Below are 54,588 nucleotides of genomic sequence, written 5' to 3'. Positions count from 1 at the left end.
GAAGGGTCCTAAAGCTGATCCGGCAATGGCTCGGGGCAGGCGTGATGGAGGAAGGGAACGTCAAACGTTCGGACCTCGGCACACCGCAGGGAGGAGTGATCTCGCCGATATTGGCGAACATTTACCTAAACTACTTCGACCGATTGTGGGAAAAGCACGGGAAGGAAGTCGGGGTACTCACCCGGTACGCGGATGATTTTGTCATCGTGTGCAAGACGAAGAAAGACGCCCGGCACGCCTACCAGTTGGTTAGGGCAATTATGGAACGTCTGGAACTGACCTTGCACCCGACGAAAACGCGGATCGTGGGGATGTGGACAGGAGAGGAAGGGTTTGACTTTCTTGGACTGCATCACCGGAAGGCGAAAGCGGCGACGTCGCGGAACCAGGCGTATTACACCACGCAGCAATGGCTGAGCGCGAAAGCGGAGAAGCACATTCGGGAAGTGGTGAGAGAACGGCTTGGAACGGCGACCATGCGGCACAAGTCGATTCAAGAACACGTGGACTGGTTAAATCCGAAGATTCAAGGATGGAAGAATTACTACATGATGGCATACAGCCACCGCAAGATGGCGAAGCTGGACTGGTATATTCTTATGCGGTTGACGCGCTGGTACGCGAAAAAGCACCAGCGGCGGAACTGGCGTAGTTGCTGGCACAAAGTGAAACACATTGCCAATGTCTGTGGACTAAAGAAGCTCTGCTAGTTGCATGCACATGAATGACGAACATCGGAAAGCCGTATGAGGGAAAACCTCACGTACGGTTTGATGAGGAGGGGCTGGAATCCCCAGCCCTTTACTCTAGCCCGGCATGAGCGTCATCTATACGGTGGAAGTCCGGAATGGGGGCTATCGAGTGTCTAAAGCCGCCAAGGGCTGGACCTGTAAGCTCCAGTGATGGCGGGTCAATCGACTAATGACAGCCTGTGTTTCCACCGACACGATCACATACCGGATGTTCACATCATGCCCTCAGCCGAGCCAACTTGATTTCATAAAATTTACTATTGATTCATATATCTGATGACTTTATAATAAAACGGAAGTTAAGATATTAAATTGAAGAAAGGTGGTAGATGATGAAAAGGCGTTTGCGGTCGGTGAAGCTTTTGTGGTTTTCATTGTTGTTTTCATTCTTGATTGGCTACAATGTCCACGCGCACAGCACTGACGTTTACAGTGGTTCGTGGAACGCGACCACCACAAGTCTGGGTATCGCTGTCGGTCCAAGCTTGTCGAATTATTTAAGTTCCTTTCAATCGTGGTATTCTAACTGGAACGGCATTTCGTCAAACGTAGGGTTGAATAAACCTTATGAACAATATACGTTGGATGATACACCCCATTTTTCGAGAATTAACATCATCGGCAAAGACCTGGGTTCAACCGGGAATTGGGCGCAAACTTGCAACTACACCTATAGCATCATATGGGGTTATAGATGCGACTGGGATGGATCATGGAAAGATTCGATCATCGAAATCAACACGAATACGGATTCAACGACGAAAAAGGGATATTCCTTTTTGAGCAGCAACCTCAAGAAAAAAGTGTTTCTTCATGAACTGGGGCATTCGTTGGGGTTGAAACATCCGGCCGATACATCAGAAGTCGCCATCATGAAACAAGGTGATAACGGCTATTATACCATCCAGCAGCATGACAAGGATGTACTGAAGAGCAAGTATGGAGCGTAAGGGGGGATCGATGATGAAGAGAGCCGTCATGATCTGCGGCGCCATGGCGTTGCTGTTTGTCGCCGGTTTTTTTTCATACAAACATCTTGATCCGCAGGTGATCCGTCCCGAGGCTGATTATCACATTTATTCGTTGGACGAAATGGAGCAACTGGCAACCGCCATTGTGGAAGTGGAGTATGAACGGGAAAAATCCTCTGTCGTGAGACTGGACGAAAAGGACAAATATCCGTTGGAAACGAAGACTTTTTCCGAAGTCAAAGTACAAAACGTGTACAAGGGGAATGTCAACATAGGAGATACGCTGACTATCGTTGAATATTATGCCAAATGGCGCGATCTCTATGGATCCTATCAATGGATGCCGAATGAAATCTATGTTCCGCTGTCAAAAGGGAAAACGTATTTATTGTTCCTGTATCAAGGCCCCACCCAGCAGCCCGACACCTACGAGATCATCGGTAATCACCAAGGCAAGTACGTCATTCCGGCTGCGAAACCTGCTCCGGGCTTGACGGTTGCGGAATTGGAAATCGATGAGGATGACGAGGCGTACAGACAACTTTACAAGCAAGTTTCCGAAAAGTACGGTTTCGGTGAATAATCCGGCAAGCCTGACCAGGGAGACGGCCCGGAGCCTCGACGGATTCGGCAATTGCCGAAATCGCTGTTGCGGCGGCCGCTCGTCACGAGCGTCATCGGGCTGGACGATCTGCCGCATCTGTTCGAGCACGGCGCGCGCCCGGATGATCTCAAAGTGCAGATTCAGATCGGTTGACCGTCAGATCGCCGAGCGGCACCTCGCGTTGTATACGCGGGTGCCGCTTTTTGCATGCCTCAAGGTTGGCTTTGCACGGCTTTCTGCGCTCTTTGCGCTTTTGTCGAAATGGCGCAGATGGCTTCCTTTATTCTGATCGATTGGGCTATACTGATGGCAATGTGAACGTCTCTGAAGCGCAGGCGCATGGCGGCATGCCGATTTTCCGGTCGGCGGTGATGGGGGGAACGAATGAAACGATGACGGAAGCTGTGACAACACTGGAACAATGGCGCGCGTGGCGCAGCGAGGGGTTCAACACGCTGCCGTTGCTTAGGCGCGTGCACCTCAAACCGGGCGAGGATCGGCCGGCCGAGTGGAGCGGCGCGTGGGCGGCGGCGTATCCCCACGCGATCGTGCTCGAGAGCGGCAAGGACGGCCGGTACACGTACCTCGGCCTCCGGCCGTCGGCCGTGCTGCGCGGCAAGGGAAGCGAAGCCGTGGCGACGGAGACGGGCGAAGCAGCGGGCGAGGCGGTGATTGGCAATGCAGCCGTGATCGGTCAGGCGGCGATTGGAGCGGCAGTGAACCGCGGCGCAGAGGCGATTCGCGGCGCAGGGACGACCGGTCAGAAGGATTCGCCGCCGACGCGGCGCTTCACCGGCAAGCCGCTTGACGTGGTACGCGCCTGGATCACGGGGCGCCGGGGGCCGTCGCTGCCGGACGGACCGAAGTGGACGGGCGGCATCGCCGGGCTATTCGCCTACGACATCGTCCGCTCGATCGAGCGGCTGCCCGAGCTGGCAGCCGATGATCTCGGCCTGCCGGACTACCTGTTCCTTAAGCTGGACGAGCTGTGGATCATCGACCACGAGGCGCGGGAGCTGATTCTCTCCTGCCACGTAGAGGTGCCGGACGGAACGGACGACAGCGGGCTGGCCAGCCTGCATGAAGAAGCGCTGCGGCATACCGCCCGGATGCGGGAGATCTGGAACGGCATCGTCGAGGCCGCCCGTGCGCCGGAGGCGGAGCTGCGTCTCGCCGGGCGCCGGAAAGCGATGGAGGCGGACCGGCTCGAGATCGACATCGACGCGCTCGAAGGGCTGATCCGCCCGTTCAGCAAGCGGGCTTACATGGACGCGGTCGAGCGAATCCGCGATTACATTGCGCAGGGCGATGTGTTCCAGGTGAATCTGTCGCAACGGATGAGCAAGGTTTCGGCGGCCGATCCGGATGCGCTGTACGAATGGCTGCGGTTGTTCAATCCGTCGCCGTACATGGGCTACCTGCGCTGCCCCGATTTCCGGCTCGTCTCGGCGTCGCCGGAGCTGCTCGTCGCGATGCGCGGCGGAGTGCTCTCGACCCGGCCGATCGCCGGCACGCGCCGCCGCGGCCGCACGCCCGAGGAAGACCGGCGGATGGCGGAAGAGCTGCTCGCGAGCGAGAAGGAGCGGGCCGAGCACATCATGCTCGTCGACCTCGAGCGGAACGATCTCGGACGGATCTCGCGGTACGGCACCGTCCGGGTTAAGGAACTGATGACGATCGAATACTATTCCCACGTCATGCATCTCGTCTCGCAGGTGGAGGGAGAGCTGGCGGAAGGGAAGGATGCGCTGGACGTGATCGGGGCTGTTTTTCCCGGCGGGACGATTACGGGTGCGCCCAAGGTGCGCACGATGGAGATTCTCGAGGAGCTGGAGCCGACGCGGCGCGGGCCGTACTGCGGCTCCCTCGGCTGGATTGACTACAGCGGGGATATGGAATTTAATATTCTTATACGCACGATGGTCGTCAAGGACGGCTGCGTGCACATTCAGGCCGGCGGCGGGATTGTGATCGACTCCGACCCCGAGCGGGAGTACAAGGAATCGCTGAACAAGGCGAAGGCGCTCTGGAAGGCGGTTCAGTATGTCGAACGCGAAGCGGAAGACGCGTCGCGTCATGCGGCCGGGGCGGACGAGCCCGCGAAGGAGGAACGGCGATGATTCTGGTCATCGACAACTACGATTCGTTCACCTATAACCTGGTGCAATATTTGGGCGAGCTGGGCGAGGAGATCGTCGTCAGGCGGAACGACGAGATTGACCTTGCCGGCATTGAAGCGCTGGCCCCGGACCATATTCTGATCTCGCCCGGTCCCTGCACGCCGAACGAGGCGGGCATCAGCCTCGCGCTCATCGACCATTTCAAAGGGAAAATTCCGATCTTCGGCGTCTGCCTCGGCCACCAGGCGATCGGCCAGGCGTTCGGCGGCGAAGTGGTGCGCGCGGAAAATCTGATGCACGGCAAGACGAGCGAAATCCATCACACGGGCAAAGGCGTGTTCGCCGGGCTGCCGAGCCCGTTCACGGCGACCCGCTACCACTCGCTCATCGTGAAGCGGGAGACGCTGCCGGACTGTCTCGAGATTACGGCCGAGACGGAAACCGGAGAGATCATGGGAATCAAGCACAAAGAATATCTTGTCGAAGGCGTGCAGTTCCATCCCGAGTCGATCATGACGGAGCACGGGAGGACGATGTTGCGCAATTTCCTCGCGTACAAGGCGGGCGCCGTCCGATGAGAATCGGATGGAACGGCGCCGTGCTCGAGGCGGGTGAGGCCGTGATTCCGGCAATGGATCACGGCCTTCTCTACGGCATCGGGCTGTTCGAGACGTTCCGCACGTACGGCGGGAAGCCGTTCGCGCTCGACCACCGGCTCGCCAGGCTGCGGAACGGCTGCGAGACGCTCGGCATCCGCTGGACGATGACGGAAGCGGACGTGTCGGACTGGCTCGCCAAGGCGCTGGAGGCGAACGGGCTGGCCGACGCGTATATCCGCCTGACCGTGACCGCCGGCGACGCGGGGCTCGGCCTGAACGACGGGCCGTATGAGCGGCCGAACACGCTGCTCATGGTCAAGCCCTTGCCGCCGCTGGGCGGGCAGCTGTACCGTGAAGGGCGCGAGCTTCGGATCTTGCGGACGCCGCGGGGCATGCCCGAGACGCCGGTTCGGCTCAAATCGCTTCATTACATGACGAATGTGCTGGCGAAGCGGGAGCTTGCGGCGAGCGGCGCGCCGGCGGGGGCGGAAGGGCTGATGCTGACGCGGGAAGGGTGGCTTGCCGAAGGGATCGTGAGCAATCTTTTCTTCGTGAAGGACGGCATCGTGCGGACCCCCGCCATCGCAACCGGCATCCTGCCCGGCATCACGCGCGCGTTGACGCTGGAGCTGGCCCGGTCCGAGGGGCTGGAGACGGAAGAAGGATACTATACGGCGGCCGACCTGCTCATGGCCGACGAAGTCTGGCTGACCGGCTCGGTGCAGGAGATTGTGCCGGTGACGCGGATCGCGGAGGCGGACGGGACGGTGCGCACGGTCGGAAGCGGGCTTGCCGGGCCGGTGACGACAAGGCTGCTCGAGGCGTACCGCGCTAAGGTGCGGCGCTCCATCGGCGCGGCGGCGGAAGGAGTTTGGTGATGCAATGAGACCGGTATTCTGGAGCCGGACGTATCAGCTTGGCGAGGGTTTGACATTGGAATTGGGTAAACGGACGCTTGTGATGGGCATCCTGAACGTAACGCCGGATTCCTTCTCCGACGGGGGGCGGTACATGGCGGTGGACGCGGCCGTCGAACATGCCGTGCGGATGGTCGAAGCCGGGGCGGACATTCTCGACATCGGCGGCGAATCGACGCGGCCGGGACATGAGCCGGTGCCCGCGGACGAGGAGATCCGGCGCGTCATCCCGGTCATCCGGGCGGTGCGCGAGGCGTTGCCGCACGTGCCGCTCTCGATCGACACGTACAAGGCGGAGACGGCGCGGAAGGCGCTTGAAGCGGGCGTGCACATCATCAACGACATTTGGGGGCTTACGGCCGATCCGGAGATGGCGCGCACCGCGGCCGAATTCGGCTGTCCGGTCGTCATCAGCCACAACCGGCGCGAAACCGGCGGGTATGCCGATATCGCCCGGGACGTGGCGGCCGATCTGCTGGCATCGGTGCGGACAGCGCTTGATGCGGGTGTCGATTCGTATAACATCTGGCTCGACCCGGGCATCGGTTTCGCGAAAGAATATGAGGACAATCTCGACATGATGGGCCGGCTCGCCGAGCTTGTCCGGCTGGGTTACCCGGTGCTGCTCGGCACGTCCCGCAAACGGTTCATCCGCCATACGCTTGATCTGCCGGCGGACGACGTCGTCGAAGGAACGGCCGCGACCGTCGCCCTCGGCATCGCCCAAGGCTGCCAGGTCGTGCGCGTGCATGACGTGGACCGCATCGTCCGGACGGTGCGGATAACCGATGCGGTGGTCTATCGGCAGGCCGACATTCGCGGGGAGGCGGGCGTACCATGGACAAAATGATCGTGCGCGGCATGCGTTTTTTCGGCTATCACGGCGTCATTCCGGAGGAGAACCGGCTCGGCCAGCAATTCATGGTGGATGTGGAGCTTGCGCTCGATCTGGAGGAAGCGGCGGCGGCGGACGACCTGGCGAAGACGGTCAACTACGCCGATCTGCACGCGCGGGTGAAGCGAATCGTCGAAGGTCCGCCGTGCAGGCTGATCGAAGCGCTGGCCCGCCGTATTGCAACCGATCTGCTCGACACTTATACTAATATAAATGAAGTTCTGGTCCGCGTGACGAAGCCGCATCCGCCGTTTGACATCCATTTCGACGGCGTGACCGTGGAATTGCGCAGAAAGCGGGAACAACATGACGGGCAAGGATGACATCAAGGCGCCGGCCGGACGGCGCGCCTATATCGCGCTCGGCTCCAATCTGGGAGACAGGGAAGCGCAGCTTGCGGAGGCCTTGCGGCGGCTTCACGCTCGCGACGGCATTACGGTCGACCGGGTGTCCGCCGTCTACGAGACGGATCCGGTCGGGTATGTCGACCAGCCGAAATTTCTCAACATGGCGGCCGCGCTGACGACGGAGCGGCAGCCGCTCGATTTGCTGCGGGAGATGCTGGAAGTGGAGCGGGAACTCGGCAGGGTGCGGAATATCCGCTTCGGTCCGCGCACGATCGACCTTGATCTGCTGCTGATGGACGGCGCCGAGCTTGCGACGGAAGAGCTGACGCTTCCCCATCCCCGGATGATGGAGCGGGCATTCGTGCTCGTGCCGCTGCTCGAAGTGCTGGATGAACACGCATCCTGCAGGCCGGCGGTCGAGTCGGCGGCCCGTGCGGCGCTCTCGCAGGGAAAGGATGGCATCGCAAGATGGACAACGATCACCTGGCCTTGCGCATCCGCGCATTTCGAAAACTGAAAGGACTGACCCAGCAGCAGCTGGCTGACCGGATGGGCGTCTCGGTTGCCGTGCTCGGCTCGCTCGAGCGGGGCACGCGCCGGCCCGATTCCAGGCTGATGCAGCGCATTGCCGAGTCGCTCGGCATCGATTACGACGAACTGACGGGAAACGAGCCCGGCGCCTGACGCTCCGGGCGGCGGTTATGGCGTGCACGGCATCTGATGCGGTGTAAGGGTGCGGTGCGCGCTTTGCGTTGATCTTTTTTGCCTGAACCGGCGGGAAGGAGGCGATGGAACATGCTCAAGATCGGCGATATTGAACTCAAGAATCAGGTGGTGCTCGCGCCGATGGCCGGCGTGTGCAACCCCGCTTTCCGGCTGATCGCGAAGGAGTTCGGATGCGGACTGGTCTGCGCCGAGATGGTCAGCGACAAGGCGATTATTCACGGCAACAAGCGGACGATGGAAATGCTCTATGTGGACGAGCGGGAGAAGCCGCTCAGCCTGCAAATTTTCGGGGGCGACCGCAAGTCGCTTGTCGAGGCGGCGAAAGTCGTCGACAAGCAGACGAACGCCGACATCATCGACATCAACATGGGCTGCCCCGTGCCGAAGGTGACGAAATGCGACGCCGGCGCGCGCTGGCTGCTCGATCCGGACAAAATTTACGAGATGGTGGCGGCTGTCGTCGATGCCGTCGAGAAGCCGGTCACCGTGAAGATGCGGATCGGCTGGGACGACCAGCACATTTACGCCGTCGAGAACGCGCGCGCGGTCGAACGGGCCGGCGGCAAGGCGGTCGCCGTTCACGGGCGCACCCGGGAGCAGCTGTACACGGGCAAGGCCGACTGGAACGTGATCAAGGAAGTGAAGGAGGCCGTCTCGATTCCGGTCATCGGCAACGGCGACGTCTTCACGCCGGAGGACGCGAAGCGGATGCTGGAGACGACCGGCGTAGACGGCGTCATGATCGGCCGGGGAGCGCTCGGCAACCCGTGGATGCTGTACCGGACCGTCCATTATCTGACGACCGGCGAGCTTCTGCCCGAGCCGACGCCGAAGGAGAAGGTCGAAATCGCCGTTCTGCACATGGACCGCCTCATCGCGCTGAAGGGCGAGGCGCAGGCGGTCCGGGAGATGCGCAAGCATCTCGCCTGGTACCTGAAGGGACTGCCGCGGGCCGCCCGCGTGAAGGATCAGATCATGGAAGAGACAAGCCGGGATCGCATGGTAAGCATCCTGAACGACTACGTCGACTCGCTGGAGGAGACGGTCGGCACCGCCTGAATCATGAACGGCCGCGCGGCTGGTCCGCGCGGCTTCGCGGTTCCGCCGGGGCGTCAGGCAGGCACCCCGGCGAGATTGACATACCCGACGGGTATGACCTATAATCATGCAATAACATTGACCCGACCGCAGGCAAGCGGGTAGTTGCAAGTGTCATGACCGGCCGGAGCGGCAATATATTATAGCGAGTTCAGTTCTTATAGGGTATGAAAATTCGCTACGACGGGAGAATCGTTAGATGAGCGACAAAGAAATCATTCTTACGCAAGACGGTTTGAAACGGCTCGAAGAGGAGCTGGAAAACCTCAAATCGGTGAAGCGGCGCGAGGTGGCAGAGCGGATCAAGATCGCCATCGGCTACGGCGACATCAGCGAGAACTCCGAGTATGAAGACGCCAAGAACGAGCAGGCCTTCATCGAAGGGCGAATCATCACCCTGGAGAAAATGCTTCGCAACGCCCGCATCATCAACAACGACGAGATCGACACGGACACGGTCAGCATCGGCTCGATCGTGACGGTGGAAGACGTCGAGTACGGCGACACGATGGAGTATGTGATCGTCGGCACGGCGGAAGCGGATCCGTCGCAGAACAAGATTTCGAACGAAAGCCCTGTCGGCAAGGCGATTCTCGGCAAGAAGAAGGGAACCGTCGTCGACGTGAATGTACCCGCGGGCATCATCAAATACAAGATTGTCGACATCAAGAAGTGAGAAGGGCATAAGGGCATGGTGCAAAAGCTTCCTCCGGAAGCTTTTTTTTCCGACGATGTGGACTTGTAAGTCATTCCGCCCATAAGTTCGCTTATCGGCTATCTGAACAAGGAGTTGGGACATTTGGATCATCAGCAGCAAGGCGGCAGTGTGGAAACGGCCGGACAGGAGCAGGAATTGAGCGAGCTGCTCCGCATCCGGCGAAGCAAGTTGGACGAGCTCCGGAAACTCGGGCTGGACCCGTTCGGCCGGAAGTACGAGCGGACGCATCAGGCGCAGGAGATTCTGGACGCGTACGATGCGCTGGAGACGGAGGAGCTTGAGGCGAAGCAGGTATCCGTCAGCATCGCCGGACGGATCATGCAGAAGCGGTCCATGGGGAAGGCGTCGTTCGCCCACATCCAGGACCTGTCGGGCAGGATCCAGATCTACGTCCGTCAGGACGCGGTCGGCGAGACGGCGTACAAGGCGTTCTCGATGCTCGACATCGGCGACATCATCGGGGTGAAGGGCACCGTCTTCAAGACGAAGACCGGCGAGACTTCCGTCAAGGTCCAGGAGCTGGAGGTGCTGACGAAGTCGCTGCTGCCGCTTCCGGACAAGTATCACGGGCTGAAAGACGTCGAGCTGCGCTATCGGCAGCGCTACGTCGATCTGATCGTCAATCCGGACGTGAAGCAGACGTTCATCACCCGTTCCCGCATCATCCAATCGATGCGGCGCTATCTGGACAGCCACGGCTATCTCGAAGTCGAGACGCCGACGCTGCACGCGATCGCCGGGGGCGCGGCGGCGCGGCCGTTCATCACGCATCACAACGCGCTGGACATGCAGCTCTACATGCGGATCGCGATCGAGCTGCATCTGAAGCGGCTGATCGTCGGCGGCCTGGAGAAGGTGTACGAGATCGGCCGGGTGTACCGGAACGAGGGCGTGTCGACGCGCCACAATCCGGAGTTCACGATGCTGGAGCTGTACGAGGCCTACGCCGACTACCGCGACATCATGACGCTGACCGAGAACCTGATCGCGCATATCGCGCAGGACGTGCTCGGCACGACGAAGATCACGTACCAGGGGATGGAGATCGACCTGGCCCCGCCGTGGCGCCGGGTTTCGATGGTCGAGCTCGTCAAGGAAGCGACGGGCATCGACTTCACGAAGCAGATGAGCGACGAAGAGGCGCATGAACTGGCGAAGGCGCACGGCGTGCCGGTCGAGCCGCACATGCAGTTCGGCCATATCGTCAACGCGTTCTTCGAAAAGTTCTGCGAGCACACGCTTATCCAGCCGACGTTCGTCACGGGCCATCCGGTGGCGATCTCGCCGCTGGCGAAGAAGAATGACGAAGATCCGCGCTTTACGGACCGGTTCGAACTGTTCATCGTCGCGCGGGAGCATGCGAACGCGTTCACCGAGCTGAACGATCCGATCGACCAGCGCGAACGGTTCGAGGCGCAGCTTGCCGAACGCGAGCAAGGCAACGACGAGGCGCATGAAATGGACGAGGATTTCCTGCGCGCGCTGGAATACGGCATGCCGCCGACCGGCGGGCTCGGCATCGGCATCGACCGTCTGGTCATGCTGCTGACGGATGCGCCGTCGATCCGGGATGTGCTGCTGTTCCCGCATATGCGGGATCGCGCCGGCGAATAACGCTTGTTGGCTTGAGACCGCCTGCAGCTGTTGCGGGCGGTCTTTGTTGTGCAGAACGGCGGCGAGCGATTTCTTCCTAAGCTGGCGGAATCTCCTTCTCAACTGGACGAGGCTGCGTGCCCATACTAAAGGCACACCACGTTGCGGAGGAACGCCCATGACAGGACGTGCGCTCACGGTGAGAGGAATGGCGCTCGCCGCGGCGTTGCTGCTGGCCGGCGGCTGCGCGGCCGGGGATGGATCGGAGGATCGGCGGAAGGAACGTCAGCCGGCGGACCAACGGATGTCGGAGTTCGTGCAGGCGGATCCCGGGGCGGAGCATCCGTCCAAGACGGAAACGTCAAAACCGAATGGCAGGGCGGACGAGTCCGCGCCGGTTCGGCGGTCTGCCGAGCGGGACGCATTTGAACCCCGCGGCCGTGCCGGCTCCGATGCGCCAGCGATTCCGGACGACATCCGGGGCATCTATGTCTCCGGCTGGATCGCCGGCAGCAAGGAGCCGATGGAGCGGCTGATCCGGCTCGTCGACGAGACGGACCTGAACGCGATGGTCATCGACGTGAAGAACGACTACGGCCAGCTGACCTACCGGTCGTCGCTGCCGGAAGTCCGCGCCGTCGGCGCCGACCGCGGGGCGCAGGTCCGCGACATGGCCGGCCTGCTCAGGCGGCTGAAGGCGAAGCGGATCTATACGATCGGGCGTGTCGTCGTGTTCAAGGATCCGCTGCTGGCTCGCGCGAAGCCGGAATGGGCGTTCCATACGGCGTCCGGCGCGCTGTGGCGGGACCGGAAAGGGCAGCCCTGGGTCGAGCCGTACCGGCCGGAAGTGCGGGCCTACAACATCGCCATTGCGAAGGAAGCGGCCGCGCTCGGATTCGACGAAATCCAGTTCGACTATGTCCGGTTCCCCGACAACGGGGAAGCGATGGACCGCGTCGTCCGCTACCGCAACCCGGAAGGGTGGACGAAGCGGGAAGCGATCGGCCGGTTTCTCCGCGATGCGCGCAGCGCGCTGCATGCAACCGGCACGGCGCTGTCGGCGGACGTGTTCGGCCTGGTCACGACGGCGCGTGACGACATGGGCATCGGCCAGACGTGGCGGGAGATCGCCCCGGCGGTGGATGTCATCTCCCCGATGGTCTACCCGTCCCATTACGCCGGGGGGACGTACGGCATCCGGCACCCCGACCTGGCGCCGTCGGCCGTCGTCCGGCATGCCCTGGATGATGCCGGCAAGCGCAACCGGGTGCTTTCGGCGGAGGGCGCAAGTCCCGCGAAGATCCGGCCGTGGCTCCAGGCGTTCACCGCCGCCTGGCTGCGCCCGCACCAGCCGTACCGGGCGAGGCAGATCCGCGAGCAGATCCGCGCCGCCGAGGAGGCGGGCGTGAAGCAATTTCTGCTCTGGAACTCGTCCTGCACGTACGATTACCGCTGACGCCGAAGCGCGTTTCGGGGCATCCCGACTGTCCTTGACAGGCCCAAAACCGCTTTGATAATATAACGACAATATACACAGGGAGCCGGTGCCGCGCGGGCTGCGGCCTGCGGTATCCGGCCGCCGGAATGTGTCGAACCGGACCTTCGGGTCCGCATCATCGAGGAGGAACCAACTGTGTGGGAAACGAAGTTTGCCAAGGAAGGGCTGACGTTCGATGACGTGCTGCTCATTCCGCGCAAATCGGAGGTACTGCCGAGGGAAGTCGACGTATCCGTCAAGCTGAGCGGCAGCGTGAAGCTGAACATTCCACTCATCAGCGCGGGCATGGACACGGTGACGGAGTCGGCAATGGCGATCGCGATTGCGCGGGAAGGCGGCATCGGCATCATCCACAAGAACATGTCGGCGGCCCAGCAAGCGGAAGAAGTCGACCGGGTCAAGCGCTCGGAGAGCGGCGTCATCACGAACCCGTTCTCGCTGACGCCGGAGCATCACGTCTACGACGCCGAGGAACTGATGGGCAAGTACCGGATCTCGGGCGTGCCGATCGTGGATGGCGACGGCAAGCTGGTCGGCATTCTGACGAACCGCGACCTGCGTTTTGTCCATGACTACTCGATCAAGATCAAGGAAGTCATGACCCGCGACAACCTCGTGACGGCGCCCGTCGGCACGACGCTGCAGCAGGCCGAAGGGATTCTCCAGCGGCACAAGATAGAGAAATTGCCGCTCGTCGACGAGAACAACGTGCTGAAAGGCCTCATCACGATCAAGGACATCGAGAAGGCGATCCAGTTCCCGAATGCGGCGAAGGACGCGCAGGGACGGCTGCTCTGCGGCGCCGCGATCGGCATTTCCAAGGACACCTTCGAGCGGGCGGAGGCGCTGGTCAAAGCCGGCGTCGACGTGATCGTCGTCGATTCGGCGCACGGCCACCACGTCAATATCATCGAGACGGTCCGCAAGCTGCGCGCGCTGTATCCGGACCTGACGATCGTCGCGGGCAACGTGGCGACGGGCGAAGCGACGCGTGACCTGATCGAAGCCGGCGCTTCGATCGTCAAAGTCGGCATCGGGCCGGGCTCCATCTGCACGACCCGGGTCATCGCCGGCATCGGCGTGCCGCAGATTACGGCGATCTATGACTGCGCGACGGTGGCGCGCCAATACGGCGTGCCGATCATCGCGGACGGCGGCATCAAATATTCCGGCGACATTACGAAGGCGATCGCGGCAGGCGCCAGCGCGGTCATGATCGGCAGCCTGTTCGCGGGCACGGAGGAGAGCCCGGGCGAATCGGAGATCTACCAGGGCCGGAGGTTCAAGGTTTACCGCGGCATGGGATCGCTCGGCGCAATGAAGGAAGGCAGCGGCGACCGCTACTTCCAGGAGAACGAGAGCAAGCTCGTGCCGGAAGGCATCGAAGGCCGGGTGCCGTACAAGGGCCCGCTGGCCGACACGGTCCATCAGCTGATCGGCGGGCTGCGCGCCGGCATGGGCTACTGCGGCGCGCGCAACATCCAGGAGCTGATCAACGACACGCAATTTATCCGGATTACGAACGCCGGCCTCAGGGAGAGCCATCCCCACGACGTGCAGATTACGAAGGAAGCGCCGAACTATTCGCTGTAACAAGCGGCTTCCCGGAATCGCACTTGCTGCGCACACCCTGCAACGGGACGCGGACTCGACAAGGTCCGCGTTTTTCTGTAGATGCGGGCGCCGTGCGGAGCTGGCGGTCTTTCGGGATTCCCGGTTTTTCTGCCCGGAAAGACTGTGATACAATTAGGGACGATACGACACGGGGAGAAAGGGGAAACGGAGTTGAACGACCACGGGAAACGGTCTGTCCGAATGCGGACCTTGGCAGCTGTTCTGGCCGTGTTGTTCGTTGTGTATGCGCTCGGGGCCGTGCCTGCGGTCCTGGCGGAAGAAGGTACGGCGACGGTATCGGGAACGACGTTCCAACTCGGCGAATCGGTTGACGCGGCCATCCTGATCGATTTCGAGACGGGACAAGTCCTGTATGAACGCAATGCGGATCAGCCCAGACCGCCTGCCAGCATGACGAAATTGATGACCGAATATATCGTGCTCAGCCGGATTGCGGAGGGCAAATTGAACTGGTCGGACGTTGTGTCGGTCAGCAAGGAGGCGGCTTCGACGCCGGCCGACGGTTCGCAGATCTATCTGGCTGAGGGCGACAAGCATACGGTTGAGGAATTGTACATTGCGATGGCCGTCGGCTCGGCCAACGACGCGACGGTCGCGCTCGCATCCTACATCGCCGGATCGGAAGCCGCATTTGTCGACATCATGAACGACACGGCGCGTGAGCTCGGGCTGTCCACGGCGCACTTCACAGGGGCGACCGGCCTGCAGGAAGACACGGTGATTTCGGCCCGCGATCTGTCGAAGCTCGCGCGGGTCATTCTGCAGCAGCACGGCGAGACGTTCCTGAAATATTCGAGCATCACGCAGTACAAATTCCGCGAGCGGGACAAGGATCCGATGATCAACTACAACTGGATGCTCGAAGGGAACAAAGATGTAACGAACTTCCGTCAGTACGCCTATGAAGGCGTCGACGGGATGAAGACCGGCTACATCAGCGCAGCGGGCTACTGCTTCACGGGTACGGCGAAACGCGGCGACATGCGGCTGATCAGCGTCGTGATGGGCACCGACTCGATGGGCGAGCGGTTCCTGGAGACGGCGAAGCTGTTCGACTACGGGTTCAACAATTTCGAGATGAAGACGGTCGTGGCCCCGAAATCGGTTGTAGAATCGGTGGAAAAGGTCAAGATTAAGAAAGGCGTCAAGACCGAAGTGCCGGTCGTGACCGAATCGGATGTCACCTTCCTCGTCCGCAAAGGCGTCGAGCCGCAGATCGAAGTGTCGAATCTTGAAGTCCTGCCGCCGGAAGAGCTCGTGGCGCCGCTTCCTGCGGGCACGAAAGTCGGCACCGTCACCTATGTTTACACCGACGGCGTGAGCAAGCTGGAGAAGACGGTGAACCTGATCACGGGCGAGGAAGCGAAGAAGGGCAGCTGGTGGCGGCTCATGTTCCGCGGCATCGGCGAATTTTTCCGCAATCTGTTCAAGGGCATCACCGGGTAGAACGCCGACCGGACGCATATTCTGCGCAGTTGCCGGCGTCGGCTCGTTCATTTAAAATATAGGTTTAGTACGAATTCGGACACTACGTGTCGAGTGGGAGGAACTTGAAGACATGGAAACCGGTACGACTCGCGTGAAACGCGGCATGGCCGAAATGCAGAAGGGCGGCGTCATCATGGACGTGATGAACGCCGAGCAGGCGAAGATCGCCGAAGCGGCCGGCGCCGTGGCGGTCATGGCGCTTGAACGGGTTCCCGCGGATATCCGCGCCGCCGGCGGCGTCGCCCGGATGGCCGATCCGACGGTCGTGGAAGAGGTCATGAAGGCCGTCTCGATTCCCGTCATGGCGAAGGCGCGGATCGGGCATTTCGTCGAAGCGAAGGTGCTGGAAGCGCTCGGCGTCGACTACATCGACGAGAGCGAAGTGCTGACGCCCGCGGATGAAGTCTATCATATCGACAAGCACCAGTTCACGGTGCCGTTCGTCTGCGGCGCGAAGGATCTGGGCGAGGCGCTGCGCCGCATCCAGGAGGGCGCTTCGATGATCCGGACGAAGGGCGAGCCGGGCACGGGCAATATCGTCGAGGCGGTCCGCCACATGCGGCTGATCATGAGCCAGATCCGCAAAGTGCAGAATATGTCGAAAGACGAGCTGTACAACGAGGCGAAAGTGCTCGGCGTGCCGTACGATCTGCTGCGTTATGTTCACGAGAACGGCAAGCTGCCGGTCGTCAATTTCGCGGCGGGCGGCGTGGCGACGCCGGCCGATGCGGCGCTCATGATGCATCTCGGCGCGGACGGGGTGTTCGTCGGCTCGGGCATTTTCAAGTCGGACAATCCGGAGAAATTCGCCCGCGCGATCGTGGAAGCGACGACGCATTACGAGGACTACGCGCTGATTGCCGAAGTGTCCAAAAATCTGGGCACGCCGATGAAAGGCATCGAGATCTCGCAGCTGACCGGCTACGACCGGATGCAGGATCGCAGCGTGTAATCGGGCCCTCGAGGGAAGAAGGGATCCACTTTGACCATCAAAATTGGCGTGTTGGCGCTGCAAGGCGCCGTCGCGGAACATATCCGCTCGCTTCAACAAGCGGGAGCGGAAGCCGTCGCCGTCAAGCGGGTTGAACAGCTTTCGGAGCTGCACGGTCTGGTCATTCCGGGCGGGGAGAGCACGACGATCGGCAAGCTCATGCGCAAATACGGTTTCATCGAAGCCATCCGTCAGTTCGCGGCGGATGGCAAGCCGATCTTCGGCACCTGCGCCGGGCTGATCGTGCTCGCGCAGCGGATTGACGGCGGGGAGGAAGCCCACCTCGGCCTGATGGACATGACGGTCGTGCGCAATGCGTTCGGCCGGCAGCGCGAAAGTTTCGAGACGGACCTGGAGGTCGCCGGACTTGACCGGCCCCTTCGGGCGGTCTTCATTCGCGCACCGCTCATCAAGGAGGTCGGGCCGGACGTCGAGGTATTGTCGGTGTACAAGGGCGAGATCGTCGCCGCACGGCAGAACCGTCTGCTCGCCTGCTCGTTCCATCCGGAGCTGACGGATGACAGCGCCCTGCACGCTTACTTCGTCGCCATGGCCGAGGAAGCGGCCGCAGAGAAGAGCGTGAAGTAGAGAGGGGTATAGACGAACGTGTTGGACGTCAGGCTGCTCCGCAGCGATTATGACAGAGTGAAGCAAGCGCTGGTGCATCGCGGCGCGTCGGAGGAGCTGATCGCCGATTTCCCGGCGCTGGACCAGCGCCGCCGCGAATTGCTGACCGAGACCGAGCGGCTGAAGAACCGGCGCAACACGGTGTCGCAGGAAGTGGCGAAGATCAAGCGCGAAGGCGGCGACGCCGAAGCTTTGATCGTCGAGATGCGCGAGGTCGGCGACCGGATCAAGGCATTGGACGATGAAGTGCGGGAGTTGGAGGCGAAGATCGAGCGCATCTTGCTCGCCGTTCCGAACATTCCGCACGAATCCGTGCCGGTCGGCGCGTCGGAAGAGGACAATGTGGAGATTCGCCGGCACGGCGAGCCTCCGGCATTCCCGTTCGAGCCGAAGTCGCACTGGGAGATCGCCGACCGGCTCGGCATTCTCGATTTCGAATCGGCGGCGCGCGTCACCGGTTCGCGGTTCGTCTTCTACCGCGGGCTCGGCGCAAGGCTGGAGCGCGCGCTGATCAGCTTCATGATGGATCTGCATGCGGATCGGCACGGGTACGAGGAAGTGCTGCCGCCCTACATCGTGAACCGGGACAGCCTGATCGGCACCGGCCAGCTGCCGAAGTTCGAGGAAGATCTGTTCAAGATCGACGGGCAGGACTATTACCTGATTCCGACGGCGGAAGTGCCGGTCACGAACCTGTACCGGGAGACCATCCTGGAAGCTTCGGATCTGCCGAAGAAATTCGTCGCCTACTCCGCCTGCTTCCGCGCTGAGGCCGGCGCAGCCGGACGTGATACGCGCGGCCTCATCCGGCAGCATCAGTTCAACAAAGTCGAGCTGGTGAAGTACGTGAAGCCGGAGGATTCGTATGCGGAGCTGGAGACGCTGACGGCGGAAGCGGAGCAGGTGCTCAAGGCTCTCGGTCTGCCCTACCGCGTCATCGTGCTGTGCACGGGCGACATGGGCTTCGGCTCGGCGAAGACCTACGATATTGAAGTGTGGCTGCCGAGCTACGGCACCTATCGCGAGATCTCGTCCTGCACGAACTTCGAGGACTTCCAGGCTCGCCGGGCGAACATCCGCTTCCGCCGCGAACCGAAGGGCAAGCCGGAGTTCATCCATACGCTGAACGGCTCGGGGCTCGCGGTCGGCCGGACGGTCGCCGCCATTCTCGAGAACTATCAGCAGGAAGACGGTTCGGTACTGATTCCGGAGGCGCTTCGTCCGTATATGGGCGGACTTAATGCGATCCGGCCTGCTTGACATACCCTGAGCTTTACAGGCCGCAGCCGGTTGTCAGCCGGTTGCGGCTTGTGATACAATGTTCTGTGCTTCTTGTACGCGGAGAGATACCGAAGTGGTCATAACGGGGCGGTCTTGAAAACCGTTAGGGCGCAAGCCCACGTGGGTTCGAATCCCACTCTCTCCGCCATAAATAGCATCAAGCCGATCCTGATCTTAGGGGTCGGCTTTTTGATTGCGGCGCGAGCGGGGTGTTTTTTATGCCGAAGCCCGGGGCACAATAGCTTTGATCCCGTCGGTGGTCAGAAGCGGAGGTGTTTCGATGACAAGGAAAGACCAATTGTCCGTGCCGCAAAACGAGCTGGTCGAGGCTTGGCAGCGCACGCTGCCGGAGCGGCTGAATGCGGGGGATTCGGTCAAAGTATGGGCGGATGAGGCCGATCCGAAATCGCTGCGCGTTACCATTCATGCGGCCGGCCATCAAATGTACGAGTTTGATTTCGCCGTCCGTTACCTGGACAGCCGGGAAATCGACGTGGAGCTTGTCGATGTGGAAAGCGGCGGGCGATCGGTTGATGAGCATGCCGATGCGATTCAGGAGTTGATTGCCGATTATCGGCGCCATCTGCACGAGTGCGCCCAGTCGCTGCATGATCTGACCCATGCCTAGGAGGAAGGAGGGCCGACGTTGACGAAGCCGAAGTCGCAGGTCGTTCCCCGGCCGGGGCAAGGCCATGCCGAACGGGATAATGCGCAGGACAGCATGGTGAATGAACCGTTGTCCGGCTCCAAGAAGGTGAAGAACCGCAACCACTCCAGGCAGAACCACGGGGAAGGTTCTTGAACAAATGAACCCGGCCAAGCCGGGTTCATTTCGTCACGCTTCGACAAGCGGAACCTCTTTCTCCATCACGTAGTCGTCCATGACATAGCCTCCGCCGATGTCCGCCACCTGCGTCCGCACGGTCCGGAAGCCGTTTCGCTCATATACCGCAATGGAAGAAGCATTGTGCCGATTCACGGTCAGCCAGATCGCATGCAGCTTGCGCTCCCGGCACAGGTCCACCAGGAAGCGGATCGCCCGGCTTCCGTAACCTCGACCCCGATGTTCTTTGAGCAGGTAGAACTTGCTCAGGAACAGCTTCGAATCCTCCGGCTTGATCGCCAGATAACCCGCATGGATCCCGTCTGCCTGCATCAGATAATACTCATAGCCCTGATGCTCAATCTGGTCGGCAATCGCACGGACGGACTGAAACTTGTCCAACATATAATCGATCTGTCCCGCCGAAATGATGCCGATGTAATACTCCCTCCAGATTTTATCGGCCAATTGCGCCGCGGCCTCAATATCCTCACTTGTTGTGACGAGCCGAAATGAGAGCGCCATCCTGACCATCCTTTCCGTGATCTTCTCTCATTATCCTACCTTGCTGAATGCCTTTTGCGAAGAGAGAAACAGCTCCGTCAACCGAAAATGCTTTAAAAAAATTGGTTCCGGATCGGCAGCGCCCACTTTCCGCGCCTCTGCGAATCGTTTACAATAAGGAAGTTATGTGGATAAGGAAAGGGGTTTGTAGGGAGATGAACAAGAGCCGGCTGGCCGTGCTGCTTGTCGCCCTGCTGGCAGCCGCTCTGGCGGTGACGGCCTGCGGGAAGAAGACGCCGCCGAAAGAAGCGTTGCAGAAGGCCTGGGCGGCATCGATGGAGATGAAATCCTTCACATTCGACGGTTCTCTCGCCATCGATGAACTGGAATTGCCGCCGAGCGCGCAGAACGAAGCGGTTCTGCCGTATCTTGGCATGATAGAGAATACGTCGCTCTCCATCCGCGGCGCATACACCCGGGACCCGCTCAAGTTGGAGGCGATTCTGAAGCTTACGATCCCGGGCGACCTGGCCGTGTCGTTCGAAGTGCCGCTCATTTGGGCCAACGACAAGGTGTATGCGAAGATTCCCGCCATCCCGATGCTGCCGCTCGGGGACGCGGCAGGCAAATTTGTCGAGATCGATCCCGCCGGACTGGCGGAAGGGGAAGGCGCAGCGCTGCCGGCCTTCAATGTCGAAGTGCAGCGGAAGCTGGCGGGCGAGGCGCTCGGCATTGTGTTCTCGCATCTGGATGAAGAGCACTTCTTCCGGGAAGTGAAAAAGGAGGATGTCCCGGGCCTGCCCGGCGATCTGAAGGCCGACCGGTTCATCAAATTCAGCATTGCGCAGGACAATTTCGACGCTTTCATGCAGGCGTTTGCCGAGAACATCATGCCCGAAATCATCGATCTGTTGCTCGCGTCCGAGGACTACCGTTCCGAGCTGCAATTGACGGAAGAAGAGCTGAAGCGGGCGAAGGAAGAGCTTGCGGCGAAAGACCCGGAATCGCTGCGCAACGAACTGGAAGCCTTGAAGCAGAACCTTACGGTTCATGAAATCAGCGTGACGTCGGCAATCAAAGGCGACAAGCTGGTCTATCAGAAGCTCAAGGCGAGCTTCGAGGCGGCGGAAGACGGCGAAACGACGAAAATCGGCTTTTCGTTCGACATCCGGTATGACAATATCAATAAGGATGTTAAGTTCGAGCACGAGATCCCCGAGGATGCGCTGACCATGGAGGAACTCCTGCAGTCGCTCTTCTCCGCTTTCGCATCCTGAACAATCCGTAAAAAGACAACAGGGGCCGAACCGCCGGCTGCGCCGGTGGATCGGCCCTTGTTTGCGGTGATCAGAACAGGATCAGGCCTGCTTCTTGCCGAGTTCCTGCAATCCGAGCACAACGCCGAGAACGTCTTCGGAATCGAAGTAACTGTAGCGTCCGCTGCCGTACTCGCCTTTGTGAATGAGCGGCAACCCTTTCGACTCGACGAATTCGATGTGCCGCTCGAAGCCGTTCACCGTGAAGGTGATAAAGTGGACGCCCTGTCCGTGCTTCTGTCTGAACTCGTTCCACGGGCTCGGCTCATCATAAGGCTCGAGCAGTTCGACGGTGACCGGTCCCATCTGCAGGTTGGCGAATTTGGTCCGCGCCGGGACGTATTCGCCCCGATACAGTGTATAGCTGTCGGGCGTATGGGTGACGGGCGCGTCCGGATCCGGCACGCTGATCTTCGGCATCGGGATGCCGAACAGTTCGGCGTACTTTCGGGCGGCGGCTTCGATATCATCCACGACAATGCCGATTTTGACCGGGTTGTGGTTGTCGATGCGGTCCATGATGTCTCCTTTTGGTGTGCGGCCGGAGCCTTATTTCTTGTCGTTCTCGAGCAGTTCGACGAGCACCTTGAGCTGCGGGAACGTGTCCATGTACGCGTAGCGTCCGCCGGTGTACTCGCCTTTCTGAATCAGCGGCATGCCGAGGCCCTCGAGCTTGAGCACCTTCTCCTTCATGCCGTCGATGACGAAGGCGATATGGTGCGGGCCTTCGCCGTGCTGGTCGAGATATTCGCGCCAGGTGCTCGGCTCATGGTCCGGCTCGATCAGCTCGATCTGCAGCTGTCCGGCATCGATGAATGCAAGCTTCGCGCGTGCGGGCGTCGATGCGCCGCGGTATTCCGTCTGCGCGATATCGACGGTATCGGTGACGATGATCTTCGGCTTCTCGATGCCGAAGAAATCGGCCCATGCCTGCGCGGTTTTCTCGATGTCGTGGACGAGAATGCCGATTTGCGTGACGATTTTCGTGCCCAGAACATTTTCTGCCATGGATGATGACACTCCTTCTCGTTCAAAATGGGTGTATGAATCAGAATGCGGCCTGGCTGCGAATGCGGGACAGGCGAGCATTGTCATACCTCATGCCTTCATACCGTGCCCGGGATCTTGCGAGTCCATACGGCTTGTAAACGCGCGTTCACAATGGTCAATAAAAAGCCGGCGCTTACAGACTCCGGCACGAATCGCGGATGATCAGCTCCGAGGGCGCGACATAAGGTTCGGAGAAGGCGGCGCCCGTTTCGATGTAGCGGATCAATCCGTCCGTGAGTTGCTTCATCAGCAATTTGAAATCGACGCGAACCGTCGTGAGCGCTGGCTGCTGCATGGCGCTCAGCACGTGGTCGTCGAAGCCGATGATCGACAGATCATCGGGCACGCGCAGGCCGTGCGCTTTAAGCGCCTTCATGGCGCCGAAGGCGACGCTGTCGTTCGCGGCGATGATCGCGGTCGGCAGCGGCTTGCCGCTCGCCAGAAGCCGGTTGATGGCTTCGTACCCGGCCGGCTCGTGGAAGTCGCCGGGCAGCACCCAATCCGGGTTGACCGCAAGCCCGCGGCGCTCCATCGCGCGGCAGAACGATTCGTACTTGTCCGGTCCCGAGAAGCGGTTCATCGCGCCGTTGATAATGCCGATATTGCGGTGGTTCAGCTCTGCCAGATAGCCGACCGCCAGCTCCATGCCGGTCGCATTGTCGAAGTTCACGACAAGGCGGTTCGGGTCGGACTTGCCGGGCAGATGCTGGTCAACGATGCCGACGGCGAACCCTTCGGCAATGAGCGATTCGATCAGCGGCTCTTCGTTGGGCGCGCCGATGAAGATGCCTCCGTCGATGCGGCGCTGATAGAAAATTTCTTTCACCCGTCTGACCGCATCCCCGTCGGCGGTACTGCGGAGAATATGCGTCAGGACATAGTAGCCGCAGCCCGACGCGTTCTCGATGACGCTGGAGATGAGCATGTTCGCGAGAATATCGCTGGCCACATGGCCGGCATCCACGAGGAACAGTCCGATCGTCCGCGTCTTCTTGCCGGCCAGCACCTGGGCGGACATGTTCGGGAAATAATTGTATTCCTCGATGATGCGCATGACCTTATCCCGCGTTTCGGGCGGGACATTGGGGTAGTTGTTGACGACGCGGCTGACGGTGCTGCGCGATACCCCGGCCAACCGCGCGATTTCGATGCTGTTGATCTCGTTCCGTCTCGAGGCCATGCGGCGTAACCTCCATTGTAACGCGCGTTCATCTTGATGCTACATTGTCGGCTGACCGGCTGTCAATAACGGAAAAAGGAAACAAAAAAGAGCCGTTGCAAGCGGGGAGCTTGTAACGGCCTGGCAATAAAAAATTGCGGGCATTCCCGCAATTTCGTGAGTGTGTAAAATGGTCGAGACGACAGGATTTGAACCTGCGACCTCTTGGTCCCGAACCAAGCGCTCTACCAAGCTGAGCCACGTCTCGAAGTGCTGTATCGAAGTACTGTGAATCAAACAAGCAATGATGATTTTAGCACATGGCGAGCTCGTTGTAAAGGGTTTGGCGAAAGAATTTTTTGGCTTTAAAGCTGCGCATCATATGCATGTGTGCTGAAAGACAAGACCGCGGGCGATTGCAGCATGGAAAGATGGCGTTGATCGGTCTGCGGAAGTGAAGTTTAGATTCCGGAAGGAGGAGGTCCCGCAGTCATGCTGCAACATCCGTTCGAAGTGCCCGAGCAGAAAAAGATTCGCCTGATCATCAACACGGACGCAAAGAACGAAGCGGACGACCAGTTCGCCATCGTCCATGCACTGCTTACACCCCGGTTTGTCGTGAAAGGCATCATCCCGGCTCATTTCGGTGAACGAAGGACGACGGCATCCATGCAGGAGAGTGACGACGAAGTCGTCAAGCTGCTGGAACTGATGAATTTGACGGGTCGCATCGGGGTTTTCAAGGGAGCGGAAAAAGCGATACCGAACGAACAAACCCCGGTCATGTCGGAAGGCGCCGAACTCATCATCCGCGAAGCGCTTTCGGACGATCCGAAGCCGCTTTATGTCATTTTCCTCGGACCGCTGACGGACCTCGCTTCCGCCTATCTGAAAGAGCCTTCGATTGCCGGCAGGCTGACCGCGGTATGGATCGGCGGAGGAGCATGGCCCAACGGGGAACCCGAATTCAACCTGAGCAACGACATCAACGCGGCGAATGTCGTATTCCAGTCGGATATTCCGCTCTGGGTCATTCCACGCAACGTCTACTCGTCGATCAGGGTCAGCATTGCGGAACTCGCCGTCAAGGTGAAGCCGTGCGGCGCAATCGGAGCGTATCTGTATCAGCAATTGGTCGATTTCAATCATCAAATGGGCGGCAATGCGCGGTGGCCGAAAGGCGAGATGTGGAGCCTGGGGGATTCGCCGGCAGTCAGCGTGCTGCTGGACGATCATGAATACGGTTACGAGATCGTGCCCGCGCCGAGGGTGACGAAAGACATGCACTACGTGCACCACCAGAAGGACCGTCTTGTTCGGTGGTACCATTTCATCGATCCGCGGTTTACGCTTGAGGACATGTACGCCAAGCTGCAGTTTCATTACGGTTCATAAACCCGAGGTCGAACGCTTGAGGGAAGGGTTTAGTTCGACAAGAAGATGATTCATAACCAGGATGTGAGGCACACCTTCCTGGCGGAAATTCGGATACAGAGTTGCTGTTCCAGTAAGAGAGAGTGTCCGTCATCATCAAAATGACCATAATCGGCCTGACCGTCAAAAAGGGGTCTGAAGCCAGGGAAACGGTGGCTTGAAGATGACACAACCCTCCCGCCAGAAATCATTCTGCAGGAGGGTTGGTTGCCGGTTGCGCTATCCCCGACGGTCAACGAGCCGCAAAAATGATGTGTACAGTTCCGTCTCCGGGATGATCAGCGGCTCCGAGAACTCGGAGTGCATTGCACAGACGGAAAGCCAATGGTCCTCGTCAATTCGCCTTGAGAAGAGGCGGTAATGTTCCGATCCGCTTCGTTCGATCCGGAAAAACGGGCCTTCATTTCCGTGCTGGTCAACCGCTGATACGGTGAATGTGTCCAAGGGAAGCTGCAGTCCCGTGCCGACGGCTTTGAGATAGCTTTCCTTCAATGTCCACAGTCGGTAGAAGCAGGATAGCCGCTCCTCTTCCGTCCACCTCATCAAATCCGCGTATTCCTGTTGTGAGAAGAAACGTCTGGCGATCCCTTCAACATCAATCGGCAAGATCTGCTCAACATCGATTCCGACTGGCTGCACGTCAATGGCGCATGCAACCCATCGGCCGGCGTGGGAAAGATTGAACTCCAGATTTGGAATATCCTCCAGATAAGGCTTGCCGGCGGCGCTTCGCACAAGCCGGATTGGCCCGCGGCTAGCCAGCCCGAACCTCTCCATCAGCAACAAGCGAAGCAGCGTCTCAGCCGCGGCCGATCGCCGCCGGTCGTCCGGATTCCGCAGGCGGCCGATGGATTCCTGTCGCTCCCGTGACAAGAACCGCGCCGCCCTGCTCCAGAGTGGCGGGGACGGCGGGTCCGGGTTGCTCAGTCGCACCAATCCGATGATGACCGTCAAAACTGTTCTCCCACGCGATTTTGTCCGGTGTCGGCATTGATGTGGACATTCAAGGCCAGCGTGCGGATGGACTGTATTCTGGACAAGAGCAGTGCCGAAATGACCACCAATATGCCGCAGATGACAAACATGAAGCCGATGCCTCTGCCCGGACCCGTGCCGATGAGTTGGCCGACCGTCGAAGCCAGGAGGCCGTCATTTTCCAGTAGTGGATTGAAAACATGGTCGGCGAGCGGCCCCGAAATGCCGTAGGCCACGATGAAACCGAGCTGGGACAGGATGCCAACAATACCCCATACACGACCCTGCTTCTCGTTGGGGATGTTCGTCCGGACAAGCACGTCGCAACTCATATTGACGAAGGGAAGCGCCGCCAGGAACAGGAATCCCGCGAAGGTGATGAAGTAGATGTTCGTCGTGGTCCCGAGCAGGAAGAAGGCGATGCCCGCGACGACCAGGCCGCTCACCAGGATATCCACATAGCGATGCCCAACGCTGAACATCCCGAGCACGAGACTGCTGATCAGCATGCCGACCGCGCACAACGACTGGATCGTGCCCAACGTTTTGGCGTCCGAGAAGAACAACACCATTGGACCGATCAGCGTCTGCAGGAATCCGAGGAAGAATGTGACCAGCGAAATCATGAGAATCAGCAGGAAGACGCCCCGGTTGGTGACAATGGCCTGCCAGCCGTCCCTCAGCTCCTTCAGCCAGTGGCCGCTCTCTTCGGCGCGCGGAGTCGACGTCATTTGTTTCTTGATGACAAACACCGTAAGCACGGCCAGTACGAACGTGGCGATGTCGATGATCAGCACCGATTTGATACTGAAGTAGTACATGATCAGGCCGGCGAGAAACGGAGACAGCAGAAAACGCGACGACTCCGCCAACTGAACGAGTCCGCTGCCCTTCGAGTATTGATCCTCGGTGAGCAGATCGGTAGCCGAGGCTTTGTACGCTGGGCTCTGAATGCCGACGAAGATGGAGCTGAGCGTCACGCCGGCATAGATAAGCCACAGTTCCGGCTCTCCCAGCATCATGAATGCAAGAATGAACACGATGCCGGCCGCGGAACCGAGATCGCCGATAATCATCATCAGCCTGCGGTCGAAACGGTCCGCCAATATGCCGCCTATCGGCCGGAGCAGGATGGAGGGCAGAAACGACAGCAAGGTAACCAGGGCGGCGTTGGTAGCCATTTCTGTCCTTTCAAAAGCGTATACGCCCAGCGCAAAGCCGGTCAACCCGCTGCCGACCATCGACAACAACTGCCCGATCCAGACGATCAGAAATTTGTGAAACGACTTGTTCTGGTCCAACAATGCCCATCCCTTTCCGGGTGTGATTTCGGATATACTCATCCATATTGCGCCGAGGCGGTGATTATGCGGCGGCTAGAAGCCTTGCCGTATGAGCCATTCGGACAGCTGATTCTCCCGGATTCTGCGCTCTTCCGGGCTGTCATGCATCGCTTTCCTCAGCCTTTTCTCCGCTACCAGACGTCCATCCAGCATGAACAGCACCCGTTCGGTATATGCTGCGACCCGGGGATCGTGGGTGACCAGCATGATGGTCATGCCCTGGCGGTTGATGTAGTCAAGAAGCCGCATGATATCCTGGGCAGACTGCGAGTTGAGCGCGCCGGTCGGCTCGTCGCCGAACAGAATGTCCGGGGAATTGATGAGCGCCCGGCAGATGGCTGCCCGCTGCAACTGCCCGCCCGAGACTTGGGTGATGTCGTGGTCAGCCAGGTGGGCGATGCCCGTCATTTCCATTAGCTCCGCAGCCCTCTGCCTGATGCGTTTTCGATCCTGCCGACCCGCCAGATAGGCGGACAGGACGATGTTGTCGAGCAACGTCAGGTTGCGCATCAGGTGGATGTGCTGAAACACGAAACCGATATTGTGCAGACGTACGTTTGCCAATTCATCTTCGTTCAACCTGGTCAAGTCTCTTCCGTTTAGCAAAACCTGGCCGGAGGTCACCCGGTCTAGGCCGCTGATCGCATACAACAACGTGGACTTACCTGAACCGGACGGCCCCATGACGGAAATGAATTCGCCTTTGTGGATCTTCAGGTTGATATCCTTAAGCACAGGGGTCTCCTGATTACCGTTTCGGTAGGTTTTGCACACGCTCACCGCTTCAAGCAGAATCATCATGCCACTCTCCTTACTCCTTGATCATTTCGGCGATGTTGACTTTGCGGTTCGGACCAGTGCCGATCCAGGTAGTCACGACAACCACCAGCATCAGGATCAGCGGGCAAACGACATATGCCTGAACCGGCTCAATGACAAACCTGATGTTGGAAGCCCCCAATAGCGACCAGATCGCTCCGACAAGTATCTGTCCCAGCGTATTGGACAGAATCGTACCGATGACGATGCCAGCAATAAGCACCGCAAGTGACATGGTGACATATTGTGTTCGAATATGACGATGCGCAAATCCGATGCTGTGCAGTATCGCCGTATGCGGCCGTTCCTTGGCAATCAGCAGGCTCAGGAACAGGGCCGTCATCAGCATGGATAGGAAGATCGAGACGAAAAATGCGAGAATCGCCAGATTGCGGAGCTGCGCAATCGTCTGCCCCAGCGTCTGCTGGATGTATCCTTTCAGATCGGTGACTTTGGCCGGCTCGAACGCTTTCTCATATTGCGCGATCTTGGTCTTCGCGTCTACGCCCGGCTTGAGATCGAGACTGATCGTGTACCACAGGACCGAATCCGGGTCATAAGGGAGTCTTGCCTTGGCCGTGCGTCCGCCGTTGGTAATGTCCTGGTAGATGCCGCTGACGACCATCACCTTCTCCTCTCCGCCGACCAGCAGACGGATCGTGTCTCCGACCCGCCGTTCCATCTCCCGTGCGTTCTGCACCGACAGTGCGATTTCGTTGTCACGTAACGGCGCGCCGCCCTGCACATACTCTAGCGGGAAAATGGTGAAGTCGCCCGTCTCGACATTGAGCAGGTCGACGGTGCCGTCGTCGTTCAGCAGCCGGAAACGGCTCGTGACCAGCGGGGAGAACCGCTCGACATCCCCGTCTTGCCGGATCGCATCGACCGTGCGCCGGAATCGATCGTTCATGCGGTCCGAATATTGCAGGTCAATGCGTAGGTCGCTCCGGCCGATACCCAAGTAGGAGACGAAATCGGGCGACTGGATCGTATTGAGAAAATGAATTGGCACCAGCAGGAGGAAGGCACTCGCGGCGAAGACGAAGAACAGCAGGCCGAACATACGAAGTCGCTGGAAGACATTCTTCAGGCCCAGAAACACCGGAATGGGCAGGAACCGGTTGTGGTGCAGCCGCCAGCGGCTCTTGTTGATCTTCACATCCCCGATGCTGCCCGAACGCAGCGCCTCCACTGCCGATATCCGGTGGAAACGCCGAAGCACCAGCATGCAGAACAGGAGCAGTAGGCCGAACAGGACGGCGGCGGTGACAAGCGGCAGCACGAAGTACAGCAGGTCGCGTTCTGCCCCCCCGAGATACAGCGTGATATTCGAAACCATCAGGTGCGCTGCCGGAAAGGATGCCGCAAAGCCGCACAGGGATGCTGTGGCCGCCAGCACGACGTATTTCACCAGGTAGATGCTGCGAATGTTCCGCCGGGAGGCTCCGATAGCCTTCAGCACGCCGATCTCGCGATAATCCTCTTCCAGTGTAGACAGCAGGGTGAAGCGGACGCAAAGCATCGCGATGAGAATCAGGAGCAGACTGACGAAGATCGTCACGACCGCGATCACGCCATCCGTCAGTGCGTTCAGCAAGCGGAACATGTTCAGGTCGATGGAAGGGCCGACCTTGGGCAAGTTGGATGACTGATAGAGCTTGTTGAATTCCCCGAGTTTCCCGGAATCTGTCAGACGAAACTCGATCAGATATTCGACGCTACCGATGTGCCGCTTCAGAAATTCATAGTCCGCGGGGTGGACGACGAAGCGCTTCGAATGGATGATGGAAGGGTTCATCTGAGCATCACGGACGAAATCGCGGATCGTGAATTCCCGGACGAAGTCCGGGTGCACGATGCGAAGCCGGTCGCCGACGGACAGATTCCGCTGCCGCATGAAGAAGAGCGGAACGGCGATCTCGCCTTCCGCCACTTCCGCACGCTCGTTCGAGAGGTTCAGCAGGAAATCGAACTTCTCGTTCTGCTGGACGAAATAGAAGTCCATGACGCTGGTGCTTTCGGGAGTTCCGCGGTCGCCGAAATAGATATGGCTGCCTTCCAACGGGACCATCTCGACGGTCTGGTGTATGTCTACAAGTCCGGTGTCCGCCGCCCAGCGTTCAATCTCGCGCTCGTCGATCGTTCCGCTGTGCATCTGAACATAGTGCGGCACGGCCGATTTCACGAGCAGTTCGCTCATGGACAAGGCCAGTTCCCGAATCATGTTGGCTCCGGCGGCCGCCAGGAGCGCCGATAGAAACACGAAAACGAAGAGAATGGCGGAGACGCTTTTCTTCTTGTTCAGGTCCCGCTTAAGCAAATGCAGCAACATGCAGATGTAAAGCCCCTTTCAGCCGTCTATTCTTTGTTTTTGGCCGATGCGTCCCAGAATGTCGGCGACCGCTTCCGTATTGTCGGAGATGAACATGTGACCACCGTCTCTGACCGGCACAAGATGGACTACTCCGGAGAAATAATCCGTCCAGCGAAGCATCGCGGACAACGGGACGATGCGATCCTGGCCGCCCCACAGCAAGTACGCGGGGCATGCAAGCGGAGTCCGGTTCAGGGACGATGCGGATTCCAGCACTTTGAAATCAGCCCGGAACACCGGCAGGAAAAAATGCAGCAAACTTCTCTCATGCATCAATTCCTGCGGGATGCCGCCGTACGACGCCAAATGTTCAATGAGTCTGTCATCGGGCAAATGGGATACCCGCCGGGTCTCGGCCGGAGTGGTGCAGGCGGACAGTATAAGTGTCGGATGACAAGACTCCGTCAATCGCTGCGCAAGAAAGTACGCCACCATGCCGCCCATACTGTGGCCAAACAGCATGCCTCCGGGTCGTAGAATGCTCTTTAGCTCGCCTATGATCAGATCCAACAGGGCCGTCATGTCTTCAGCGGGAGGCTTCCGGCAGGAGCCGTGCCCCGGCGGATTCAGAGCCCATAGCTCATAGCTGTCGTCCAATTTGTCCGCCAGATTGAGGAACGAATTCGCATAACCTCCGAGATAAGGAAAACAGATGATTTGCGACCCTCCGGCAGCCCCCGTTTCAATCGGGTGAACCACTCGAAGCAACCGATTGTCTCTTCCAGACAGATGTCCGGACGGTATGTAAACGGCGAGGCATAGACGATGTCTTCCTGGCGGGTATATTGATGCAGCAGCAGGGCGAAGGCAGCCATGACGAACATGAAGCCGGTTGTTTCAAGCTCGGCCGCCCTTTCCTGCAGGCGTTTGAAGAGATTGGATGAAACCGGAAAACGCATTTCCCTGCCGACACCTTGCATCCACTGGGACGCCGGATAGTCCGGCTGCAGAGCCAACGGCTCAGCTCCGCGCATCTTGTCGACCCAGTACTGACGATGTTCGTGACAGTTCCCGTTGTTCAATCTCTCGATCTCTTGCAGGATAAATTCAATGAATCCGTCATCCTGTCGCAAGGCAATCAAGCGGCCGCTTGCCAGGGCGTCATAGTAATCGAACCATTTTCGGGCAAGGATATTTAGGGATAGCCCATCAGCCGCAAGATGGTGGATGCAGATCATCAGCAGATGCGTCTGTTTGTCCAGCCTGACAAGCACCGCGCGGAACAGAGGCGGCCGAAACAAATCGAAAGGCCTGCTCATCTCCTGCTCGATGATGTTCCTGGCCCGTGCTTCTCGATTTTCTTGCTCCGGAGCGAGGTCATATTTGACCAGTGGAACCTCGACTTCCCGATGAACGGCCAGGCCGGGCAGATCGTCGACGAAATCCACGCAGCATCGCAGCGCTGCCTGTTCGTGGATCAAAAGCGTAAGAGCCTGTTCGAGCAAAGCTTCGTCGAGGTTTCGAATCCGGATTGTCGCCGCAATGTAATAGGCGTCGGGATTGCCGATCTGGCAGTCGAGAAAGATGCCTTTTTGCATTTCTGTCATCGAGACTTTCCGGACGGTCAAACCGATCATTCCTCTCTTCGATTCTATGGTTCAAGGCGATATGAAGACCGTGGCTACTCATGCGTTGGTCCAGATGCCACCGGCCTGGATGGACAGAATGGTGATGAACGCCTGATAGACGATGTCCATCACGATGTTTGCGATGTTGCCTGCGTCCGCTTTGCGATTCTTGATCATCTCCTGCGTATGCGACCACAGGCCGCTCAGACCATAGATGTACATGGTGACCAGAACGCCTACCCAGAAAGAACCGTGAAACCAGATGGCCATTACGCCCATCACGCCGACGCCGAGCTGGGAGAACCCGTATTTGATTTGATACGGTCCGCCCGGCCATCCCAGCTTCCTGGCCGTATCATCCGCAAGCGCAATATTCACGATGACCCCGATGATGCCCACCAGGCCGAACGTCACGACGAACTGGTGCAAGAGCAGAATGTGCGAGATGTTGCTGGCGTCGCCGAAGCCCGTGATGAGAAGATGCGTGAATCCCGACAGCAAGCCCAGCGCCCACAAAGCCAGAAACCACATTTGCTAATCCCTCCGAGAACATAAGTGTAGTTGGCTGATTTAGCGATACAAGATTTAACAAAAAATTAACAAACAGTACCTTTATACCAAATCATAACATGTAAAATAAAAAATACAAATCAAGGAAAAAAGTAAGTTGATGAACAAATTAAAGTGGAAACAGTTAGAGGATTGTGCGAGGGAGAGGGAATTGAGAAAAAAAAACCACCCGTCAGAAACGATTCTGAGGGGGGATTCTTATGGTTCAGATGATTTATGGAACTGGCGCGCCACGGTGGGACTCGAACCCACGACGCACAGTTTAGGAAACTGTCGCTCTATCCAGCTGAGCTACGGGCGCGCAGCAAGATGTATTATACCACATTGCGACTGTCGAAGGAAGGGACGGCGACCTGAAAATCGTTGCCGCATCAACCTTCGTATCTGGAATCGTTGAACAGGTAGGTCTGCGGCGCACGATCCGTTTTGACCGGCTCCGTCTGTTCGGCCTGGATGTCGAATTCAGTCTCCCCTTCCTCGCCGAGCATCTCTTTGCGCAGTTTCTCCGACTTCTCGCGGTAGTAAGCCTCGATCTGGGATCTCAGGATGTAGGAACGCAACCAATTCGCGTGGTCATCTTTCAGCTCGATAATGCGCGTTCCGCACCGGATGCCTTCCTTGGTGCGCTGCAGATGAATGATCTCCGCCCTGCATTCAAAGCGGTTGCCGAGATCCAATTCAAGGTGAAGCTGGTTCCGCGTCTGCAACGGAAGGTCGATGTTGAACAGCAAGCCGATTCCGGACATGCTGATGTTGTCCAGCAGGATGGTCGGCGGATCCGGGAACTTCCGTTCCACCTTGCGCGAATATTCATACAGGCTGAGCACCCGGGCCTGCTCATTGACCGGTACCCGCGGATCCTGCCGCTTGTCCTGGAATTTGCGGCGATTCTCGGGCGGATTCAGCACGACCAGCGCGCCCTGATCCTTCGCGAGCACCGTTGATTCGAACACGTAGATGCCGCCTTTGGCGTAAATCATGACTTTTACCTTTTCGCCGAGCATGAACTGGTCGTATTGCGGGAATTCAATCTCCAGCAGCTCGCCGGCGACATAGGTCAGCGTGCCAGTCGATACAAATCCTTTTTTTTCGACGACGGCTTTCGAGTCCATCAGCACCGAGACGTCGTATCCCATCGAGCCGGTCGACGAATTTCTCGGTGACGGGGAAGTGTTGGATAACGGCATGGTCCTTCCACAACTCCTTTCTGTATGGGACTCCTGTATGACAAAAAAACCATCCCCGATTAGCAGGGATGGTCTACCGTTACATGCAGCGACAGGTACATCCGAATCCCGGTAACCAGGCGATCATAGCTCGTGCGGAGCCGTAGACCCTTAGCTTTGCGTCCTTGCCTTTCGACAAGTTTGCCCTTTGCTGATTCGATGCCGATATAGATGTCAGTCATATTTCAAGAATCTGCAAAGTTCATTATACTGTAAATTGTATTGAAATGGCAATGCCAATTTTCATAGGATGGAGCCGCAAGTCATGCAGCCTTGGCACTATGCTCGTGTCGAAAAGCGGCAGAAAAAAGTGGAGTCCAATCGACAAAAACTTACAAATTCTGTGGATCAAGAAGTGTATAATGGAAGCACAATCCATAACTTCTATCGGGGGAGACTGAGGCAGATGAAGAAAGATCGCTTGCTGGGACAGCTGCAAACGCTTCGCTTTCGTCTGCACGCACTTGCGGAAGCAAGAGGAAGTCTAACCGACCCGGAAGTCCTCGCCCTGAGCGAAGAGGCGGACAGGCTCATCGTCGCACTGCAGCAGCTGCAACGGGACGAGTTGACCATTCCCGACAAAAAAGCCCCACGCTTATGAACGATTGCGCAGCGCCCGGAAGAAGCTGGTGAGCAATTCGGAGCATTCGCTGCGCAGCACATCGGATATGACCTCGGTACGATGATTGAATCGCCTGTCCTGCAACAAATTCATCAGCGTGCCTGCGCAGCCTGCTTTCGGATCGTCCGTTCCGTAGACGACGCGAGCGATCCGGGACTGCAGGATGGCGCCGGCGCACATTGGGCATGGTTCCAGCGTGACATACAGCGTGCAATCGAGCAGCCGCCAGGCATTCAGATGCTCGCTGGCCTGACGGATGGCCAGTATTTCGGCATGGGCGGTCGGATCGCGCATCGTCTCGCGCAGATTGTGGCCTCTGCCGATGATCTCCCCGTTTTTCACAATAATTGCGCCGATCGGGACTTCCCGCAACGACTTTGCTTTTTTCGCTTCCTCTATGGCTTCGCGCATGAAGCGCACATCGTCCTCTGCAAAGCTCATTCATCTGCCTCCTCCGCTGTTCGATCCTGCACTTTTGACTGTCTATACCGCGAACAGATATTCGTTGTTAACACGTTGTGCATAAATCGGTGGATAACTAAAGATTTGTCCACAGTTGTCCACATCCTGGAAATCGAGATACCGATGTTATCCACAAGTTTTGGCTGTATGGAAGGAGGTGCCCGTGTTGTCATTCAAGATCAGGTTGACCTTGATCCTATCGACCATCGTGATCATTTTCCAGACACTCACCGTCATTGTGAACGATTATGCGATGCGGGTCAACCTGAAGCGCGAAGTGCAAGAACTGATGCACAACATCGCCGCAAGCGTCACGGAGCATGCCGCCCGGGTAACGCGATCGGCAGACGGGCCGGATAAAAACTCGTCCGGCCTGGATCCGACCGCACTCATTCAGGATTATCAGTCCCTGCACCGCAACATCATGGAAATCGCGGTATTCCGTCCGGCGGAAGAAGGGGGGGCCGGCTCCTCATCCGCGCGGGAAGCGGGGAACGCTGCATCGCAGGAACTCACCGGACGTCTGCTGTACGGCAGCTACGACATCCATGCGAGCGGGACGGATTCGGCCGATCTGGCCGAGGCCATGCGAAGCGGCGAGGTTTACCGCTCGCTCAGAAGCGGAGGAAAGACCTTGCTTGCCGGCACGTTCGGATTTCCCGAATCGGGGCTTGCCGTGCGCATCGCGGCGGACCTGTCGCCCATGTACGGCATGATCAGGGAGACGCGAAATTATCAGATCTCCCTGTCCGTTCTCCTTCTCCCGGCAGCGGTCGCCATCAATTACGGGCTCGCTTATGTGCTGATCCGTCCGCTGCGCCAAATTCTGGGCAAGGTGGATGAAGTGGCATCCGGACGATTCGATACGCCGCTTGCCGTGAACCGCAAAGACGAGACCGGCCAGCTGGCCGAACGGATCAATGCGATGGCGAAGAACCTGGACGTCTACACGGCCAAGCTCAAGAAGGCGTTTGAAGAAAACCGGTCGATGAAGGAACACCTCGAGTCCATTATCCACCATACGACGGACGCGATCCATATTGAAGATGTGAACGGTGTGCTCATCCGCGTCAATCCGGCGTTCGAGCAGATGTTCGGATGGAGCGAGGAAGAGGCGATCGGACGCAGTCTGCCGATCGTTCCCGAGAGCGGCATGAAAGAGGAGCTCGAAGCCCGGGAAGCGCTGCTTGCCGGCCAGATGCTGCCGGCGCGCGAGACGATCCGCCGCCGGAAAGACGGCTCCTGCTTCGAAGTCAGCGTCACCACCTCGGCAATCCGCGACAGGAACGGCGTCATCCAGGCGTTCGCCAGCATTACGCGCGACATGACGAATCGGAACAAAATGGATGAGCTTCTGCGCCGCGCGGAGAAACTGAATACCGTCGGCCAGCTTGCCGCGGGGGTGGCCCACGAGATCCGCAATCCGCTCACGACACTGCGCGGATTCCTGCAGCTCCAGCAGCAGACGAACAAGCTGAATCAGCGGCACATCGATATCATGCTGTCAGAGCTCGACCGGATCAATCTGATTGTCAGTGAATTTCTGATTCTGGCGAAACCGCAGGCGACGAAATTCCGGATTCAGGATGTGCGGTTCATCCTGGGCGATGTCATCTCGCTGCTCGACAGTCAGGCGCATCTGTGCAATATTGTATTCACCACTTCTTTCGACAGCGAGCCCTGCGAGGTGGCCTGCGAGGAGAATCATCTGAAACAGGTATTCATCAATATATTGAAAAATGCGATCGAGGCGATGCCCAAGGGCGGCGAGATCGAGATCGAAGCCCGGAAACAGCCGGGCTGGATCGTGATCACCATCCGGGATCACGGCGTCGGCATATCGGAAGAGATGATTCCGAAGCTGGGCGATCCGTTCGTGACCAGCAAGGAGTCGGGGACCGGACTTGGCATCATGATCAGCCAGCGCATCATCCAGAGCCATCAAGGGACGATGGAGATCCGCAGCACAGTCGGGAAGGGCACGACCGTTACGATCAACCTGCCCGCGGTGGAATGAGCCGGCGGACGATGAAGACCCCCCTGCGCTTCGCACAGGGGGGTCCAAGGCATAGCTGCTCATGAATCCTTCGTTGCTGCCGCGTTATTGCCGGACACCTGCAGCGACTCAACGGCCGACGCATCCGTGAATTTGCGGAGAATGGAAACTTCGACGCGCCGGTTCTTCGCGCGGCCTTCGGGCGTGTCGTTGTCCGCCACGGGCCGGAATTCCCCGTATCCGGTCGAGCTGACCAAGCGGGGATCGAGATTGCCCGCCTCGATCAGCACCCTCATGAAGTTGATCGCGCGTTTCGCGCTGAGTTCGTAGTTGGATTCGAATTCGGCCGTGTTGATCGGCTGGTTGTCGGTATGCCCTTCGACGGATATCTCGTAGCCCGGGTAATTTCTCAGCATCGTGCCGATCGCAACGCCGAGCTCCTTGGCTTCCGGCGTGAGGTCCGCTTTGCCGGAAGCGAACAGCGCATTGTCGCTGATCGTAATGAGCAGGGACGAATGATTCAATTGGATATCGAGCTGTGTCGACAAATTGTTTTCCTGGATATACTGACTGAGCTGGTCGCGCAGCTGCTCGAACTCCCGAAGCTCCTGTTCCGCCCGGCGCGCCGCTTCGCTGGAGGCAACGCCTTCTTTCCCGCCGGACAACCGAACCATGTCGGTCGAGTTCGTCATTTGATCCACGGACACGACGACGGCCGATTGATCCAGAACGCCGATGCCGGAATTGAACGCCACGCTGAACGCCCGGCTCATCTCCTGGAACTTCTGCGCATCGACGGAGCTCATGGCGTACAGCACGATGAACAGCGCAAGCAGCAGCGTGAGCAGATCCGCGTAAGGTACGAGCCAGGTCTCATTGGGATGCTCTTCGTGATCCTCGTGTCTATGCCGTCTGCTCAACGCCTCTCGCCTCCCTTTCGCGTTCCTCGCGTTCATGCAGCGCTTGCCGTTCTTGCGGCGTCAGGAAGACGGACAGCTTCTGGTTGATGGCAATCGTGGAGACGCCGGATTGAATCGACAGCAAGCCTTCAACCATCATGAGCCGAAGTTCGGTTTCCCGCTGGGAGAGCCGCCTCAGCTTGTTGGAAATCGGATGCCAGAGCACATACCCGGTAAAAATACCAAGCATTGTGGCAATGAACGCGGCGGCGATGGAGTACGCAAGCTGGGCCATGTCGGTCATATCCGAAAGCGCGGCGATCAGGCCGATGACGGCGCCGAGCACGCCGAGCGCCGGAGCGTACATGCCGGCCTGGGAGAAGATCTGCGCTCCCGCTTTATGCCGCTGTTCGGTCGCATGGATTTCTTCCAGCAGAACATCGCGCACGAAGTCCTGGTCCTGGCCGTCGATGATCATCCGCATGCCGTTGCGAAGGAACGGATCCTCGATGTCATCCACCCGCGACTCCAGCGCAAGCAGACCTTCGCGGCGGGTGATCGTCGCCCATTCCATGAACAGCCGGATCAACTCTTCTCGCGAGACCAGCTCCTGCTTCTTGAAGAGAATTCGGATCAGTGCGGGAAACTTCTTCAGTTCGGACATCGGAAACGCTATGAACAGCGATGCGGCCGTACCGACGAGAATGATGACGTAAGCGGCTGGGTTGATCAATTGTGCCAGAGGCGCGTGTTTCAACAACATGCCTCCGATGATCGCCACAATGCCGAGAATGATGCCGGTAATGGTCGATTTCTCCATAAGACACCTCGCACTGACTTTAAGAAATGATGGTAGGACTGGGATACGCATTGCGGCATGAATCGGGTTCGATCGACACATGCCATATAGTATTTATCGTCATTCTTGTGGAGATTATTAGATTTTGAGCCGACAAAATCAGCCGTGCAGGCCGGCGGCCGGCCAATGCCGCGGGAAGAAGCGTTCTGCCCGCGGAAAAATGCTGCGGCTTCGAAGGGATGGATGTCAATGGGAGTCAGGCACGGTCGGGCGTACGGGGACATTTTGCGGGAGTTGACCGAAGCGGTCGGCGGCATCGAGGACAGCTACCGGTTGTGCGGCATGGAGGCGGAAGAATGGGCCGGGCTGGGGGAACAGGAGCGGCGCGAGACGCTGGAAGCCATCGCGGATGACGTGTTCTACGGACTCGGCGCGCAGCCGGTCATTGCCGTGGGCGCCGGCAAAGTCGTCTACCATCCGAAGTTCCATGTAATCGAAGTTTCCATTAATAACAGGGAAAGACGCATCGTCCGGCTCATTTGAACGCATGCTTTACAAAGAATTACAGAATCCGTACAATCGAGGTAAGGTAAGCATGTGAAAATATGTGACATTAACGCCTCAAGGAGTTCAAAACCATGTCGCTGAAATATACGGTGCAGCCCTTCATGCTGGACGAACGCGATCTGATGCCTTATTTTCAGCCCATCCTGGCATTGGACAGCCGGTTCGTGATCGGTTATGAAGTGTTGGGCCGGTACCGGACGAATGAAGGAGCGGCCAGCCTTGGTCCGTTCTTTGCGGATGCAAACGTGGATGTCCGGGAGCAGGTCCGGGTCGACCGCATCATACGGGAACGCGCCATCGCCCGTCTGGCTCAGGCGTCGGAAACGCAGCGGCCGCTGTTGTTCCTGAACGTCAAGCCTTCCTGGATCGACCGGACCTACCAGGATGAAGGGAAGCTGCAGACGCTCCGCATGCTGGAGCGGCACGGGATCCATACGGACCGGGTGGTCATCGAAATTACGGAAGACCGTTATGCCGGCTCCATGCAGCGGCTGAGCGAGATCGTGGGCATCTATCGCCGCGCCGGCTGCCGGATCGCCATTGACGATACCGGCACCGGGTTCAATTCGGCGGATCGGATCGCCGAACTCCACCCGGATATTCTGAAGGTGGACATTCACCTCATGAAGCGCAGCGCAAGCCACAGCGGCTATCTGGCCGTGCTCCGCAGCTACTCGGTCCTCGCCGAGCAGATCGGGGCGTCGCTCCTGATCGAGGGCGTCGAGACCGAGGACGATCTGCAGCGGGCCATCCAGCTGGGCGCCCGGTATGTGCAAGGGTATCTGTTCGCGCCGGCCGAGCCGGATTTTCAGCCGAAGGATCGGTATGCCGGCATCGTGGACAGGGGACTGGCGGAGCATCGCCGGAGCGTCCGGCGGTCGGAAGCCCGCTGGCGGGAAACCGGCGAGATGCTGTCCGGCTGCCTGCAGTCCGTCCGGAGCGGCCTGGGCAGCGCCGGCGGTTCGGCAGACGATGCCGACCGGTACGACCGGCTTGTCGAAGGACTGGCGGAGAAGCTGCCGGATACCTGCATCCGCGTCTATCTGTGCCGGGAGGACGGCGAGCAGCTGTCGTCCAACTTCCAGCGCGAGGGCGGCCGTTGGGTGAGGCAGCCTGAGTACCGCGGCTCGAACTGGAGCTGGCGGCCGTATTTTGTGGCCGACATGCTGCACCCCGCGGTCGGCGTGAACGCGAACATTTCGCGGAGTTACGCGGATCTCGGCACGCGCCGATGGATCCGCACGATCTCCGCTTCGCTTGCGCCGGGTCTCATCGTGCTCTTCGATATCATGGATGAAGAAGCGGCGGTCAAAACGGATGGTTCGGGGCTTGCGGAATAGCGGGCCGGTAGACCATGCAATGGAACATTTCAGGGCCGGCGGAGGTCTGGCGGCAGTAAGTGTCGTCCAGAACGAAGCCGGCCTTCTCGTAGGCGCGGATGGCGCGGGTATTCCAGGCGAGCACCTCCAGATCGACTTCGTCGCCGGGAGAGCGCCGGAGCGCTTCTTCCGCGGCGAGCCGGGTCAGGACGGCGCCCGCTCCTTTGCCGCACAGGTCCGGGCGCAGACCGAGGCCGAGTCGGGTAACCTTCAGCAGGGGAAAAAATTGGACGTAGCCGATCAGCTCATCCCTAACGTTCAGCACGGCGGCGTACTGCGTTTCCCGCAGCCACGGGTCGCCGAACTCGATGCCGCGGGCGCTCATTTCTTCCCAGGATGGCCAGTTGAACCGGTCGTACGGCGGGGAATAGCGCCAGCTGCAGATCGCTTCGGCATGGGCGGCCGACATCGGCACGATGCGCATGCCGCGCAGCTCCACGGGGAGTCCGCCGTCTCCATCGTGCTCTGCCTTCATATCCGTCATCCCCGTACCCCCCTTGCGGCAGCCAATTTCAACGAAAATTTCACGATTTCATTATAACATTGCCGATCAGCCGTGTTATGATAAAGGGTAATTGGCATAGAATTTGCAATTTGTCCGAACACGGAGATGATCAGGAGCTGGGTATGAATCGTTTGATATGGCTCGGCTGCCTGTCCTACATGGTCATCGGCATGGCGCACGTCGTGGCGGGCGCCGTGCTTGTGCCGCTGATCGGCGCATACGGCGTTGAGTACGGGGACGGCGGCCAATTCATCATGAATCAATTTGTCGGATTTCTGGTTGGCGTGCTTGGCGCGCCGCTGGTCACCAGACGGCTGGGCCGCCGGAGCGCACTTATTCTGGCGCTCAGCTGCCTGACCGTCGCGGAGGCGGCCTACAGTCTGCTGCTGCCGTGGGGCTGGATGCTCGCATCCGCGCCGCTGGCGGGGTTCGGGTTCGGCATGACGGAAGCGGTGCTTGGCGCAATCATTATTGAATTCGTAACGGACGGCAAAGCTTCGGCCATGGCGAAGCTGGAGACGTTCTTCGGCATCGGGGCGCTCGTCATGCCGATTCTGGCGGGGCTGCTGATCCGTGCGGACGTCTGGCAGATGGCGTTCCCGATCGTGACCGCCCTCTCGGGCATCACCATGCTGCTCTGGTTGACCATGTCGTTCGGTAAGGTGGACGAACTGATCGCCTACCGGGCAGCCGCGGCGGCAGACCGGCCGGCCTTGAAGCCGGCCCGCTATGCGCCGGCCGCCTGGCCGCTGCTGCTGGCGGGCACGCTCTACTTCGCGCTCTATGTCGGCATGGAGATGAGCTACAGCAACTATCTGCCGGCCATTCTGCTCGAGCGGACCGACATGAGCGAGGCGGCCGCCTCGGCCTCGCTGAGCGTCTTCTGGGGGCTGATGGTCGTCGGACGGATGTTCGCGGGGCGCATTGCGGACCGCAGCGGTTATTTCCGCTACCTGCTGATTTCCACCGCGGCGGGGACGGGCATGCTCGTCATGCTGGCGCTGACGGGCAGCGCCGGCGCTTCGCTGCTCTGGATCGGGCTGGCGGGACTGCTCTGGTCGGGCGTGTTCGCGGTCGCGCTGCTGTACGTGAATCAATACATTCCCGGCATGACGGAGCGGACGACGAGCCTGCTGATCGCGTCGGGCGGCGTCGGCGGCGCCCTGCTGCCGCGGACGACCGGGTGGATCATGGATCATTACGGAGCCGTCGGCACGCTGTGGATGATCGCGGCCGCGGCATCGCTGCTCATTGCGCTGCTGGGCGTCATGGCGCTCACGGTCCGGTCAATCCGTCAGAGCAACATGCAGCATAACGTTCTGGATGCCGGCCGGCATTAAAAGCTGGACGGCGGCGGGAAAAACCGGGACAAAAGCGGACGCATGACGCGGAACATCAGATGGCGGGAGGCGTATTCGGATGAGAGCGATCGTCAGCATGCGCTGGGTGCTTGCGCGAATGTACGAGCCGGATCTGGCCATTGTCGACTGCCGGTTTCTGCTGGGCGATCCGGCGGCCGGCCGGCGCAGTTATGCGGAATCGTACATTCCCGGCGCGATCTACATGGATCTGGAGCGCGACCTGTCCGGACCCGTCGGGAAACATGGCGGACGGCATCCGCTGCCGGACATCGCCGAACTGGCCGCGAAACTTGGCAAGGCGGGCATTGACCGCGACACGCGGGTCGTCGCCTACGACGACCAGGGCGGCGTGATGGCCGCACGGTTCTGGTGGCTGCTGCGCTACATGGGGCACGAGCAGGTCTATGTGATGGACGAAGGCTTCTCCGCCTGGAAGAAGGCGGGGTTCCCGGTGACGGACGCGGCGCCGCCGATCCGCGTGCCAAAGACGTATGTGCCGGACGTGCGGCAGGAACTGCTGGCGGATGTCGAAGCGGTGCGTCACGCCGTCCGGACCGGGGAGAGCGCGCTTGTCGATTCGCGCGAGCCCGCCCGTTATCGCGGCGAGACGGAGCCGATCGACCGGAACGCCGGCCACATCCCCGGCGCCGTCAACCGATTCTGGAAAGAGAACCTGGACGAAGCGGGCCGCTGGCGCAGCCCGGAAGAACTGGCGGAGCGGTTCGCGGCGCTGCCGCAGGACAAGCCGATCATCGTCTATTGCGGCTCGGGCGTGACCGCCTGCCCGAACGTGCTGGCGCTGATGGAAGCGGGATACCGCGATGTGAAGCTGTACGCGGGCAGTTGGAGCGACTGGATCTCGTACGAGGACAATCCGGTGGCGAAAGGCGGGGAGTAGAAGTCGAGAGCTGTGTAAGATTCGAAAGACGGGTTGTGACAGGTTGAAAGTTGGAGACCTGTTGCAGCCCGTTCTTTTTTTTTCGTGATGCGGAGCAAATCTTTATTAAATGGTTGTCATTCCCGATATATCAAGCAAAACCATATTATTCATTGAAGATAAATCCGGAGGCAGCATTCTATGAAGCTGAAATTGCAATTATTATCGCTTTGTTTCATTTTTTGCATTTTCATGATGAGCGCTCCTGTGAATGCAGAAAAAAACAACATTTTCGAATCCTATGATAACACCAGAGTCATCTACGGATACTTGGAAAATGGCGTTACCTATATTCCCATAGGCGAAATATGGCGCCAGTTCGGTAATCAATTATCCTTTGATGTCAACGAACAAAAAATTTTTTTCTCCACAAATCAAGGTGCTATTACATTGGGGTTTCAATCTGCCATTGGTGAAATAAATGGGGAGACCATTACCTTATCCAATCCAACCAAAAAAATTCAGAATACAGTATACGCCTCTGTCAGGGATGTTGCCAAACTATTTAACATAAAATTTGACCACCTGGATAAAAGTATGATGGAGCTTTTGCTGGACACAAAGAAGTTGCTGATCCATATCAAACCCATCACAAGCGCATATTTATATCATCCGAAAAAAATTGATGTCATCATGTACCACCATTTCGATCCGAACCGATCGGATTCCTTGACCGTTACACCCGAGAGATTTCGTGAACATTTGGATAAATTAATTCAGGCAGGTTATGAAACCATTACGGAAGAAGATTTATACCAGTATAAAACGAACGCTCATTATAAACTTCCAAAGAAGCCGCTGCTGATCACCATAGACGATGGCTATGCAAACAATTACTCGATCGCTTATCCGATGCTAAAGGAGAAAGGCTTGAGGGCAACCATTTATATCATTACGAGTTACAGAGGCAAGCAACCAGGATTTTCACGGCACTTCACTTGGGAAGAGGCCAAAGAAATGTATGATTCCGGGGTCATCAATATCGAAAGCCATACGCATGATTTGCACTACTATGTGCAGCAGGGAAAGAAGCAAAAAGCCGCAATTTTGGCCAGAAATGCCAATGAGGATGAACGATCCTATAAAAACAGAATTCTAAATGATCTTAAAACATCGCGGGATCTCATCCGGCAGCATGTCGGCAAAGAATCGATTGCCCTTTCATATCCATACGGTGTTTACGATAAAACGGTCATCCAATTAGCCAAAGAAGCCGGATTTAAACTGCATGTCACGATAAAAACAGACAAAAATCTGCGCGACGGCAATCCTGTGATTTATCGAGTAAATGCCCACGGCGACTACAGTGGTGAACAACTGGTAAGCGTATTGAATTCATGACATGAGGGGCTTCCCTTTCGGGGAAGCCCCTTTCTGCGCTTTACTGCACGGTCTTGTTGTAGGCCTGGATTTTTTCCGTAATTTCTTTTTCGGCGTCGGTCAGCGCTTGTTCTACCGATTTGGCCCCGTTGATGATTTCCTCCATCGCCTGCTCCACGATTTGGCGGGCTTCCGGGAAGATGCCCATTACGGCGCCCTTGGTTGCGTTGTTCAGCTTCGACTGGTGCAGCTGGTCGACGGCCGTTTTGAACTGCGGGAATTTCTCCAAATTTTCCTTCACCAGCGGCTGATCATAAGCGGCTTTGGTGATCGGGAAATAACCGGAGTTCACATGCCAGTACGCCTGCTGCTCGGGAGATACGACGAATTTGATGAATTCCCAGGCCGCTTTTTGCTCTTCTTCCGGACGGTCGTTCAGAATGTACAGACTTGCGCCGCCGACGATGACGCCTCCGTCTTCGGCTCCGTCCGGGCGGGGCAGGAATCCCGTGCCGACTTCAAAGCTGTCGCCGACGGTGTCCACAATGCCGCGCAGCGCCGCCGTCGAGTCCAGAATCATGGCCACTTGACCCGCGTTGAAGGCCGTCTTCGTATCCGCAGTCGAGCGGCCCAGATTGAGCATCACGTTGCTGTCGATCATGTCTTTCCACCAGTTCATGACGGTGATGCCGGCTTCGCCGGCGAGCAGCGACCGGGTTGCAAGTCCTTCGCGTCCGTTGCCGTTATCCACATATTCCTGGCCCTGCACCGCGAACAGCTGCTCCATGAACCAGCCGTAAATCGCGAAGGATGCACCGTACACGCCGTCCTTCGTCAGCGCTTCGGCCGCTTTCTTCACCTCGCTGAATGTCCCCGGCGGATTTTCCGGATCCAGTCCCGCCTCCCGGAACAGCGTTTTGTTGTAGTACAGAATCGGGTTCGACGTGTTGAACGGCATCGAGTAGAGCTGGCCGTCAAACGTGTAGTACCCCAGAATGTTTTCTTCCAGCTCACTGAGATCGAAGTTGTCCGCATCGATAAACGTTTGCATCGGCGTGATCGCCTTGGAATCGATCATGTACCGGCTTCCGATTTCATAGACCTGGACGATCGTGGGGCCGGTGCCGCTGCCCATGGCGGTTTTCATTTTGCTCAGGCTTTCGTCGTAGGTGCCCTGATAGATCGCTTCAACCTGGATGTCCGAGCGGGACTTGTTGAATTCCTCTACCAAATGGTGTACCGCTTTGCCCACTTCGCCGCCCATGGAATGCCAGAACGTCACTTTGATTGGACTTGAGCTCTTGGTGCCGGAAGAAGACGAACCGCCGCCCGAAACGCTTTCGTTTTTCCCGCCGGAACTGCATGCCGTCATGAACGCCAGAAGCAGAACAAGAAGTCCGACAACGATGGATTTTTTCTTGTTGATCGACGGATTCATGATGTTGGAGTCCTCCCTTTGGATATATAAAAATCAAATCTCAACCTTTCACGGCGCCTGCCGTAATGCCCCGGACGAGCTGCTTGAGCCCGAATACCAGAGTGAGCAGGGATGGCAGCAGCACGAGCGTGACGCCTCCCAGCACGAGGTTGTGGGACATCGCTTCCTCCCATTTCAGCATGCTGATGCCGATCTGCACGGTTCGCATCGTATCCCGGTTCGTGATCAGCAGCGGCCAGAAGTACATGTTCCAGGTGTTGAGGAACTGGTAGACGGCGAGCGTCGCCAGAGCCGGCCTGGCGATCGGCAGCACGATGCCGGCGTAGATGCGAAGGTGGCCGCAGCCGTCGATCCGCGCCGCTTCCAGCAGCTCCCTCGGCAGCTGCAGGAAATGTTGCCGCAGCAGAAAGATGCCGAAAGCACTGGCCATGAACGGAACGGTGAGTCCGGCATAACTGTCCATCCATCCCCAGCTGCGAATGGTGATGTAGTTGGGGATGATCGTCACTTCCCAAGGAATCATCATCGTGGACAGGAACAGCGAGAACACCAGGCTTTTGCCGCGAAACGGAATGAAGGCGAAGGCATAAGCCGCCAGGCTGGACGTGATCAGCTGTCCGGCCACAACCGCGATCGAAACGATAAAACTGTTGAGCAGAAACCGGTCAATCGGCACCAGGTTCAGCACGTCGGAGAAATTTTTCAAGTAAATGCCGGAAGGCAGGATGTTCGGCGGATAGGCCTGCGCTTCCGAGGGCGTCATCAGGGCGTAGGAGAACGTGTAGATCATCGGGTACAACACCGCCAACGCGCACACCGTGAGCACCGCATACAGGGGAAGATACTTGATCGTACGGATGATCATTGATAATGCACCTTCTTCTCCAGCCAGAAAAATTGCAGCAGCGTAAGCAACAGAATGATCGCAAACAGGATCAGGGCTTGCGCGCTGGCCGAACCGAAGCGCCAATTCACAAAGGCTTCCTGGTAAATTTGGTAGACCATCACGTTCGTGGCATTCATGGGGCCGCCTTTCGTCAGGATGTGGATCTGCCCGAACGTTTGAAACGCATTGATGACCGAAACGATGAGCAGAAAGAACAGGGTCGGCGACAAGAGCGGGATGAGCACGCTGAAGGCGCTCCGGATCGGTCCGGCTCCGTCGATTTTCATGCTGTCGTAAATATCTTCCGAAATGCCCTGCAACCCGGCGGTCAACACGATGAAATTGAAGCCCAGATTCATCCACACCGTCATCAGCGATACCGAGATGAGCGCCCATTTCGGGTCAACCAGCCAAGGGATCGGCGAGATGCCGAGCAGGCTGAGAACGTAATTCAGCATGCCGGTGCTGGGGTGGAACAAGAGCGCCCAGATGACCGCGCCGGTAGCTGCCGAAATGGCGACCGGCATCGAGAAGATGAATTGAAAGGACTTCATCGCCGGAAGCCTGGCGTTGGTCATGCAGGCCAGCGCGAAAGCGATCAGGATGCCGGGAGGAACCGTGTACAACGTGAAGAGCACCGTCGCTTTCAACGTCGAGAGGAACGTTCCGGACGTGAACATGCTCGCGTAATTGTCCAATCCCGCGAACGCCACCGCCTCGCCCCGCGGATTCGTCAGCTGGAAACTGAGCACGATGGACTTGAACAACGGATAGAACAGGAACGTTCCGAAGAACAGGAGGCAGGGCAGCAGGAACAAATAGCCCAGCAGGTTCTCTCTCCGCTTCACTGCCCTCATGGATTGGGCTTCAGCCATCCTGCAGACTCCTCTCTATCGACGATCCGGCCAGCCGACGCAGTCTGTCCGGATAGTCGGTAATGATGCCCGAGACGCCCCGGGCCAGCAGCCGCTTCATGGCCTCCGGATCATTGACCGTCCATGGATAGACTTGTTGTCCGTTTGCGCGCAGCGCCGCGATGTCTTCCGGTTCAATCAAGGCAAAATGCGGATGCATGGAGTAAACGTCCAGACCGAAATCGCGCACAAGCTTCACGGGATCCAGCAAATTGGCCGAGTACAGCAGACCGATGCGCAGATCAGGCGAGGCCGTTTTCAACCGGTGCAAAAGCCGATGGTCGAAGGAAGAAATGACGACCGACTCCGTTCGTCCGTACTCCCGGATCAGCGAAGACAAAAGATGGATGATCCGGTTGTCGCTGCACTTCAATTCAATGTTGATCCCGACGGAGGAGGGGACGAGATCGAACATTTCACGCAGTGTCGGGATCCGTTCACCGGCATACTCCGGTGAAAACCAGGCGCCGGCGTCCAGCCGCCGCAGCTCTTCAAGCGTCATTTCCCGAATGAGGCCGGACCCGTTCGTTGTGCGGTCCGCTTCGAAATCATGGCAGACCACGATTTCTTCGTCGGCAGACAGCTGCACATCCAGCTCGATCATGTCGCACCCTTGCTCGACCGCCAGCCGGAAGGCTGCCGGCGTGTTTTCCGGTGCCTGCCCCGCGGCCCCCCGGTGGGCGATGACAAGCGGCCGGTGATCGTTTCTGTCCATATCCGTATCCCCTTTCAGCCGATTGGGAAGGCAAAAATCGCTGTGCCTTGTGTAACGTTGATCAAATTCGACAAATTCAGCGTACTGTCACTTTGTCAGCGGAGAATTAATTGGATTCCAATGTTCCGTAAAATTTTTGTGCGCGGCAAGCAAGTCGTAAACGCTTGCAAAGATCTCGGGAAGCGCGATACCCCCTTCCTCGTTATGCGTCGTAATAGTTTCTTATGCCCGGAACGACATCCTTAGGCACGTCACAACAAGAATAAAGGCCGGAAATGCCTTGTTTGTTGGCATTTCTGGCCTCTCGAAATAAGGTTATTGCTCAATCCGGATGCTGCCGCTTTCGGTTCGCACCTTGATGACTTCCCCCGACGTGCCGGCGGCATCCGGATGGTGGATCGAGCCGGAGTCGGATTTCAAATCATAGGAGCCGCTGTACGAGAGAGGCACGATAATGTGGACACTGCCGGAATCGGAGGATACGACGGCGCCCATCTCGTCTTTTTTCACGATGCGGATCGAACCGGAGTCGGTCTCGATATTGCCGGCGCCTTTCAAATGATTGATGGTAATGCTGCCGGAATCGGATACGGCCGTCACGCCGGCGTGTATCTCGTCCGCATGGATGCTTCCGGACTCGGAACGGAGCGCCAGGCTTTTGCCCTCGTAGCTTTCCAGCCGGATTCCGCCGTAGTTGGACGTCACCGTCAAGGTGCCGCCTTGCAGACGGCCCAGCCGGATGCTGCCGGAATCGGATCCGATGACGAGATCCCGGGCCTTGGCGCCATCCACGCTTACCGATCCTGCATCGCTGCTGACCTTGAGCGTCTCGAACGATTCCAGCGATTCTTCCGTCAGCGAGATGGTGATGGATTGCCTCTCGTTCCAAGTGAAGTCAGGGAAGAAGCCCCAGTACCATGGATCTTGGTCTTTGAACTGCAGATAGAGGATGCCGTTCTTGACTTCGGCCGACCGGATCTGCTTCACCGTTTTCGGCGCCGCCTTTCCCTCGATCCGGACGACATTCTCTTGGCTGACCGTAAAATCGATCTCCAGCGCGTAGCTGTCGCTCTCAATCCGGATCTCCTGCACGTGATCCCCGAGCGCCAACGCATGCTCATAGGTCTCGCGCAATTCGTAGCCGAAGACATATTTCACCAACGCAATCATTCCGACTGCGACCAGGATGACGCCAACGATCGTTCTTGCCAACCGGCTCATGACAGACAAATACACCCTTTCCGCTCATCTGTGGTTGATCAAAGTGTACACCAGCACCCTGCGCTCCAGGTACCGGCCGCGGAAGGATCGGGCGCCAGACTTTGGTCGGGGTTGGCGGAAAAGCTTTGGAGACTCCATCCGGGGCGATTAGCGCTTATGCACCTGGAATCGGAGCACCGTTTTCAATTTCGCCGGTTCGGTCTTGCGGGGATCGGACAGGTAGATTTCCCGATGCGTCTTGGACGCCCGGACATAACCCTGTTCAGCGCAATACGCTTCCATGCGCGCGAAGCTTGCGGGTTCATCGTCATACGGACCGATGTGCAGCATCTGGCAGCACAGCCCTTCTTCCATCCGTTCGAACCGGACATGATCCAGATACGGATTGGACTTTTTCCGTTTCGTCTGCTCCAGGAAGCGCCGGAACCCGTCTTCGGTCAGGAAATCCGGCTGCCGGATCATGAGGGTGTATTTGAAATTGCTTTTGTCCGTCGAAGGCCTGGTGTAGTCCACCAGATCCCATATCCCCTCCAGCGGAAACACCTTGTACGCGTAATAGCCGGCCGGCGCATCGCCGCTGCGGTACGACATTTTGACCGCATAGCTGATGCTGTACAGCGCCTCCGTCTGTTTGACGAACGCCTCGCCGTTCGGGTCCCCGGAGCCGCCGAGCATGATAAACGGCAGCTGCGGCACTTCCACGACCACGGGCTCCGCGGGCGGCACATAAAGATGCTTGAAATCTTTCTTGTAATCGACAGCCTTCGTCAATGCCGTTCACTCCTTCGCTTCCGGAACATGATCCCTTACAGCTTAACCGATCAAATATGCCAACAGTCCGAAACGCCGAAAGCCGGGAACCGCCGCAGGCTCCCGGCTTTGTATCATTTCGCGTGCATCTTGAACTCGAGGAACAGGTCGTTGTAGTAGGCGAGCATCCGCTTGCCCAGATTTTCGTAGACCTCCAGCCGGGCGATCAGTTCGTCGCCCGGATAGAACCGCTCGTCCTCCCGGATCTCTTCGGGCAGCATCTCCAGCGCCGTGGCGTTCGGCGTCGAGTAGCCGACATATTCGGCATTCCGCGCCGCGTTCTCCGGATCGAGCATGAAGTTGATGAACAGGTGCGCCCCTTCGATGTTGCGCGCCGTCTTCGGAATGACCATCGAGTCGAACCAGAGGTTTGACCCTTCCTCCGGCACGACGTAGTCCAGGTCTTCGTTCTCCCACATGATTTCCGCCGCGTCACCGGACCAGACGACCGCCGCCGAAGCTTCATTGCCGGTCATCAGCATCTTGATCTCATCGCCGACAATGGCTTTCACGTTCGGCGTGAGCCGCTTCAGCTTGGCCAGCGCTTCCTGCAGGTGCTCCTCGTCCGTGTCGTTCAGCGAATAGCCCAGACTGTTCAGCCCCATGCCGATAATCTCACGGGCGCCGTCGACGAGCAGGATGTCGTTCCTCAGGGACGGATCCCAGAGCGCGTCCCAGCTGACAGGCGGCTCGTCGAACGCTTCGGGGTTGTAGAGGATGCCGACCGTACCCCAGAAATACGGCACGGAATAGACGTTGCCCGGATCATAGGACATGTCCATGAACCGCGGATCGATATGCGCCATGTTGGGCAGCTTGGAATGGTCGAGCGGCACCAGCAGGCCGTCTTCCATCAAGCGCTCGACGGCGTATTCGGACGGCATCGCGACATCGAATGTCGTTCCGCCTTGGGCGATCTTCGTCATCATCGCTTCGTTCGAATCGAACGTCTCGTAGATGACGGTGATGCCCGTCTGCTCCTGGAACTCCTTGAGCAGTTCCGGATCGATGTAATCGCCCCAGTTGAAGACGGTGATCGTGTCCGCCCCCGCGTAGCCCGCGCTCCGGTTGAGCGCGTTCGTCCACGCCATGAGGCCCAGCGACGCAACGAGGATAACCGCGAACAGTTGCACGAGCTGTCTCATCGGCGTTCACCGCTTTCCGCGAGCCGCGCGTTGCGGCGGTTGATGAAGTAATACCCGATGACGAGCGCGACGGTGAACAGGAACAGCAGCGTCGAGAGCGCGTTGATCGAGAGCGAGATGCCCTGCCGCGCCCGCGAGTAGATCTCGACGGACAAGGTCGAGAAGCCGTTCCCGGTGACGAAGAACGTCACGGCGAAGTCGTCCAGCGAGTAGGTGAGCGCCATGAAGAAGCCGGCGAAAATGCCGGGTTTCATGTACGGCACGACGACCCGCGTCAGCACCTGCCACGCGTTGGCGCCCAGGTCGCGCGCGGCGTCGAGCATGCTCGTGCGCATTTCCTGCAGCTTCGGCAGCACCATCAGGACGACGATCGGCACGCTGAACGCGATGTGAGACAGCAGCACCGACACGAAGCCGAGCTGGATGCCGATGATCGTGAACAGGATCAGGAACGACGCGCCGATGATGACGTCCGGGCTGACGATCAGGACGTTGTTCAGCGCGAGCAGCGCGTTCTTCCGGCTGCGGCGCTTCACCTCATAGATCGCCAGCGCGCCGATCGTTCCGAGAATCGTCGAGACGAGGGCCGAGAGCAGCGCGATGACGACCGTGTTCAGCACGATGATGAGCAGCCGCGTATCCTGCAGCACTTCCCCGTACCATTCGAGCGTAAACCCTTCGAAACCTTGCATCGTCCCGCCGCTGTTGAACGAGTAGACGATCAGATAAGCGATGGGCGCATACAAGATGACGAAGACGGCCGTGAGATACAGATTCGACCAGCGCCACCTTCTATCCACGGAGCGCACCCCGCTTTCCGATGCCGGTCGCGAACATGATGAGGGCCATGGCGATGATCAGGAACACGGCGATCGTCGCGCCCATTCCCCAGTCCTGCGTCACGAGGAAATGCTGCTCGATCGCCGTGCCGAGCGTAATGACCCGGTTGCCGGCGATGAGCCGGGTGATCATGAACAGCGACAGCGACGGAATGAACACGGCCTGGCAGCCGGCCTTGACTCCGTCCAGCGTCAGCGGGAAAATGACCCGCCGGAACGTCGTCCATGCCGAAGCGCCCAGATCGCGGGACGCGTCGATCAGGGCGGGATTCAGCTCTTCCAGCGCGTTGTAGATCGGCAGGATCATGAACGGGATGAAAATGTACACCGACACGAACACGAAGCTGAAGTCGTTGAACAGCAGCTGCCGGCCCCCGATGCCGACCATCTCGAACACCGCGTTCACCAGGCCGTATTTGCCGAACAGTCCGATGAAGGCGTACGCCTTCAGCAGCAGGTTGATCCAGCTCGGCAGGATGATGAGCAGCAGCCACAGCTGCTTGTGCTTGAGCCGCGTCAGGATGAGCGCCGTCGGGTATGCCACGAGCAGCGAGAACGCCGTGATCAGGAAGGCATACCAGAACGAGCCGAGCGTCATGCGCAGGTAGATCGGCGTGAAGAACTTCGCGTAATTGTCCAGCGTGAACTGTCCTTCGACATCGAAGAACGAATAGTACGCGACCAGGATGATCGGCGCCGCGACAAACAGGACGATCCATGCGACATAAGGGATGAGGTAGAAGTTTCGCGTCCTAGCCATGGCTGCCCTCTCCGTAGGTCTCGAGCCGTCTGTCGAATTCTTCTTCCGTCTCGCCGAAACGCATGACATGGATCGCTTCCGGGCCGAAGGTCAGGCCGATGTGCTCGTCCACCTCCGCTTTGCGCGTCGAGTGGACCAGCCACGTGTTGCCGGACTCGTCGCGTCCCTTGATCTCGTAGTGGACGCCGCGGAACAATTGCGACTCGACGCGGATGCGCAGCTTGCCGCTCTCCGGCTCGGTGATCTCGAGGTCTTCCGGACGAATGACGATCTCGACCGGCTCGCCTTCGCGGAATCCGCCGTCAACGCACTCGAACGGCTTGCCGGCGAATTCGACCAGATAGTCGCGGATCATCCGGCCCGGAATGATGTTCGATTCGCCGATGAAATCCGCCACGAAGCGGTTGATCGGTTCGTCGTAGATGTCGGTCGGCGTGCCGGACTGCTGGATCCTCCCCTTGTTGAGGACGAAGATCTCGTCCGACATCGCAAGCGCCTCTTCCTGGTCGTGCGTAACGAAGACGAACGTGATGCCGAGCCGCCGCTGCAGCTCGCGCAGCTCGTACTGCATCTCCGTGCGCAGCTTCAGGTCGAGCGCCGACAGCGGCTCGTCCAGCAGCAGCACCTCCGGCTCGTTCACGATCGCCCGGGCGATCGCGACCCGCTGCCGCTGGCCGCCGGACATGCCGGCGATGTCACGGTTCTCGTAGCCTTCAAGGTTTACGAACCGCAGCGCTTCTTTCACCTTGGCATCAATGGCAGCGCGGTCCAGCTTCTTGATCCGCAGGCCGAACGCAACGTTCTCGTATACGTTCAGATGAGGGAACAAAGCGTAATCCTGAAAAACGGTGTTCACCTGGCGCTTGTTCGCCGGAACCCGGTTCACAAGCTTTCCGTTGATGTAAATGTTTCCTTCCGTCGGCTCCATAAACCCCGCAATGAGCCGCAGAATGGTTGTCTTGCCGCAGCCCGAGGGACCGAGCAGCGTGTAG

Annotated in this window: 57 protein-coding genes, 3 tRNA genes and 1 riboswitch (1 of these 61 cut by a window edge); of the genes, 32 read left to right on the top strand and 28 right to left on the bottom strand. The window is 58.7% G+C overall.

What is annotated here, in order from left to right:
- The 23 genes from C6W55_RS11595 to C6W55_RS11485 all read left to right on the top strand — a co-directional run.
- Nucleotides 1-710: reverse transcriptase domain-containing protein (locus tag C6W55_RS11595; protein WP_286892724.1), on the top strand; the 710-nt coding region annotated here is incomplete at its 5' end.
- Nucleotides 711-1,105: 395 nt separating this feature from the next.
- Nucleotides 1,106-1,702 (top strand): matrixin family metalloprotease, encoded by a 597-nt coding sequence (locus C6W55_RS11590; RefSeq protein ID WP_286892723.1) that lies wholly within the window; start codon nt 1,106-1,108, stop codon nt 1,700-1,702.
- Nucleotides 1,703-1,715: 13 nt separating this feature from the next.
- Nucleotides 1,716-2,306, top strand: coding sequence for a hypothetical protein (locus C6W55_RS11585; protein ID WP_286892722.1), 591 nt, complete (start codon nt 1,716-1,718; stop codon nt 2,304-2,306).
- 51 nt (nt 2,307-2,357) lie between these two features.
- Nucleotides 2,358-2,480: a hypothetical protein gene (locus tag C6W55_RS11580; protein WP_269724207.1), complete on the top strand. Its 123-nt coding sequence runs from the start codon at nt 2,358-2,360 to the stop codon at nt 2,478-2,480.
- 239 nt (nt 2,481-2,719) lie between these two features.
- A complete protein-coding gene (locus tag C6W55_RS11575; RefSeq protein ID WP_286892721.1) occupies nt 2,720-4,447 on the top strand; it encodes an anthranilate synthase component I family protein in 1,728 nt (575 codons plus the stop codon).
- Nucleotides 4,444-5,025: an aminodeoxychorismate/anthranilate synthase component II gene (gene pabA, locus C6W55_RS11570; protein WP_213484888.1), complete on the top strand. Its 582-nt coding sequence runs from the start codon at nt 4,444-4,446 to the stop codon at nt 5,023-5,025. Before C6W55_RS11575 ends, pabA begins: the two co-directional genes overlap by 4 nt.
- Nucleotides 5,022-5,924, top strand: a complete 903-nt coding sequence (locus C6W55_RS11565) for an aminotransferase class IV (protein ID WP_286892720.1) — start codon at nt 5,022-5,024, stop codon at nt 5,922-5,924. Before pabA ends, C6W55_RS11565 begins: the two co-directional genes overlap by 4 nt.
- Nucleotides 5,925-5,928: 4 nt before the next feature.
- Nucleotides 5,929-6,813 carry a dihydropteroate synthase gene (gene folP, locus C6W55_RS11560; protein WP_286892719.1) on the top strand — a complete coding sequence of 295 codons (885 nt, stop codon included), beginning with the start codon at nt 5,929-5,931 and terminating at the stop codon, nt 6,811-6,813.
- Entirely contained in the window at nt 6,801-7,181 is a 381-nt protein-coding gene (folB, locus tag C6W55_RS11555; protein WP_286892718.1) for a dihydroneopterin aldolase, read from the top strand. The genes folP and folB overlap by 13 nt, the downstream gene beginning before the upstream one ends.
- The gene (gene folK / locus C6W55_RS11550; RefSeq protein WP_015256404.1) at nt 7,165-7,722 is read left to right on the top strand and encodes a 2-amino-4-hydroxy-6-hydroxymethyldihydropteridine diphosphokinase; all 558 of its coding nucleotides are present in this window, start codon (nt 7,165-7,167) and stop codon (nt 7,720-7,722) included. The genes folB and folK overlap by 17 nt, the downstream gene beginning before the upstream one ends.
- On the top strand, nt 7,674-7,889 hold the full coding sequence (locus tag C6W55_RS11545) for a helix-turn-helix domain-containing protein (protein ID WP_286892717.1): 216 nt from the start codon (nt 7,674-7,676) through the stop codon (nt 7,887-7,889). The genes folK and C6W55_RS11545 overlap by 49 nt, the downstream gene beginning before the upstream one ends.
- Before the next feature lie 111 nt (nt 7,890-8,000).
- The gene (gene dusB, locus C6W55_RS11540; RefSeq protein WP_015256402.1) at nt 8,001-8,990 is read left to right on the top strand and encodes a tRNA dihydrouridine synthase DusB; all 990 of its coding nucleotides are present in this window, start codon (nt 8,001-8,003) and stop codon (nt 8,988-8,990) included.
- Between the two features lie 238 nt (nt 8,991-9,228).
- Nucleotides 9,229-9,705 (top strand): transcription elongation factor GreA, encoded by a 477-nt coding sequence (gene greA, locus C6W55_RS11535; protein WP_015256401.1) that lies wholly within the window; start codon nt 9,229-9,231, stop codon nt 9,703-9,705.
- 123 nt (nt 9,706-9,828) lie between these two features.
- Nucleotides 9,829-11,361, top strand: a complete 1,533-nt coding sequence (lysS, locus tag C6W55_RS11530) for a lysine--tRNA ligase (RefSeq protein WP_015256400.1) — start codon at nt 9,829-9,831, stop codon at nt 11,359-11,361.
- Nucleotides 11,362-11,518: 157 nt separating this feature from the next.
- The gene (locus tag C6W55_RS11525) at nt 11,519-12,796 is read left to right on the top strand and encodes a putative glycoside hydrolase (RefSeq protein WP_286892716.1); all 1,278 of its coding nucleotides are present in this window, start codon (nt 11,519-11,521) and stop codon (nt 12,794-12,796) included.
- 177 nt (nt 12,797-12,973) lie between these two features.
- On the top strand, nt 12,974-14,431 hold the full coding sequence (guaB, locus tag C6W55_RS11520) for an IMP dehydrogenase (RefSeq protein WP_015256398.1): 1,458 nt from the start codon (nt 12,974-12,976) through the stop codon (nt 14,429-14,431).
- A gap of 222 nt (nt 14,432-14,653) precedes the next feature.
- Entirely contained in the window at nt 14,654-15,919 is a 1,266-nt protein-coding gene (locus C6W55_RS11515; RefSeq protein ID WP_286892715.1) for a D-alanyl-D-alanine carboxypeptidase family protein, read from the top strand.
- A 112-nt stretch (nt 15,920-16,031) separates the two neighbouring features.
- Nucleotides 16,032-16,913, top strand: a complete 882-nt coding sequence (gene pdxS / locus C6W55_RS11510; protein WP_015256396.1) for a pyridoxal 5'-phosphate synthase lyase subunit PdxS — start codon at nt 16,032-16,034, stop codon at nt 16,911-16,913.
- 36 nt (nt 16,914-16,949) lie between these two features.
- Nucleotides 16,950-17,540 (top strand): pyridoxal 5'-phosphate synthase glutaminase subunit PdxT, encoded by a 591-nt coding sequence (pdxT, locus tag C6W55_RS11505; RefSeq protein ID WP_213484895.1) that lies wholly within the window; start codon nt 16,950-16,952, stop codon nt 17,538-17,540.
- 18 nt (nt 17,541-17,558) lie between these two features.
- Entirely contained in the window at nt 17,559-18,839 is a 1,281-nt protein-coding gene (serS, locus tag C6W55_RS11500) for a serine--tRNA ligase (protein WP_286892714.1), read from the top strand.
- An 80-nt stretch (nt 18,840-18,919) separates the two neighbouring features.
- Nucleotides 18,920-19,008 (top strand) — tRNA-Ser (locus C6W55_RS11495).
- Nucleotides 19,009-19,140: 132 nt separating this feature from the next.
- On the top strand, nt 19,141-19,488 hold the full coding sequence (locus tag C6W55_RS11490; RefSeq protein ID WP_213484618.1) for a hypothetical protein: 348 nt from the start codon (nt 19,141-19,143) through the stop codon (nt 19,486-19,488).
- An 18-nt stretch (nt 19,489-19,506) separates the two neighbouring features.
- A complete protein-coding gene (locus C6W55_RS11485) occupies nt 19,507-19,662 on the top strand; it encodes a small acid-soluble spore protein P (protein WP_286892713.1) in 156 nt (51 codons plus the stop codon).
- 33 nt (nt 19,663-19,695) lie between these two features.
- Here the strand turns inward: C6W55_RS11485 and C6W55_RS11480 are convergent, their stop codons facing one another.
- A complete protein-coding gene (locus C6W55_RS11480; protein ID WP_213484620.1) occupies nt 19,696-20,208 on the bottom strand; it encodes a GNAT family N-acetyltransferase in 513 nt (170 codons plus the stop codon).
- Between the two features lie 194 nt (nt 20,209-20,402).
- On the opposite strand from C6W55_RS11480, the gene C6W55_RS11475 reads away from it, so the two are divergent.
- Nucleotides 20,403-21,464, top strand: a complete 1,062-nt coding sequence (locus tag C6W55_RS11475; protein WP_286892712.1) for a hypothetical protein — start codon at nt 20,403-20,405, stop codon at nt 21,462-21,464.
- An 81-nt stretch (nt 21,465-21,545) separates the two neighbouring features.
- Here the strand turns inward: C6W55_RS11475 and C6W55_RS11470 are convergent, their stop codons facing one another.
- From C6W55_RS11470 to C6W55_RS11455, 4 genes are all read right to left on the bottom strand, one after another.
- Nucleotides 21,546-22,022 carry a VOC family protein gene (locus C6W55_RS11470; protein WP_286892711.1) on the bottom strand — a complete coding sequence of 159 codons (477 nt, stop codon included), beginning with the start codon at nt 22,020-22,022 and terminating at the stop codon, nt 21,546-21,548.
- Nucleotides 22,023-22,052: 30 nt separating this feature from the next.
- A complete protein-coding gene (locus C6W55_RS11465; RefSeq protein ID WP_213484623.1) occupies nt 22,053-22,511 on the bottom strand; it encodes a VOC family protein in 459 nt (152 codons plus the stop codon).
- Between the two features lie 175 nt (nt 22,512-22,686).
- Entirely contained in the window at nt 22,687-23,733 is a 1,047-nt protein-coding gene (locus C6W55_RS11460; RefSeq protein ID WP_286892710.1) for a LacI family DNA-binding transcriptional regulator, read from the bottom strand.
- Nucleotides 23,734-23,903: 170 nt separating this feature from the next.
- Nucleotides 23,904-23,980: transfer RNA gene (locus C6W55_RS11455), tRNA-Pro, on the bottom strand.
- 224 nt (nt 23,981-24,204) lie between these two features.
- Between C6W55_RS11455 and C6W55_RS11450 the strand changes: the two genes are divergently transcribed.
- Nucleotides 24,205-25,107 (top strand): nucleoside hydrolase, encoded by a 903-nt coding sequence (locus C6W55_RS11450; protein ID WP_286892709.1) that lies wholly within the window; start codon nt 24,205-24,207, stop codon nt 25,105-25,107.
- Between the two features lie 258 nt (nt 25,108-25,365).
- Here C6W55_RS11450 and C6W55_RS11445 read toward each other — a convergent pair whose 3' ends face one another.
- From C6W55_RS11445 to C6W55_RS11405, 9 genes are all read right to left on the bottom strand, one after another.
- On the bottom strand, nt 25,366-26,100 hold the full coding sequence (locus tag C6W55_RS11445) for a 4'-phosphopantetheinyl transferase family protein (RefSeq protein WP_286892708.1): 735 nt from the start codon (nt 26,098-26,100) through the stop codon (nt 25,366-25,368).
- Nucleotides 26,097-27,422, bottom strand: coding sequence for an MFS transporter (locus tag C6W55_RS11440; RefSeq protein WP_353682037.1), 1,326 nt, complete (start codon nt 27,420-27,422; stop codon nt 26,097-26,099). Before C6W55_RS11440 ends, C6W55_RS11445 begins: the two co-directional genes overlap by 4 nt.
- 75 nt (nt 27,423-27,497) lie before the next feature.
- Nucleotides 27,498-28,265, bottom strand: a complete 768-nt coding sequence (locus C6W55_RS11435; RefSeq protein WP_286892706.1) for an ABC transporter ATP-binding protein — start codon at nt 28,263-28,265, stop codon at nt 27,498-27,500.
- A 10-nt stretch (nt 28,266-28,275) separates the two neighbouring features.
- Nucleotides 28,276-30,615 (bottom strand): ABC transporter permease, encoded by a 2,340-nt coding sequence (locus C6W55_RS11430; RefSeq protein ID WP_286892705.1) that lies wholly within the window; start codon nt 30,613-30,615, stop codon nt 28,276-28,278.
- An 18-nt stretch (nt 30,616-30,633) separates the two neighbouring features.
- Nucleotides 30,634-31,266 (bottom strand): thioesterase II family protein, encoded by a 633-nt coding sequence (locus C6W55_RS11425; protein WP_286892726.1) that lies wholly within the window; start codon nt 31,264-31,266, stop codon nt 30,634-30,636.
- Nucleotides 31,224-32,234, bottom strand: a complete 1,011-nt coding sequence (locus C6W55_RS11420) for a condensation domain-containing protein (RefSeq protein WP_286892704.1) — start codon at nt 32,232-32,234, stop codon at nt 31,224-31,226. Before C6W55_RS11420 ends, C6W55_RS11425 begins: the two co-directional genes overlap by 43 nt.
- Nucleotides 32,235-32,282: 48 nt before the next feature.
- On the bottom strand, nt 32,283-32,756 hold the full coding sequence (locus C6W55_RS11415; protein WP_286892703.1) for a DUF6790 family protein: 474 nt from the start codon (nt 32,754-32,756) through the stop codon (nt 32,283-32,285).
- A gap of 262 nt (nt 32,757-33,018) precedes the next feature.
- Nucleotides 33,019-33,096 (bottom strand) — tRNA-Arg (locus C6W55_RS11410).
- Between the two features lie 70 nt (nt 33,097-33,166).
- The gene (locus C6W55_RS11405) at nt 33,167-33,982 is read right to left on the bottom strand and encodes a PilZ domain-containing protein (protein ID WP_286892702.1); all 816 of its coding nucleotides are present in this window, start codon (nt 33,980-33,982) and stop codon (nt 33,167-33,169) included.
- Nucleotides 33,983-34,089: 107 nt separating this feature from the next.
- Nucleotides 34,090-34,177, bottom strand: a riboswitch (cyclic di-GMP riboswitch).
- Between the two features lie 250 nt (nt 34,178-34,427).
- On the opposite strand from C6W55_RS11405, the gene C6W55_RS11400 reads away from it, so the two are divergent.
- Nucleotides 34,428-34,622, top strand: coding sequence for an aspartyl-phosphate phosphatase Spo0E family protein (locus C6W55_RS11400; RefSeq protein ID WP_041854626.1), 195 nt, complete (start codon nt 34,428-34,430; stop codon nt 34,620-34,622).
- On the opposite strand, the gene tadA is transcribed toward C6W55_RS11400, so the two are convergent.
- Entirely contained in the window at nt 34,617-35,084 is a 468-nt protein-coding gene (gene tadA / locus C6W55_RS11395; protein ID WP_015256357.1) for a tRNA adenosine(34) deaminase TadA, read from the bottom strand. The genes C6W55_RS11400 and tadA overlap by 6 nt on opposite strands.
- Before the next feature lie 184 nt (nt 35,085-35,268).
- On the opposite strand from tadA, the gene C6W55_RS11390 reads away from it, so the two are divergent.
- Complete coding sequence (locus C6W55_RS11390; protein WP_286892701.1) at nt 35,269-37,122, top strand: ATP-binding protein; 1,854 nt, start codon at nt 35,269-35,271, stop codon at nt 37,120-37,122.
- A gap of 59 nt (nt 37,123-37,181) precedes the next feature.
- On the opposite strand, the gene C6W55_RS11385 is transcribed toward C6W55_RS11390, so the two are convergent.
- Both C6W55_RS11385 and motA read right to left on the bottom strand, forming a co-directional pair.
- A complete protein-coding gene (locus C6W55_RS11385) occupies nt 37,182-38,021 on the bottom strand; it encodes a flagellar motor protein MotB (RefSeq protein ID WP_015256355.1) in 840 nt (279 codons plus the stop codon).
- Entirely contained in the window at nt 38,005-38,820 is an 816-nt protein-coding gene (gene motA, locus C6W55_RS11380) for a flagellar motor stator protein MotA (protein WP_015256354.1), read from the bottom strand. The genes C6W55_RS11385 and motA overlap by 17 nt, the downstream gene beginning before the upstream one ends.
- 228 nt (nt 38,821-39,048) lie before the next feature.
- On the opposite strand from motA, the gene C6W55_RS11375 reads away from it, so the two are divergent.
- Together C6W55_RS11375 and C6W55_RS11370 are read left to right on the top strand one after the other, a co-directional pair.
- A complete protein-coding gene (locus C6W55_RS11375) occupies nt 39,049-39,342 on the top strand; it encodes a hypothetical protein (RefSeq protein WP_286892700.1) in 294 nt (97 codons plus the stop codon).
- Nucleotides 39,343-39,437: 95 nt separating this feature from the next.
- The gene (locus tag C6W55_RS11370; protein ID WP_286892699.1) at nt 39,438-40,706 is read left to right on the top strand and encodes an EAL domain-containing protein; all 1,269 of its coding nucleotides are present in this window, start codon (nt 39,438-39,440) and stop codon (nt 40,704-40,706) included.
- Here C6W55_RS11370 and C6W55_RS11365 read toward each other — a convergent pair.
- On the bottom strand, nt 40,675-41,229 hold the full coding sequence (locus tag C6W55_RS11365) for a GNAT family N-acetyltransferase (RefSeq protein ID WP_483316363.1): 555 nt from the start codon (nt 41,227-41,229) through the stop codon (nt 40,675-40,677). The genes C6W55_RS11370 and C6W55_RS11365 overlap by 32 nt on opposite strands.
- A gap of 143 nt (nt 41,230-41,372) precedes the next feature.
- Between C6W55_RS11365 and C6W55_RS11360 the strand changes: the two genes are divergently transcribed.
- The 3 genes from C6W55_RS11360 to C6W55_RS11350 all read left to right on the top strand — a co-directional run bounded on the left by C6W55_RS11360 (nt 41,373) and on the right by C6W55_RS11350 (nt 44,889).
- On the top strand, nt 41,373-42,590 hold the full coding sequence (locus C6W55_RS11360) for an MFS transporter (protein WP_286892698.1): 1,218 nt from the start codon (nt 41,373-41,375) through the stop codon (nt 42,588-42,590).
- A 79-nt stretch (nt 42,591-42,669) separates the two neighbouring features.
- Nucleotides 42,670-43,509, top strand: coding sequence for a sulfurtransferase (locus C6W55_RS11355; protein WP_286892697.1), 840 nt, complete (start codon nt 42,670-42,672; stop codon nt 43,507-43,509).
- A 180-nt stretch (nt 43,510-43,689) separates the two neighbouring features.
- On the top strand, nt 43,690-44,889 hold the full coding sequence (locus C6W55_RS11350; RefSeq protein ID WP_286892696.1) for a polysaccharide deacetylase family protein: 1,200 nt from the start codon (nt 43,690-43,692) through the stop codon (nt 44,887-44,889).
- Nucleotides 44,890-44,929: 40 nt separating this feature from the next.
- On the opposite strand, the gene C6W55_RS11345 is transcribed toward C6W55_RS11350, so the two are convergent.
- From C6W55_RS11345 to C6W55_RS11300, 10 genes are all read right to left on the bottom strand, one after another.
- On the bottom strand, nt 44,930-46,306 hold the full coding sequence (locus tag C6W55_RS11345; protein WP_286892695.1) for an ABC transporter substrate-binding protein: 1,377 nt from the start codon (nt 46,304-46,306) through the stop codon (nt 44,930-44,932).
- A 40-nt stretch (nt 46,307-46,346) separates the two neighbouring features.
- Nucleotides 46,347-47,171, bottom strand: coding sequence for a carbohydrate ABC transporter permease (locus tag C6W55_RS11340; protein ID WP_286892694.1), 825 nt, complete (start codon nt 47,169-47,171; stop codon nt 46,347-46,349).
- Nucleotides 47,168-48,067, bottom strand: a complete 900-nt coding sequence (locus tag C6W55_RS11335; protein WP_286892693.1) for a carbohydrate ABC transporter permease — start codon at nt 48,065-48,067, stop codon at nt 47,168-47,170. The genes C6W55_RS11340 and C6W55_RS11335 overlap by 4 nt, the downstream gene beginning before the upstream one ends.
- Nucleotides 48,060-48,821 carry a glycerophosphodiester phosphodiesterase gene (locus C6W55_RS11330; RefSeq protein ID WP_286892692.1) on the bottom strand — a complete coding sequence of 254 codons (762 nt, stop codon included), beginning with the start codon at nt 48,819-48,821 and terminating at the stop codon, nt 48,060-48,062. The genes C6W55_RS11335 and C6W55_RS11330 overlap by 8 nt, the downstream gene beginning before the upstream one ends.
- 315 nt (nt 48,822-49,136) lie before the next feature.
- Nucleotides 49,137-50,042 carry a DUF4097 family beta strand repeat-containing protein gene (locus C6W55_RS11325; protein WP_286892691.1) on the bottom strand — a complete coding sequence of 302 codons (906 nt, stop codon included), beginning with the start codon at nt 50,040-50,042 and terminating at the stop codon, nt 49,137-49,139.
- Nucleotides 50,043-50,189: 147 nt separating this feature from the next.
- Nucleotides 50,190-50,813 carry a GyrI-like domain-containing protein gene (locus C6W55_RS11320; RefSeq protein ID WP_015256340.1) on the bottom strand — a complete coding sequence of 208 codons (624 nt, stop codon included), beginning with the start codon at nt 50,811-50,813 and terminating at the stop codon, nt 50,190-50,192.
- A 113-nt stretch (nt 50,814-50,926) separates the two neighbouring features.
- Nucleotides 50,927-51,997, bottom strand: a complete 1,071-nt coding sequence (locus C6W55_RS11315; protein ID WP_015256339.1) for an ABC transporter substrate-binding protein — start codon at nt 51,995-51,997, stop codon at nt 50,927-50,929.
- Entirely contained in the window at nt 51,994-52,797 is an 804-nt protein-coding gene (locus C6W55_RS11310) for an ABC transporter permease (RefSeq protein WP_213484654.1), read from the bottom strand. The genes C6W55_RS11315 and C6W55_RS11310 overlap by 4 nt, the downstream gene beginning before the upstream one ends.
- Nucleotides 52,790-53,596, bottom strand: coding sequence for an ABC transporter permease (locus tag C6W55_RS11305; protein WP_213484655.1), 807 nt, complete (start codon nt 53,594-53,596; stop codon nt 52,790-52,792). The genes C6W55_RS11310 and C6W55_RS11305 overlap by 8 nt, the downstream gene beginning before the upstream one ends.
- A protein-coding gene (locus C6W55_RS11300) for an ABC transporter ATP-binding protein (protein ID WP_286892690.1) crosses the window boundary here: on the bottom strand, nt 53,589-54,588 show its 3' portion. The gene runs 104 nt beyond the window's last position; 1,000 of the gene's 1,104 nt are visible here — the last part of the coding sequence; its start codon lies beyond the right edge, outside the window; the stop codon is at nt 53,589-53,591. The genes C6W55_RS11305 and C6W55_RS11300 overlap by 8 nt, the downstream gene beginning before the upstream one ends.

Origin of the sequence: Thermobacillus sp., from assembly GCF_003390775.1 — a bacterium.
Lineage (GTDB): Bacteria > Bacillota > Bacilli > Paenibacillales > Paenibacillaceae > Thermobacillus > Thermobacillus xylanilyticus.
This window is presented reverse-complemented; position numbering and strand designations above follow the sequence as displayed.

What these genes read in the sequence shown, in the direction of transcription:
- C6W55_RS11585 (WP_286892722.1), top strand. Translation starts at nt 1,716, where the DNA reads ATGAAGAGAGCCGTCATGATCTGCGGCGCCATGGCGTTGCTGTTTGTC.
- C6W55_RS11575 (WP_286892721.1), top strand. Translation starts at nt 2,720, where the DNA reads ATGACGGAAGCTGTGACAACACTGGAACAATGGCGCGCGTGGCGCAGC.
- pabA (WP_213484888.1), top strand. Translation starts at nt 4,444, where the DNA reads ATGATTCTGGTCATCGACAACTACGATTCGTTCACCTATAACCTGGTG.
- C6W55_RS11565 (WP_286892720.1), top strand. Translation starts at nt 5,022, where the DNA reads ATGAGAATCGGATGGAACGGCGCCGTGCTCGAGGCGGGTGAGGCCGTG.
- folP (WP_286892719.1), top strand. Translation starts at nt 5,929, where the DNA reads ATGAGACCGGTATTCTGGAGCCGGACGTATCAGCTTGGCGAGGGTTTG.
- folB (WP_286892718.1), top strand. Translation starts at nt 6,801, where the DNA reads ATGGACAAAATGATCGTGCGCGGCATGCGTTTTTTCGGCTATCACGGC.
- folK (WP_015256404.1), top strand. Translation starts at nt 7,165, where the DNA reads ATGACGGGCAAGGATGACATCAAGGCGCCGGCCGGACGGCGCGCCTAT.
- C6W55_RS11545 (WP_286892717.1), top strand. Translation starts at nt 7,674, where the DNA reads ATGGACAACGATCACCTGGCCTTGCGCATCCGCGCATTTCGAAAACTG.
- dusB (WP_015256402.1), top strand. Translation starts at nt 8,001, where the DNA reads ATGCTCAAGATCGGCGATATTGAACTCAAGAATCAGGTGGTGCTCGCG.
- greA (WP_015256401.1), top strand. Translation starts at nt 9,229, where the DNA reads ATGAGCGACAAAGAAATCATTCTTACGCAAGACGGTTTGAAACGGCTC.
- C6W55_RS11525 (WP_286892716.1), top strand. Translation starts at nt 11,519, where the DNA reads ATGACAGGACGTGCGCTCACGGTGAGAGGAATGGCGCTCGCCGCGGCG.
- C6W55_RS11515 (WP_286892715.1), top strand. Translation starts at nt 14,654, where the DNA reads ATGCGGACCTTGGCAGCTGTTCTGGCCGTGTTGTTCGTTGTGTATGCG.
- pdxS (WP_015256396.1), top strand. Translation starts at nt 16,032, where the DNA reads ATGGAAACCGGTACGACTCGCGTGAAACGCGGCATGGCCGAAATGCAG.
- C6W55_RS11490 (WP_213484618.1), top strand. Translation starts at nt 19,141, where the DNA reads ATGACAAGGAAAGACCAATTGTCCGTGCCGCAAAACGAGCTGGTCGAG.
- C6W55_RS11480 (WP_213484620.1), bottom strand. Translation starts at nt 20,208, where the DNA reads ATGGCGCTCTCATTTCGGCTCGTCACAACAAGTGAGGATATTGAGGCC.
- C6W55_RS11475 (WP_286892712.1), top strand. Translation starts at nt 20,403, where the DNA reads ATGAACAAGAGCCGGCTGGCCGTGCTGCTTGTCGCCCTGCTGGCAGCC.
- C6W55_RS11470 (WP_286892711.1), bottom strand. Translation starts at nt 22,022, where the DNA reads ATGGACCGCATCGACAACCACAACCCGGTCAAAATCGGCATTGTCGTG.
- C6W55_RS11465 (WP_213484623.1), bottom strand. Translation starts at nt 22,511, where the DNA reads ATGGCAGAAAATGTTCTGGGCACGAAAATCGTCACGCAAATCGGCATT.
- C6W55_RS11460 (WP_286892710.1), bottom strand. Translation starts at nt 23,733, where the DNA reads ATGGCCTCGAGACGGAACGAGATCAACAGCATCGAAATCGCGCGGTTG.
- C6W55_RS11450 (WP_286892709.1), top strand. Translation starts at nt 24,205, where the DNA reads ATGCTGCAACATCCGTTCGAAGTGCCCGAGCAGAAAAAGATTCGCCTG.
- C6W55_RS11435 (WP_286892706.1), bottom strand. Translation starts at nt 28,265, where the DNA reads ATGATGATTCTGCTTGAAGCGGTGAGCGTGTGCAAAACCTACCGAAAC.
- C6W55_RS11430 (WP_286892705.1), bottom strand. Translation starts at nt 30,615, where the DNA reads ATGTTGCTGCATTTGCTTAAGCGGGACCTGAACAAGAAGAAAAGCGTC.
- C6W55_RS11420 (WP_286892704.1), bottom strand. Translation starts at nt 32,234, where the DNA reads ATGATCGGTTTGACCGTCCGGAAAGTCTCGATGACAGAAATGCAAAAA.
- C6W55_RS11415 (WP_286892703.1), bottom strand. Translation starts at nt 32,756, where the DNA reads ATGTGGTTTCTGGCTTTGTGGGCGCTGGGCTTGCTGTCGGGATTCACG.
- C6W55_RS11405 (WP_286892702.1), bottom strand. Translation starts at nt 33,982, where the DNA reads ATGCCGTTATCCAACACTTCCCCGTCACCGAGAAATTCGTCGACCGGC.
- C6W55_RS11400 (WP_041854626.1), top strand. Translation starts at nt 34,428, where the DNA reads ATGAAGAAAGATCGCTTGCTGGGACAGCTGCAAACGCTTCGCTTTCGT.
- tadA (WP_015256357.1), bottom strand. Translation starts at nt 35,084, where the DNA reads ATGAGCTTTGCAGAGGACGATGTGCGCTTCATGCGCGAAGCCATAGAG.
- motA (WP_015256354.1), bottom strand. Translation starts at nt 38,820, where the DNA reads ATGGAGAAATCGACCATTACCGGCATCATTCTCGGCATTGTGGCGATC.
- C6W55_RS11375 (WP_286892700.1), top strand. Translation starts at nt 39,049, where the DNA reads ATGGGAGTCAGGCACGGTCGGGCGTACGGGGACATTTTGCGGGAGTTG.
- C6W55_RS11370 (WP_286892699.1), top strand. Translation starts at nt 39,438, where the DNA reads ATGTCGCTGAAATATACGGTGCAGCCCTTCATGCTGGACGAACGCGAT.
- C6W55_RS11365 (WP_483316363.1), bottom strand. Translation starts at nt 41,229, where the DNA reads ATGACGGATATGAAGGCAGAGCACGATGGAGACGGCGGACTCCCCGTG.
- C6W55_RS11360 (WP_286892698.1), top strand. Translation starts at nt 41,373, where the DNA reads ATGAATCGTTTGATATGGCTCGGCTGCCTGTCCTACATGGTCATCGGC.
- C6W55_RS11355 (WP_286892697.1), top strand. Translation starts at nt 42,670, where the DNA reads ATGAGAGCGATCGTCAGCATGCGCTGGGTGCTTGCGCGAATGTACGAG.
- C6W55_RS11350 (WP_286892696.1), top strand. Translation starts at nt 43,690, where the DNA reads ATGAAGCTGAAATTGCAATTATTATCGCTTTGTTTCATTTTTTGCATT.
- C6W55_RS11345 (WP_286892695.1), bottom strand. Translation starts at nt 46,306, where the DNA reads ATGAATCCGTCGATCAACAAGAAAAAATCCATCGTTGTCGGACTTCTT.
- C6W55_RS11340 (WP_286892694.1), bottom strand. Translation starts at nt 47,171, where the DNA reads ATGATCATCCGTACGATCAAGTATCTTCCCCTGTATGCGGTGCTCACG.
- C6W55_RS11335 (WP_286892693.1), bottom strand. Translation starts at nt 48,067, where the DNA reads ATGGCTGAAGCCCAATCCATGAGGGCAGTGAAGCGGAGAGAGAACCTG.
- C6W55_RS11330 (WP_286892692.1), bottom strand. Translation starts at nt 48,821, where the DNA reads ATGGACAGAAACGATCACCGGCCGCTTGTCATCGCCCACCGGGGGGCC.
- C6W55_RS11325 (WP_286892691.1), bottom strand. Translation starts at nt 50,042, where the DNA reads ATGAGCCGGTTGGCAAGAACGATCGTTGGCGTCATCCTGGTCGCAGTC.
- C6W55_RS11315 (WP_015256339.1), bottom strand. Translation starts at nt 51,997, where the DNA reads ATGAGACAGCTCGTGCAACTGTTCGCGGTTATCCTCGTTGCGTCGCTG.
- C6W55_RS11305 (WP_213484655.1), bottom strand. Translation starts at nt 53,596, where the DNA reads ATGGCTAGGACGCGAAACTTCTACCTCATCCCTTATGTCGCATGGATC.